50 protein-coding genes and 4 pseudogenes (1 of these 54 only partly in view) are annotated in these 51,429 nt (G+C 41.8%); 11 read left to right on the top strand and 43 right to left on the bottom strand.

What is annotated here, in order from left to right:
• The 13 genes from DW996_RS10300 to DW996_RS10365 form a co-directional block, all read right to left on the bottom strand.
• Positions 1-2,358, bottom strand: the 5' portion of a protein-coding gene (locus tag DW996_RS10300) for an FAD-dependent oxidoreductase (RefSeq protein WP_118282340.1). It extends 516 nt beyond the left edge of the window; 2,358 of the gene's 2,874 nt are visible here — the first part of the coding sequence; the start codon lies at positions 2,356-2,358; its stop codon lies beyond the left edge, outside the window.
• A gap of 89 nt (positions 2,359-2,447) precedes the next feature.
• On the bottom strand, positions 2,448-3,188 hold the full coding sequence (locus tag DW996_RS10305) for a carbon monoxide dehydrogenase (RefSeq protein WP_118535650.1): 741 nt from the start codon (positions 3,186-3,188) through the stop codon (positions 2,448-2,450).
• Between the two features lie 40 nt (positions 3,189-3,228).
• Entirely contained in the window at positions 3,229-3,351 is a 123-nt protein-coding gene (locus DW996_RS13655; RefSeq protein WP_279220162.1) for a hypothetical protein, read from the bottom strand.
• A gap of 1 nt (position 3,352) precedes the next feature.
• On the bottom strand, positions 3,353-4,159 hold the full coding sequence (locus DW996_RS10310) for an acyl-CoA dehydratase activase (RefSeq protein WP_118282184.1): 807 nt from the start codon (positions 4,157-4,159) through the stop codon (positions 3,353-3,355).
• 14 nt (positions 4,160-4,173) lie between these two features.
• The gene (locus DW996_RS10315) at positions 4,174-5,736 is read right to left on the bottom strand and encodes a 2-hydroxyacyl-CoA dehydratase family protein (protein ID WP_118535652.1); all 1,563 of its coding nucleotides are present in this window, start codon (positions 5,734-5,736) and stop codon (positions 4,174-4,176) included.
• Positions 5,736-6,932: a 2-hydroxyacyl-CoA dehydratase family protein gene (locus DW996_RS10320; RefSeq protein WP_118282190.1), complete on the bottom strand. Its 1,197-nt coding sequence runs from the start codon at positions 6,930-6,932 to the stop codon at positions 5,736-5,738. Before DW996_RS10320 ends, DW996_RS10315 begins: the two co-directional genes overlap by 1 nt.
• A gap of 12 nt (positions 6,933-6,944) precedes the next feature.
• Complete coding sequence (locus DW996_RS10325; RefSeq protein ID WP_118282193.1) at positions 6,945-7,724, bottom strand: ATP-binding protein; 780 nt, start codon at positions 7,722-7,724, stop codon at positions 6,945-6,947.
• Between the two features lie 315 nt (positions 7,725-8,039).
• Positions 8,040-10,886, bottom strand: coding sequence for a hypothetical protein (locus DW996_RS10330; protein ID WP_118535654.1), 2,847 nt, complete (start codon positions 10,884-10,886; stop codon positions 8,040-8,042).
• Between the two features lie 191 nt (positions 10,887-11,077).
• Positions 11,078-13,018 (bottom strand): hypothetical protein, encoded by a 1,941-nt coding sequence (locus DW996_RS13100; protein WP_199642642.1) that lies wholly within the window; start codon positions 13,016-13,018, stop codon positions 11,078-11,080.
• A 192-nt stretch (positions 13,019-13,210) separates the two neighbouring features.
• On the bottom strand, positions 13,211-15,166 hold the full coding sequence (locus DW996_RS10350) for a hypothetical protein (protein WP_118535660.1): 1,956 nt from the start codon (positions 15,164-15,166) through the stop codon (positions 13,211-13,213).
• The gene (locus DW996_RS10355; RefSeq protein WP_118535662.1) at positions 15,163-16,446 is read right to left on the bottom strand and encodes a hypothetical protein; all 1,284 of its coding nucleotides are present in this window, start codon (positions 16,444-16,446) and stop codon (positions 15,163-15,165) included. The genes DW996_RS10350 and DW996_RS10355 overlap by 4 nt, the downstream gene beginning before the upstream one ends.
• Positions 16,447-16,451: 5 nt before the next feature.
• A complete protein-coding gene (locus DW996_RS10360; RefSeq protein WP_118535664.1) occupies positions 16,452-16,919 on the bottom strand; it encodes a hypothetical protein in 468 nt (155 codons plus the stop codon).
• Between the two features lie 17 nt (positions 16,920-16,936).
• Complete coding sequence (locus tag DW996_RS10365; protein WP_118535666.1) at positions 16,937-18,007, bottom strand: hypothetical protein; 1,071 nt, start codon at positions 18,005-18,007, stop codon at positions 16,937-16,939.
• Between the two features lie 208 nt (positions 18,008-18,215).
• On the opposite strand from DW996_RS10365, the gene DW996_RS10370 reads away from it, so the two are divergent.
• Genes DW996_RS10370 through DW996_RS10375 form a run of 3 tightly spaced genes read left to right on the top strand, consistent with a single transcriptional unit; the run spans position 18,216 to position 20,238 of the window.
• A complete protein-coding gene (locus DW996_RS10370; protein ID WP_118535668.1) occupies positions 18,216-18,944 on the top strand; it encodes a LytR/AlgR family response regulator transcription factor in 729 nt (242 codons plus the stop codon).
• Positions 18,945-18,964: 20 nt separating this feature from the next.
• Positions 18,965-19,171 (top strand): hypothetical protein, encoded by a 207-nt coding sequence (locus DW996_RS13445; protein WP_243098749.1) that lies wholly within the window; start codon positions 18,965-18,967, stop codon positions 19,169-19,171.
• The gene (locus DW996_RS10375) at positions 19,168-20,238 is read left to right on the top strand and encodes a sensor histidine kinase (protein ID WP_243098750.1); all 1,071 of its coding nucleotides are present in this window, start codon (positions 19,168-19,170) and stop codon (positions 20,236-20,238) included. The genes DW996_RS13445 and DW996_RS10375 overlap by 4 nt, the downstream gene beginning before the upstream one ends.
• Positions 20,239-20,405: 167 nt before the next feature.
• On the opposite strand, the gene DW996_RS10380 is transcribed toward DW996_RS10375, so the two are convergent.
• From DW996_RS10380 to DW996_RS10415, 8 genes and pseudogenes are all read right to left on the bottom strand, one after another.
• On the bottom strand, positions 20,406-21,809 hold the full coding sequence (locus DW996_RS10380) for a sensor histidine kinase (RefSeq protein WP_118535670.1): 1,404 nt from the start codon (positions 21,807-21,809) through the stop codon (positions 20,406-20,408).
• Positions 21,802-22,569 (bottom strand): response regulator transcription factor, encoded by a 768-nt coding sequence (locus DW996_RS10385; RefSeq protein ID WP_243098751.1) that lies wholly within the window; start codon positions 22,567-22,569, stop codon positions 21,802-21,804. Before DW996_RS10385 ends, DW996_RS10380 begins: the two co-directional genes overlap by 8 nt.
• A 198-nt stretch (positions 22,570-22,767) precedes the next feature.
• Entirely contained in the window at positions 22,768-23,049 is a 282-nt protein-coding gene (locus tag DW996_RS10390; protein ID WP_243098752.1) for a hypothetical protein, read from the bottom strand.
• Positions 23,050-23,076: 27 nt separating this feature from the next.
• Complete coding sequence (locus DW996_RS10395; protein WP_118535672.1) at positions 23,077-23,955, bottom strand: alpha/beta hydrolase; 879 nt, start codon at positions 23,953-23,955, stop codon at positions 23,077-23,079.
• 76 nt (positions 23,956-24,031) lie between these two features.
• Positions 24,032-26,476, bottom strand: coding sequence for an ABC transporter permease (locus DW996_RS10400; RefSeq protein ID WP_118535674.1), 2,445 nt, complete (start codon positions 26,474-26,476; stop codon positions 24,032-24,034).
• Entirely contained in the window at positions 26,473-27,147 is a 675-nt protein-coding gene (locus DW996_RS10405; protein ID WP_118535676.1) for an ABC transporter ATP-binding protein, read from the bottom strand. The genes DW996_RS10400 and DW996_RS10405 overlap by 4 nt, the downstream gene beginning before the upstream one ends.
• 161 nt (positions 27,148-27,308) lie before the next feature.
• A complete protein-coding gene (locus DW996_RS10410) occupies positions 27,309-28,574 on the bottom strand; it encodes a sensor histidine kinase (protein ID WP_118535678.1) in 1,266 nt (421 codons plus the stop codon).
• Positions 28,550-29,238: pseudogene (locus DW996_RS10415) on the bottom strand (response regulator transcription factor). Before DW996_RS10415 ends, DW996_RS10410 begins: the two are co-directional and overlap by 25 nt.
• A 280-nt stretch (positions 29,239-29,518) precedes the next feature.
• On the opposite strand from DW996_RS10415, the gene DW996_RS14900 reads away from it, so the two are divergent.
• The 7 genes and pseudogenes from DW996_RS14900 to DW996_RS10450 all read left to right on the top strand — a co-directional run.
• Complete coding sequence (locus tag DW996_RS14900; RefSeq protein WP_118535680.1) at positions 29,519-29,680, top strand: helix-turn-helix domain-containing protein; 162 nt, start codon at positions 29,519-29,521, stop codon at positions 29,678-29,680.
• Positions 29,681-29,817: 137 nt separating this feature from the next.
• Complete coding sequence (locus DW996_RS10425; RefSeq protein ID WP_118535682.1) at positions 29,818-30,090, top strand: type II toxin-antitoxin system RelB/DinJ family antitoxin; 273 nt, start codon at positions 29,818-29,820, stop codon at positions 30,088-30,090.
• Positions 30,087-30,368, top strand: coding sequence for a type II toxin-antitoxin system YafQ family toxin (locus DW996_RS10430; RefSeq protein WP_118535684.1), 282 nt, complete (start codon positions 30,087-30,089; stop codon positions 30,366-30,368). The genes DW996_RS10425 and DW996_RS10430 overlap by 4 nt, the downstream gene beginning before the upstream one ends.
• Before the next feature lie 98 nt (positions 30,369-30,466).
• A pseudogene (locus DW996_RS10435) lies at positions 30,467-30,903 on the top strand (radical SAM mobile pair system MarR family transcriptional regulator).
• Positions 30,900-31,589, top strand: coding sequence for a radical SAM mobile pair protein A (locus DW996_RS10440; protein WP_118535686.1), 690 nt, complete (start codon positions 30,900-30,902; stop codon positions 31,587-31,589). The pseudogene DW996_RS10435 and the gene DW996_RS10440 overlap by 4 nt, the downstream one beginning before the upstream one ends.
• Positions 31,577-32,483: pseudogene (locus DW996_RS10445) on the top strand (radical SAM mobile pair protein B). Before DW996_RS10440 ends, DW996_RS10445 begins: the two are co-directional and overlap by 13 nt.
• Positions 32,484-32,614: 131 nt before the next feature.
• Positions 32,615-33,256: pseudogene (locus DW996_RS10450) on the top strand (phage tail tape measure protein); the annotation flags it as partial.
• Positions 33,257-33,366: 110 nt separating this feature from the next.
• Here DW996_RS10450 and DW996_RS14905 read toward each other — a convergent pair.
• The 12 genes from DW996_RS14905 to DW996_RS10515 form a co-directional block, all read right to left on the bottom strand.
• On the bottom strand, positions 33,367-33,699 hold the full coding sequence (locus tag DW996_RS14905) for a type II toxin-antitoxin system RelE/ParE family toxin (RefSeq protein ID WP_118535688.1): 333 nt from the start codon (positions 33,697-33,699) through the stop codon (positions 33,367-33,369).
• Positions 33,696-34,004, bottom strand: coding sequence for a type II toxin-antitoxin system RelB/DinJ family antitoxin (locus DW996_RS10460; protein WP_118282249.1), 309 nt, complete (start codon positions 34,002-34,004; stop codon positions 33,696-33,698). Before DW996_RS10460 ends, DW996_RS14905 begins: the two co-directional genes overlap by 4 nt.
• A gap of 453 nt (positions 34,005-34,457) precedes the next feature.
• Complete coding sequence (locus DW996_RS10470; RefSeq protein ID WP_118535692.1) at positions 34,458-34,862, bottom strand: hypothetical protein; 405 nt, start codon at positions 34,860-34,862, stop codon at positions 34,458-34,460.
• A 138-nt stretch (positions 34,863-35,000) separates the two neighbouring features.
• Positions 35,001-35,948 (bottom strand): ORF6N domain-containing protein, encoded by a 948-nt coding sequence (locus tag DW996_RS10475; RefSeq protein ID WP_118282282.1) that lies wholly within the window; start codon positions 35,946-35,948, stop codon positions 35,001-35,003.
• A gap of 53 nt (positions 35,949-36,001) precedes the next feature.
• Positions 36,002-36,199, bottom strand: a complete 198-nt coding sequence (locus DW996_RS10480; protein ID WP_118282284.1) for a helix-turn-helix domain-containing protein — start codon at positions 36,197-36,199, stop codon at positions 36,002-36,004.
• Between the two features lie 98 nt (positions 36,200-36,297).
• Positions 36,298-36,525: a hypothetical protein gene (locus tag DW996_RS10485; RefSeq protein WP_118535694.1), complete on the bottom strand. Its 228-nt coding sequence runs from the start codon at positions 36,523-36,525 to the stop codon at positions 36,298-36,300.
• A 221-nt stretch (positions 36,526-36,746) separates the two neighbouring features.
• Positions 36,747-37,463 (bottom strand): M15 family metallopeptidase, encoded by a 717-nt coding sequence (locus DW996_RS10490; protein ID WP_118282289.1) that lies wholly within the window; start codon positions 37,461-37,463, stop codon positions 36,747-36,749.
• Positions 37,464-38,687: an ABC transporter permease gene (locus DW996_RS10495; protein ID WP_118535696.1), complete on the bottom strand. Its 1,224-nt coding sequence runs from the start codon at positions 38,685-38,687 to the stop codon at positions 37,464-37,466.
• Entirely contained in the window at positions 38,684-39,562 is an 879-nt protein-coding gene (locus DW996_RS10500; protein WP_118282292.1) for an ABC transporter ATP-binding protein, read from the bottom strand. The genes DW996_RS10495 and DW996_RS10500 overlap by 4 nt, the downstream gene beginning before the upstream one ends.
• The gene (locus tag DW996_RS10505; protein WP_118535698.1) at positions 39,543-40,313 is read right to left on the bottom strand and encodes a hypothetical protein; all 771 of its coding nucleotides are present in this window, start codon (positions 40,311-40,313) and stop codon (positions 39,543-39,545) included. The genes DW996_RS10500 and DW996_RS10505 overlap by 20 nt, the downstream gene beginning before the upstream one ends.
• Positions 40,282-40,836, bottom strand: coding sequence for an RNA polymerase sigma factor (locus tag DW996_RS10510; RefSeq protein ID WP_243098753.1), 555 nt, complete (start codon positions 40,834-40,836; stop codon positions 40,282-40,284). The genes DW996_RS10505 and DW996_RS10510 overlap by 32 nt, the downstream gene beginning before the upstream one ends.
• A gap of 157 nt (positions 40,837-40,993) precedes the next feature.
• Complete coding sequence (locus DW996_RS10515; protein WP_330428918.1) at positions 40,994-41,224, bottom strand: RNA methyltransferase; 231 nt, start codon at positions 41,222-41,224, stop codon at positions 40,994-40,996.
• Between the two features lie 523 nt (positions 41,225-41,747).
• Here DW996_RS10515 and DW996_RS10520 point away from each other — a divergent pair.
• Positions 41,748-41,987, top strand: coding sequence for a DUF6061 family protein (locus DW996_RS10520; protein WP_055232114.1), 240 nt, complete (start codon positions 41,748-41,750; stop codon positions 41,985-41,987).
• A 121-nt stretch (positions 41,988-42,108) separates the two neighbouring features.
• On the opposite strand, the gene DW996_RS10525 is transcribed toward DW996_RS10520, so the two are convergent.
• The 10 genes from DW996_RS10525 to DW996_RS10570 form a co-directional block, all read right to left on the bottom strand.
• Positions 42,109-42,372, bottom strand: coding sequence for an HTH domain-containing protein (locus DW996_RS10525; RefSeq protein WP_118140411.1), 264 nt, complete (start codon positions 42,370-42,372; stop codon positions 42,109-42,111).
• Between the two features lie 31 nt (positions 42,373-42,403).
• Positions 42,404-43,153, bottom strand: a complete 750-nt coding sequence (locus tag DW996_RS10530; protein ID WP_118535702.1) for a hypothetical protein — start codon at positions 43,151-43,153, stop codon at positions 42,404-42,406.
• 40 nt (positions 43,154-43,193) lie between these two features.
• Entirely contained in the window at positions 43,194-44,141 is a 948-nt protein-coding gene (locus DW996_RS10535) for a hypothetical protein (protein ID WP_118535704.1), read from the bottom strand.
• A gap of 27 nt (positions 44,142-44,168) precedes the next feature.
• Positions 44,169-45,068 carry a hypothetical protein gene (locus DW996_RS10540; RefSeq protein WP_021739841.1) on the bottom strand — a complete coding sequence of 300 codons (900 nt, stop codon included), beginning with the start codon at positions 45,066-45,068 and terminating at the stop codon, positions 44,169-44,171.
• 29 nt (positions 45,069-45,097) lie between these two features.
• Positions 45,098-45,853: a flagellar filament capping protein FliD gene (gene fliD / locus DW996_RS13450; RefSeq protein WP_243035980.1), complete on the bottom strand. Its 756-nt coding sequence runs from the start codon at positions 45,851-45,853 to the stop codon at positions 45,098-45,100.
• Positions 45,854-45,874: 21 nt separating this feature from the next.
• Positions 45,875-46,651, bottom strand: coding sequence for a FlxA-like family protein (locus DW996_RS10550; protein WP_173021993.1), 777 nt, complete (start codon positions 46,649-46,651; stop codon positions 45,875-45,877).
• Positions 46,652-46,933: 282 nt separating this feature from the next.
• A complete protein-coding gene (locus tag DW996_RS10555) occupies positions 46,934-47,986 on the bottom strand; it encodes a sensor histidine kinase (protein WP_243098754.1) in 1,053 nt (350 codons plus the stop codon).
• Between the two features lie 314 nt (positions 47,987-48,300).
• Positions 48,301-49,014, bottom strand: a complete 714-nt coding sequence (locus tag DW996_RS10560) for a LytR/AlgR family response regulator transcription factor (RefSeq protein ID WP_118142328.1) — start codon at positions 49,012-49,014, stop codon at positions 48,301-48,303.
• 354 nt (positions 49,015-49,368) lie between these two features.
• Positions 49,369-50,079: a DUF6040 family protein gene (locus tag DW996_RS10565; RefSeq protein ID WP_015520980.1), complete on the bottom strand. Its 711-nt coding sequence runs from the start codon at positions 50,077-50,079 to the stop codon at positions 49,369-49,371.
• On the bottom strand, positions 50,057-51,429 hold a 1,373-nt coding region (locus DW996_RS10570), incomplete at its 5' end, for a MobA/MobL family protein (RefSeq protein ID WP_118535706.1). The genes DW996_RS10570 and DW996_RS10565, both read right to left, overlap by 23 nt.

A 51,429-nucleotide genomic window follows, 5' to 3' on the forward strand; every position in this document is an offset into this window, starting at 1 on the left:
TCCTGTCATGACATCACCACCGATAAAGAGATCCGGTGCGCCCTGCACCTGATAGGTAAGTCCGTCTGCTACCAGAGCCGGTCCTCTGAATTCTACATCTTCGCTCTTTAAGAGATCGCCCCATACAGACTGCTGTCCTACGGCAAAGATCACGCGGTCACAGTCGATCGTGATGGTCTCGCTTTCGTCATATTTTGGAGCAAATTTCTTGCGTCCGTCTACTTCTTCAAATACAGATACGCACTTCTTAAAGATGATGCCGGATACCTTTCCGTCTGTAACGAGAACCTCCTTTGGTCCCCATCCACACTTGATGGTAACACCATCTTCACCTGCTTCTCTTACCTCTTCATCAGATGCAGGCATTTCCTTCTCTGACTCCAAGCAAAGCTGTGTAACTTCTGAAGCACCGTTTCTTGCGCTGACACGAGCTGCATCGATAGCAACATTACCACCGCCGACAACAACAACCCTGCCATTGTAGTCTGCACCACCGCAGTTTGCATTCTTCAGGTAATCAATGGCTGTAAAGGTGCCTTCTGCATCATCCCCCGGTACACCAGGACGACGGCCTGCAGAGCATCCGATAGCAATATAGAATGCCTTGTAGCCCTGTGCACGAAGTTCGTCTAAGGAGATATCCTTACCAACTTCTACGCCGGTCTTGATCTCAACGCCCATCTCGCGCATGATGTCGATCTCAGCCTCGATGACGTCTTTTTCCAACTTGTAAGATGGAATACCATAGCGAAGCATACCGCCGGCATTCTCGTTCTTCTCAAATACGGTTGGCTTGTAGCCTCTCTCTGCCAAGTAGAATGCGCAGGAAAGTCCGGCTGGTCCACCACCGATGATAGCGATCTTTTCTTCCCATCCGTTCTTGTGGATGCTGGCTGGAACAACGATCGGAGGAACGTATCTGGTATCCGCATGCAGATCGCGCTCTGCGATGAAACGCTTTACTGCATCGATAGCGATCGGTTCGTCAATGGTTCCTCTGGTACAAGCATCCTCACAACGTCTGTTACAGATACGTCCGCAGACAGCCGGGAATGGATTCTGCTTTTTGATCAGTGCCAGAGCCTCTGTGTACTCACCCTGTGCTGCCTTCTTTAAGTATCCCTGTACCGCGATATGTGCAGGACATGCTGTCTTACATGGAGCAGTACCGGTCTTGTGGGAATTGATACGGTTGTTGTCTCTGTAATCCGGGTCATAGTATTCCTTGCCCCATTTTACCTTATCCGGAAGCAACTGCTTTGGATAGGTCACTTCGGTTCCGTCTGCCTTGCAAAGTTTCTGTCCCAGTCTGGTTGCACCTGCCGGGCAATACTCTACGCAGCGTCCACAAGCCACACACTTGTCCTTGTCTACGTGTGCCACATAAGCGGAACGTGACATATTTGGTGTATTGAATAACTGTGATGTACGGAGTGCATTACAGATATTTACGTTACAGTTACAGATACCAAAGATCTTGTTCTCGCCATCGATATTGGTGATCTGATGTACGAAACCATTGTCCTCAGCACGTTGTAAGATCTCAAGTGCTTCTTCTTTTGTGATGTCATGACCCTTACCGGTCTCACGGCAGTAATCTGCGAAATCGCCGACACCGATACACCAGCCGTAATCATCATCTGCAACGCCTTCACCGATCGCCTTACGGGAAGCACGGCAGGAACAACGTCCTACACCGATCTTGCCTTCGTATTTAGACAGCCAATAAGATAATTTCTCGATGTCGATGGCCTCATTTTCCATAGAGATCGCTTTCTCTACCGGGATAACGTGCATGCCGACACCTGCACCACCAGGAGGTACCATCTGTGTAATACCATCCAATGGGATATAAGTCATACGCTCGAAGAAAGAAGCAACATCCGGGTGCTGTTCCAATCTAGGATTGCCCTTGACATCCCCCGGGATTTCTTCCATGTTGAAAAGTTCAGCAGAACCAGGTACAAACATCGGAAGTGTGTAGCGTCTTTCTGACTGTGGTGCTGTACGGCCATTGTGGTCATAATGATAGCCGTAATCATACTCCAAAAGTCCGATATAAGACATTTCATCCAATAACTTCTGGAAGCCTTCTTTCCCTTTTTCTGCTACCTTGTCTTTGTTCATTTCACAGAGTTGATCAAACGTGTAATGCACACGTCTTTTCATGGTAAGACCTACCTCTGCCATTTCCTCTGTAATGATCTCTGCGAGTCCCCAGTATTCCGGATCCTCTGCGGTAACGCCACCGATCATATGACCGGCAACATCTGTGATTCGCTTTCCTAAAGCGATGATCTTTGGACTTGGATTCTTGTCGCCTTTGTGATTCGCAGGCCACTCATTGTACTTATTCATGTCCATGTCTATACTCTCCTTTTCTCATTTCTTATTGCTTGTTTCTATTGTCTGCACCGATGCGGTGCTAAACATTCTCTTGTAATTACTTATGTATGTTCTTCGCTCATGCCAAAATGCATTTCCCGCAGACCCTCGACCTCGTCGCAGATCTCCTGTAAGCCACAGGAACCACAATCCATATTGACATCTTTTAGCATATGATCGATGGTCGCCGTGATCTGCTTGGTCTTTTTGAGCCCTTCCTGCAGACCGGCGTAATCAGCACCCGGATCTGTGATAAAGATGATCTTTACTGCCTCGACTTCCTTGTGCAGGTGGAGTGCCTTTTGCATGGCATTACCGATCGCTGTAAAATTCAGCCCCTGTTCCAGTGCATCTGCCGCCACGCGCACGCTCTCCCTGTCATTGGAAGATGAAACGCGAAGCATAAATCCCTTAGGGTAGATGTGGTAACGGAAGTAGCCGATGTTCTGGATGGTATTGTATAACTTGTCTCCCGTTCCAATACTATCCTCGGCAACACGTACCAGGGTGATCCTTGCATATGGGGTGTCTTCTGTGATCTGTGGCAGATCTTTTCCTATGAGGGTGATCTCATCCTCTCCTACCAGATCTGTCTCCGTCGTCACTAAGGTATTGCCCACGGCAGGAAGATTATGCCCGCCCAGTTCATATGCCATATCTGCCTGTAAGATCATCATTGCTTTTCCGGCATCCTGCCAGTCTCTGCTGATCGGATCTGCAGCGTCACCGACCGGAAGTTTCACGACATCCTGACCTGAAAGGTCAGTCAGAATGTCATTGATAATCTCATCATAAAGTCTCATAGATGTGTGTCTCTTTCTATCTTATCGTAATGCTTTAACATCAACGGTTCGATCGCTGCCGTAAGTTCATATCCAAGTTAAAGAAATATACGATAAAACTCAAAACAAAGAGGCAAACCAAAACGATCGCAATGATCAAAAGTACATGAAAAAATGTTGCCATATTAAACCGCTCCTTCCTTAGCCATTCCCTTTTGACGTGCAAACTCTGCCGCCCCAAGTGCTCCCATCAACTGTGGGTCGATCGGAAGATCGATGACTTTCAAATTCAATACCTTTTCGATGGCTTCCTTCAAGCCGTCGTTCTTGGCACATCCACCGGTCAAAGTGATGGAATCTACAGCACCTGCCTTCTTTGACATAACGAAGCAGCGCTTTGCAACGGATAACTCGATACCTGCTGCGATCTCATCCATCGGCTTGCCCTCTCCTACCAAAGAGATAACCTCTGACTCTGCAAATACGGTACACTGTGCCGTGATCGGGATCACATTCTTTGCCTTCAAAGATAACTTGGAAAACTCAGACAGATCCATTTCAAATGCCTTTGCCATTGCCTCAAAGAAACGTCCGGTTCCGGCTGCACACTTGTCATTCATAGCAAAGTTTAAAACGGTTCCGTCAGCATCAATGGCAATACCCTTGACATCCTGTCCGCCGATATCGATGATTGCCTTGACATTTGGGTCTGCTACATGCACGCCCATGGCATGACAGGAAATTTCTGAGATATTCTCGTCTGCGGAAGGTACCTTGTTACGCCCGTATCCGGTACCTACCAGATAAGCCAGATCATCTGCTGACTTTAAGTCCGGCACCTGGGCAACTGCCTTTTCAATGGATTCTTCACAGGAAAGTACCGCATTGATACGGCTGCGTAGTGTTACATCTGCTACCATCTTTCCTGTCTCATCGATGATGACACATTTTGTATAAGTTGATCCGGAATCACATCCGCCATAATATTTCATCTTGTTCCTCCTTTTTACCATGAATGCTCGTCGTGCAATACTTCCAGCGACGGATCCAGTGGTTCTTCCTTAAATACAGTTCTCATATAACGATTGACCTGATCACGAACACCCTGACGGGATACGATACGAGGATCGAACAGATCGTGGGTTACCCAGATCAGATGAATACCTTTTTCTCTTGCCTTTTCCTCGAACTGTCCATGCATACCATCCAGTGCCTTACATGCCATGTGCTCCCAAAGGATGACCACATCGGCATTGAACTCTTCACAGAACTCCCAGAGTTCGTCTAAGAGAACCTTGTAACCACCGTGGGTACGGTTTCTCATGATCATATTCTCTGTCAGCCAAGCCATATCATAATATGCCTTTTCGCGGTTCTCCGGTGTATCTTCCTCTGCGATCATTTCGGTATTGACCATGGAAAGCATATCGGTCAGCGGAACGATGCCCCAGCAGTTTAAGATCCAGAGCAAAAAGTCCATATAAAAGTGTGACTGTACGCCCCATACAATAGCACGGTGACGATACTCTCTTGCCATCATCATCTTGTCTTTGTATGCCTGATTGGCAAGTGCGGTCAGTTTGCGGTCTACATTGACGAACTCCGGTACCTTACCACAGATAGCCATGTAGTTGGTCTCTGTATAAAGCGCAAGGTTGGAACCAAAGACCTGTGGATAATCGGTCTTGTTCATGTCCAGCCACTCCATACGGTGTCTGGTAGACTCATTGACACGCTTTGCACACTCAAAGTAGTAAGACCAATCCCATTTCTCGCCTGTCTTTTCTTCGATAAAGGCGATACAATTCTTGATCTCCTGTGCTGCGTAATCCTGTACGTCGTCCTCTCTGTGGCGCATCGGGGCTGCCAACTGGAAGATCGGGATACCGTCTTCTAATTCCAGACGCTTAGCAATACCACCGTTACTCATAAGGGAACCGTCACAGGTCGTATTACACTGTACGGCGCAGGCACCAAGGATTGGTGCATCATCATCAATGGAAACGCCAAGTTCTGCCTCCGGCATCGGACAAACATCACCGGCAAGTCCGTATTCCTGTGCCACATCAATATAATGAAGGGCTGCTGTTTGGTTCAGAAGAACGGATACATAGGTGGACGGCGTCTCACGGGAAAGTCCCTTCAAGGTAGGAAATCCCATCATAACGGCTGTCATTTCGTTCTCATCTACCAAAACGACCTTCTTGGAAAACTCCTCATCATTGCCGAGGCGGCGGTCGCCACGGAAAAGATTGTCGAGAAGTTTTGCTACGTCATAAACGACCAGATCCTGCTCTAAATGGCACATACGAAGGTATGGTCCACGCAGTCCCTGTGTATGCTTATCTACCATCATCGGTACTGCCAGATAGTTTGCCATCCAGCGGTAACGGAACATGGCTTTGATATTTCTAGGTTTGATGATAAAGCCTGCCAACTGCTTCATGATATAAAGCCAACGTGTGTAATCATAAAAGGTATCTTTGAATCCACGCCACTCACGTCTGCTTCGTACTTTTCCATCGGTAAAAAATCTACCCAGCGCTTCTGCGCCTACTTCTTTTGCCATTATTTCTTACCTCCTTGAATCTTCTTGATCTCAATGCTCTCTACGAATGCCTGCACACGTGTGCGCATCTGACCGGAAGAGCCAATGGAATATGGACGATCCACGGCAAGTACCGGATAGCCGTGCTCATCACGGAGCACGATCGTACCGATCATACGCTCATAAGCCCATGGATCACAGAACTTCATCTGTTCGTAGATAATACCGTCTGCGCCGTATTCCTTGGCAAGATCTGCAACGTAATCACGTCTGCCAGTCATCTTTGCCATATCCCAATAACGCGGGCACTGTGCTCTGCCCTGCACCTGACGGCAGATCTGTTTTACCACGTCTTCCTCGTCATTTAAGATAATCTCATCACGTCCCGGCAAAGATCCGTAGCAGAAACGGTCTGCACATACATAAGCGCCGGATTCTTCTACCAGTTTGATGACATCAACATCATCCACCTCAGAGCCGACAAAAACAACACGAGCACGGTACTTGTCAGCCGCATCCGGCTCCCTGGTCTTGATCTCCTCCAAGGTCTCGCGGAGTTTGTCTAGGATCAGATGCTTTGGTGCCACGTAACTTGCCATGGTAAGGATGTGGAACTCATAGCCTGTCACGCGCGGATTGGCTTCCTTACGGAAGTCTCCGATCTGACGGATCAGACGGCATACTTCATTATGCTGATCTACTGCTGCACGGATCGCCTCATCGGATGTGTCGATACCATATTTTTCTGCCAGAGGCTTTAAGATATGGTTGCGGCACTGTAAGGTATACATTTCCAGCGCATTGTCATCGTTTTTCTGTGGAATCTCCATGTATTCCCAGAAAAATCCGTCCTTGCCCTGACCCATGGTCTTAAGCAGTTCCATGTTCTCTACGCAACGATTCATCATGGTACAGCCGTCCGGTGTCACGATACCATCTACGAAGTTGTAGCCGCCCTCAATGGCTCTCTCCAAAAGTGCTCTACTGTACTCGCACAAGAAACTTGTCATGTAGTAAGTAGCCATCTCCATAGAGCCTGTACGCGGTGCACGAAGTCTTACCGAAAATGTGCCCGGAAGATTTAAGAGTGGTTCCGGTACATTCTCGCAAGTCGTTGCGATACACTTAAGACCCTCGTCCTGTGCCTGACGCACAAGTTCGTTATTGGCATCTTCCAATAACTTTTCAAAATAATATAAGTGCTTTAAGTCTTTCACGCTTGCCCTCCTTTACGCTTCTAAGATTCCTATACCGATCAGAGCTTCCTTGGCTCCCCTGACGATTGCCGCATCATCATCCAAATAAAATACGCTCTCTCCCTTGAGATCGAACTCTGCCAAAGAGGCATCCGATAATATGTAGGAAAGTACTGGGATATCGCCCACGTCCATGTACTGTTTGACGTCTAAATTCGGAAGGCGGTTTGCGATCACGCCGACCTTGTCGTACATAACGAGTTCGTCTGCTACCTGCTTGATGGTCTTTACGACCTGTGTCCCCTTCTTGGAAGAGTCTGTGATCAGCATGAGGTGTGTCACCTTTTCCATGACACGACGGTTGATCTGCTCGATCCCCGCCTCGCCGTCGATCACGATATAATCATAATTCTCTGCCAAAAGACCAATAACTTCTTTCAGGTAACTATTGATCTTGCAATAGCAGCCTGCTGCCTCCGGTCTTCCGATAGCAATAAAAGAAAAGCCATCCATCTCGACGAGCGCGTCGAAAATACGGTATCTGGCTTCTCCTAATAATTCAATTGCCGCCTTAGCGTTGCCGTCCTCTGCGTTTGCAACCACCTCTTTGCGGATATCGTCTACCGTGAGTTTCACGTCCACACCCAAGGCGGTAGACAAGCCAACAGCCGGGTCTGCATCGATGGCAAGGATCCGCTTATCCGGATAGGCTGCCACCAAGAGTTTGACCATAACTGCTGCAAGCGAGGTCTTACCAACGCCACCCTTACCGGCAACGGCAAGAATCTTGGCATCAATCTTGTCTGTATTCATTTGCTGTCTCCCTTACTTTACTTATGCATAGCCCTTTATAAGAAGTTTATAAAAAGATTATTTAAAGTTTATCATAATCTATGCGCTTTTTCGACACATAATGCCACGATTGTGTAAAAATGTCATATTGCACAAATTATGTCCATTAATTTCATACATAATTACTATGCGTCGTTTATGCCACATATGTCTGTATTTATTACAAAATTACTTTTTTATAAGCCAAAGGGACACTCCTTATGACAAAAGGGACGCTCCTTGTGGCAAAAGGAACGTCCCAGATTTTAATATCTTATTTACTTTTTATCAACAATTTTAGTGCTTCTTTTGCATCTGTCGACTTCTGCGAAGTTCTGCAATCAAAAGTGCAAATCCACCAACAATAATAAGGGCAAGTACCACACATGATACCGGTGAAGCTTCTCCGGTTACCGGTGCCTTGGCATTTACTGTTGTTTTCTGTGCTGCCTGCGCTCCACCATTTGGCTGGACATTTGTAATGCCTGCGGTCGGGGTGGAAGGGGTTGGTGTTGCGGCAGAGCCAGTATTTCCACTATTAGAAGATGCTGTGACTGAGAAGTTTGTTACTGCTGTTCCACCAATTGACTGAATAGCAATCGTGTGACTTCCCTTGGATAACGTGTCAAGGAAAGACTGTTTCAGCCATACAATCGTACTACCTTCCGACACATCATAATTGGATCGATCCACTTTCACACCATCGACCAATACAGCTACAAATTCACTGAATGGAGCATTAGAACGGAAGGTCAATGTACCATCCTTACCAATGGTATGTTTCCCATTGGCTCCATCGATTATTTTATAGGTGTTTGAAACTAATTTGTCGATTGGCTCAGTTTTGGTTGCTCCACATCCCGTACAAGTAAATGTCTTCACACCTTCCTCACTTGTTGTCGGCTGTTTTGTTATTTTTCCTTCATCCCATGTATGCTGATGATTTGGTTCATCGGCTGTTGTCAGCATAAGCATATACCCTACATGGCGTATCTTGTATTGCGTATCATCACTGACAATATGCTTGCTGTAATCTACACCAGGTGTTGCACTTGCTGCAGCAACAACAGGTTTTCCAGCCACAGGTTTGTCTTTTGTCGATACTCCTATGATGCCACTGAATGGATCTGATATATCTAGTTTCACATATAACGTTTCATAACCACTTTCTCGTGTAGAACTTGTCATGTATACATTGTTATTCTTTCCGCCAGCCGTATTGTCTATAACTGTGGCACTACCGGAAACATTTAGTTCTGCTGCTCCACCAGTATCATATGCACTAGTTCTTGCTAATGCGGATCCATATACCCCTCCGCCTTGATAAGTTGCCGTATTTCCACATATTTTACCACCATTCATGAAAAACTTTGCTGTCCAGCTGACATATACTCCGCCGCCATTACCATAACTAGACCATGTACTATCTGCGGTATTACCTGTAATTGTTCCTCCATACATATGAAATTCTGACGGTCCATTATAAACACTACGGGTAACTTCAACACCACCGCCATTTTTGGCTATATTTCCGCTGATTGTTCCACCATACATATGAAATATGCTGGATTTGCCCGCTTCTTTCACTCCTTCTACACTGACACCGCTTCCGCCCGTATCATATTCTGATGTATTGCCTGTAATAGTACCGGCATACATATCAAATGTACCACCCTGTACTTTTACACCTTTTCCTTGGTATGTTTCTCCTGATAAATTCTTTGCATGCTTAATCGTTCCCGTACCTTGACAATCTGTCAGCACGAAATGTCCCTCAACCATAACAGCATCCACATCATCTGTTACTCCTTCTGGATTTTGCATGATAATACTATGACCATTCAAACAGAGTGCAACATCGCCTGATATTTTCAATCCACAATACTGATTTCCGCTTGTATATACACTACTGTATGTATTCGTAGATGTGATTGTCACATCCTGTTTTAAGTAATAATATCCACTTGATGTAATTTCCGATAAATCATCAATACCCGTCCATACCTGATTCGCGCTACAATTGTGACCATTCATATTTAAAGTATTCGTACCACATACACAGTGCTTGTGTTCCGTAGGTGTCGGTTCTGGTGCGTCCTTCCCTGTTAACACCAGTTTCGTAGGATCACTACTATCGTGCATAATCTTATAGTTAGCGCTATCACTGGTAATAAAGTTACTATAGTCCTTATTTGCAGTTGCTCCTTGAACAACAACAACCGGATTTTCAGCAGTTGGCACCACTCTATCCGTGTACACACCAATCGTACCATTCATATTTCCATCAATTTTAATGGTCTTGGTCTTACCACTATTGGTTGTATATAGGCCAACATTACTTACACTACCATCTGCCTTTTTATTACCAGTGATGTTGGCATTACCTGACACTGTCATATCACTAACAGCATACACTCCACCGCCTTCTTTTCCCGTAGTATTATCTGTGATATTTCCGCCATACATATAAAAATAACAGTCCCACTGTTTCGGTATATACACGCCACCACCATCACTAGCCGAATGGTTATTGGTAATCGAGCCACCATACATCTTAAAGGTTCCAGATAAATACACGCCACCACCACAATTTCTACCATCAGATGGATTATTACTTGTAGCATCGTTTCCAGTAATTGATCCTCCATACATATTGAAGGTTCCCCCACTGACATTTATAGCACTACCTGTATATGTTATTCCATCCGCATTCTTAGCATGCGTAACCCTGCCTGTATTCTGACAATCCGTCATTGTAAATGTAGTATTACTCGTTACGAAAATATCATTACTCAGATTCCTACCTGTCGCTGTAATACTATGACCGTTTAAACAAAGTACTACACCATCAGGCACTTGCCAGCCACGATACATTTCCTCCGCATCTGTCGGCACATTAAGTACGACATCATTTTCCAGATAGTAATTCCCCGCTGTATCCGGCAGGCTATTCGTTTTTGTCCATGCCTCAAATGTGATTTCTGTTTCCAACGTATGGTCGCCAACATCTCTATGCGTTGCTCCACATACACAGTGTTTGTGTTCACCGGCTGCCTTTACCTGCAATGCCTGACTTGGCATAAGTCCAAGCACCATTCCTAAGCATAAGAAAGCCCCAAGTATTTTTCCAAATGTCTTTTTCATAAGCGTTCTCCTTTTTTCCGTTCCCTTTGGTGTCTGTTTCTTTCCATCCACCTTTTTCTTACATCTATCATAACGAATTTGGGGGCTTAAAATTTCGTTCGGCGCGAAGTGTAGATTTTGGGGTGCGAAATGCGAAAAAGACCACTACCTCGCAATGTCTTACAAGGTAGTGGTCTTATATAATATTACATTTATGCTCTGTGTGCCTTGCGCAATTCTGCAATCAAAAGTGCAAATCCACCAACAATAATGAGGGCAAGTACCATGCAAGATACCGGTGAAGCTTCTCCGGTTACCGGTGCTTTGGCATTCACTGTTGTTTTCTGTGCTGCCTGCGCTCCACCATTTGGCTGGACATTTGTAATGCCTGCTGTCGGAGCAGAAGGTGTTGGTGTTGTGGCAGATCCAGTATTTCCACTATTAGAAGATGCTGTAACGGAAAAGTTTGCCGTTGCTGTTCCGCCGATTGATTGAATAGCAATCGTATGGCTTCCCTTAGATAGCGTATCTAGGAAAGACTGTTTCAGACGTACAATCGTACTACCTTCCGACACGTCATAATTGGACGGATCCACTATTACGCCATCGACCAATACAGCTACAAATTCGTTGAGTGGCGCACTAGAACGGAAGGTAAGTGCCTCTGCCTTGCCTATAACATGCTGTCCGTTATCTCCATCCTTCATTACCGGCTTTTCAGGAGCTGGCGTTGGCTCTGGATTCGGCGTCGGTTCCGGATTCGGCGTCGGTTCCGGATTCGGTTCTGGTTTCGGATTCGGTTCTGGATTTGGTGTTACATTGCGTGCTATTGCTGCTGGCAATGTAATTGTAGTATCAGCCGTAGGCGTTCCATTTACAACGATAACCGGTCCCCACCCTTCCAATACATATCTTGCCACTGTAATGCCATTTTTTGTAATCATCGGATAATCATCTTGAATATAGTAATCTTCGTCTGCGGTATAATATACCGGCTCCATTGCACCTAACAAATTGGTCTGTTGTTCTGCGCCATGATATGGATAATGCGTTAATCCTTCTCCTGCAATGAGTGTCACACTATATGTCTTTGGCTTAGCTTCTCCACAATAGATACATTTATCGTTCTCATTATAAGAATGGCGGCACAGTTGGTAATATGTCTTGTTCAACTGTGGAGTTCCAATATTTACATTTGTACACCCTTTAAACATATCTGTGTTCCAGTCTGATCCCAACATTGTAGCACTCGGCAATGTAGCATTTGGTAATGTCCATGCTATCGTGTGACTACTATCCTTTGTACTCGTCATGGATAAATTCTTGCAATTCTTAAACATACATCTATAACAATCTAGCGCTAATTTTGTAGCTGGCAGATTTGGAATTTGCTGTAGCGATGTACATCCCTGAAACATGCCAAAATAGCAGTCCTGTGTCAATGTCGTTGCTGGCAGTTCTGGAGCTTTTATTAGAGATTTACAATCTCGAAACATATTAGAATAGCAAGCAATATTCAAGGCTGTTGCAGGCAATGTGGATGGTCCAGTCTTCATATTCGTGCATCCTGAGAACATGCTTGTATAGGCATCATACCCCAGCGTAGTTGCTGGTAATTTCGGCGCTTCCACCAGGCTTGTGCAATTCTCGAACATACGCTCATATCCACCGTTTACTACACTTTTTGATGGTAATTCCGGGGCTTGTGTAAGACCATCACAATTCATAAACATGCCTCCAAAGCCAGACGCTACTGTATCAGGATTTCCACCATTCCCATCTTTAAGACTAGTTATACTGCCAGACGCAGCGATTTTTCCCGTCATGGTAAAAGCTGGGTTTATATAAGTATTTATATTAAGTTTGGTAAGTTCTCCTCTAAATTGCACACTGTCGTCTACCTTGGCTAAGGTGATTTTTGTTCCTTTCACATAAGTTGTCCAATTCGTACCACTATCTTTACTAATCTCCACACTTTCTTCTGTGTTCCATGTGAATGACAGGGTCGATCCAGCCTCCTCTGCCGTAAAAGTTAGATAATTCGGCGTTGTCTCTCCCTCTGCAAACACCTGTAATGCCTGCGTTGGCATCAATCCAAGCACCATTCCTAAGCATAAGAAAGTTCCTAGTATTTTTCCAAATGTCTTTTTCATAAGCGTTCTCCTTTTCCCGTTCCCTTTGGTGTCGTTTTCTTTCCATCCACCATATCTTGTATATATCATAACGAATTTTAGGGTTGAAAAATCCGTCTGGCGCGAAGTGTAGATTTTGGGGTGTGAAAAGTAATAAAAAAGACCACTACCTCGCAATGTTTTACAAGGTCGTGGTCTTGTATAATATTACATTTATGCTTTATGTGCCTTGCGCAATTCTGCAATCAAAAGTGCAAATCCACCAACAATAATGAGGGCAAGTACCACACAAGATACCGGTGAAGTTTCTCCGGTTACCGGTGCCTTGGCATTTACTGTTGTTTTCTGTGCTGCCTGATTATTGGTATTTGGTGCCGCCTGCGTTCCACCGTTTGGCTGGACATTTGTAATGCCTGCGGTTGGGGTGGAAGGGGTTGTACCAACACCAGTTCCACTACCTGTACCACTTCCCGATCCTGTAGCTTTAACAACTGTGAAATTTGCTGTGGCTGTTCCACCATTTGAACGGATTTCCAGCGTGTGTATTCCCTCTGCCAAACTATCTAAGAATTCCTTCTGCAAACGTACGATGGTACTGCCCGATGCCAATTCATAATGTGATCTGTCTACGATAACACCATCTACATAAACCGCCTGAAAATCGCTCAATGGTGCACTGGAACGGAAAGTGAGTGTTTCCATTTTGCCCTCAGTATATTGTCCATTATCTCCATCCTTCATTACCGGCTTTTCAGGGGTTGGAGCCGGCGTCGGATTTGGATTTGGCGTTGGTTCCGGATTCGGGGTTGGTTCCGGATTTGGATTCGGATTTGGATTTGGTTCTGGATTCGGGGTCACATTTTCTTTGTTCGGAACAAACACTTCTTTGATTGGCGAAGCCTTTTTTGTAATATCTCCTTTTCTACGCACTTCATATGTTTTACCAGCGGTAACTTCCTGACCTAAACTGTTATTCTGACAGGTAATCCAGGTATCTGTTCCTTTTTCACGATACTCCATTTTTGCATCAACACCCTCAAGGTAACCCTTGCCACCTTCTTGTATCGGCGCAATTCCAGATATGTTTTCCGGTGCTTTCTGCGATGCTTTTTCCGTTGCCAAAATCTGTACTTCAACATCTGCCGTAGGTCTGACATAAATCGTAATATTGCTGACATTTCCGCTAGTTGACGATACATATATATCGGCTTGTCTCATTGCACTCTTATTCTCTTCGCTAAAGTAATGGTCATCATCTGCCTGTAATTGCACCGCCTGAAAATCATCATTTACTTTCTGCACCAAGTCACCGCCACTGATTTTTCTTACGCTTCCATCTTCCGGCAAAACCAGTTTTACTGTATATTTTTTCATCTGTAAAATGGTCTTTCCATCTTCCTCGGCTATTTCATATGCCGCATGATCCGAAAACAAGCCGTTCATCAGACCAGTTTTATTTGCAATGGTAATCGGTTTCTCTGTTTTTGGTGCCGTCTCAGTCGAAATGCCAATCTGATTTGAGCCATTCAGCCGCACATCCGTCAGTACAACATTGTCACGCAATTCCAGATTACTGGATTTATTATTTGCTAACGTGTTATCCTGTATCACAGCAGCATTTTTAACGCTAATCGTTAATACGCCTTTACCAGTAGTAGTAGTATATTCATAACATGCCACCCCACCACCATATTGCGCGGCTTGATTTTCTTTGATCACACCACCAGACATGGTAAAGGAACCCGTCGCTAATCCGGTGTTGTTGTTAACACCGCCTCCGGAATACCCGTTTGCACGGTTGCCAATAATTTCTCCACCCTGCATTTCAAAAACAGATTCTGTGTTATTTACACCACCACCATTTCCTGCTTGATTGCTGCAGATACTACCACTTGTAATGGTACATATGGCATCCAAGTTAGATATTCCGCCGCCGCTTCCTTTTGTAGTGGTAGTGTTCTCAGAAATTTCTCCTCCTCGCATCTCAAATTCTGGTTTGTTGTAATTTGTATTGAGTACAGCCGGTCCATTATAGACACCAGCGCCATCACCGTCGGTTATGCTATTTTTAGAAATCAATCCCTTATTCATGACAACTTTTCCACAATTGACCACTCCAGCACCACTTGAACCTGATATCGTATTATTTGTAATGCTACCACCATTCATGGTAAAGGTTGCTCCTTCGACAACCGAAACCCCATGACCTTGATTATCGGAAATGCTTCCGCCATACATAGTAAAATGACATCTGGATGAAGACACATATACCCGGCGCCATTCCACCTCGGACGATGATCCACAGCATAATTTCCTCTGATATTGCCGCCATACATGTCAAACTTAGTATCTGTGTTAAAGAATGTCACACCTGTTCCAAGACTTCCGTTTGCATGGGTAACACTACCCTTATTCTGTCCATTCTCATCCCGGCTACAATCTGTAAGCGTAAATTTTCCACTGATAATCTGAATCGTTGCTTTTTCATCATTAGGGCGAAGGTTATCTTTGTATGTATTTGATATACTGTGTCCATTGAGACAGAGTACGACACCTGCATTCGGCTCCCATGTCTCTTTCATCTCAATATCTTGTGTCAGATAATAATTGCCAGGTTTCGTGATCTCATTCAAGTCTGATACCGGCGACCATGTCACATCCCTATGCGTGTTTCCAGAAAGTTTGCATCCACTTGTACCACATACGCAATGCACATGCCGCTCAATCTCTTTTTCTGCGTTTACCGCATACGAAACATTATCCTCGGTTATTTCCAGCCAGATTTTGCATGCTGATAAATCTATATCTGATGTCAAACTGAGTGCTGACTTAATATCTGAAGCATTTACCGTCTCTAGTCCTGCAATCTGTTTACTGTAATACCAATCGTTTGTTCCATCATTGCCCTGTACGACAAGTGACACCGGTTGTGATGTACTGCCTTTCACCACCTTAATATCACCTGTTGTAGTGTTATATGTTACTGTACCAATATCCTTTCCTGTTCCATCCAGTCTTAAGGTCATTGCCGCCCCCGACGCAATTGTTTTTGCCACTGCTGTATCAGATGATGCTGCTGTCGCAGCAGATGCAAAGAGGACAGATGACAGATTCAGATTGGAAGCGGGCTGAACAGCGCCGCCATAGTAAACCTCGTAGCGGTTGACCCAATAACCTGGAGAAGTGAGCAACGCAAGATAAGCAATATCAACATTAGGTGAACGCAACCAAAAAGTGGTACCACTGTTCCAGTAATTGCTCGTGGCAAGTACTGTACTGTTATAACTTCCTGCTTTTATGGTTGAAGAACGATAATCGTCTGCCGCCAGTGCATATAGCTTGTCTGTAGTGGTATAGCTATTACGATTCTTCGTGTCATTCGTTGTCACTGTAGTATTATTCATCAAGACCTGCTCGGCTGCGGTGAAGTAGGATGTATTCTCAGCCATAGTCTTTAATTCCCTACGAGGTTACTTGCTCCGTAGTGGTTTGCAAATACTTCTGTTTCAGGCACTCCACCATAATTACAATCTGACCATAGATCGGAATCTTTCTTATTGCTTCCACTTGATTCAAACTGCGTCGAATATACTATCGGACTTGCGGCAAAGAGGATGGTATTATCCCCTAATACACCACTATCCTTTCCTAAGATGTACCATTCCTGTGCCTCACCACTGCTATTTTTACCAAATGCCAGCTTTCCAATATTGGTTGCTTCTCCACTGGAATTTGGTGCAAATGTTCCATCCATCATCTGATCCTTCGTGGCATAGGTCGATACACTTGGTGACTTGGTTGTACCATCTGCGGCTTTTACACTGACAGTTGCTCCCGGCAATGCCGGCACTAATCCAGCCAGCAGGGCGGCTGTGAGTGCTACCGCTGTACCTTTCTTAAATCTTTTTCTGATTGCTTTCATAATCGTTCTCCTCGTCCTTATTTACAATGCTTACGCATCTTGCAGACTCCCACAAGGATTACAGCAAGTCCTCCTGCGATGAGCAAAGCAAGTATCACAGATGCCACCTGCGATGCTTCTCCGGTTACCGGTGCTTTGACATTTGCTGTTGTGTTCTGTGCTACCTGATTATTGGTATTTGGTGTAGTCGGCGTTCCACCATTTGGCTGGGCATTTGTAATGCCTGCGGCTGGTGCTGCTTCCGGCGTTGGTGTCACGATGTCCTCAACCTTTTCTGTGCCACAGTAGATGCACTTTCCATCACTACCATAGGAGTGGTTGCAAGTCTGATAATAAACGGTATTCATCTGTGGTTCCTTAGAGCCATTTCCCAGATCAACATTTGGGCATCTCGCAAACATGTTCAGATTCCAATTCAAATCCGCAGTGGTATCCGGCACTGACCATGCTAATGTATGATCTGCGTCCTTCGTGGTCGTAAGGGAAAGTCCGGTACACCCCTCAAACATGCTGTGATAACAAGCCACGTCCAATGTAGTTGCCGGTAATTTCGGAACCTGTGTCAGCGACGTACAATTTTGAAACATATAAACATAACATATATCTGATAAAGTCGTTGCCGGTAATTCCGGTGCCTGTGTCAGACTGGTGCAATCTTGGAACATATGTGCAAAGCAATCATTAGGCAACGTTACATTCGGGTCTCCACCATTTTCGTCAATCAAGCTGGTCACACTGCCGGATGCCGCAATCTTACCGGTCATCTTTACATGATTGACATTTGCACTGTTATTTGCCACAAAACCTCTGCCCTTAAAAGAAACGCTATCGCCTACATTTGCCAATGTAATTGTCGTACCCCTTGCATAGGCAGACCATGTTGTGCCATGATCTGTGCTGGTCTGAACATCACTTGCACTCGCCCATGACAAGGACAAGGTCGATCCAGCCTCCTCTGCCGTAAAGGTCAGATAATTCGGCTGCGTAGCCGCCTTTACCTGTAATGCCCCGCCAGGCATACATCCAAGCAACATGCCCATGCATAAACCTGCGCCAAGTATTTTTCCGAATAACTTTTTCAACTTCATAAGCGTTCTCCTCCGTTTCACTGGTGTCAAACATTGTAATAGCCACCATATCTTGTATCTATCATACCGAATTTTAAGGCTGAAAATTTCGCTCAGCGCGAAGTGTCGTTTTTAGGGTGTGAAATGCAATCGCTGTCATTGAAAAAGAAATTTACATATACTAAGATAGAACTATCACTGATAGATCATTTTTTGAGGGAACTATAAAATGCTGGCACGGACAAGCTTACGGATTGCCGTTTGTGACGACAGTCCCATCTTTTTAAACAAAACAAAAACATACATAGAAACATGGTCTGCCAACACCGGACATGCGGTTCAGATTTTTACCTACGACAATGGTGATGCTCTCATCGAAGCACACAAGGACTGTCACATGGATATCATTTTTCTTGATATCATTATGCCTCTGTTGAACGGGATGGATACTGCCCGCGAACTGCGTCAGCACGACCGTGCTGTTCAGATTATATTTTTGACATCATCGCCGGAATTTGCCTTAGAATCTTATGAAGTAAGGGCACAGGGATATATCCTCAAGCCCGTATCACAGGAGAAATTATCAAAAGAATTAAATGAACTTGCCATACAATTTGACGAAGAGCCAAAGCATCTGATTTTAAAAACAGCCTTTGGCTATCAGAAACAATATTTTCACGATATTGAATATATAGAAGCCCAGAACAAACGCGTTCTCTTTCATCTTTGTTCCGGGCAGATTTTAGAAGTTTCAGAGCCACTGAACCACTTTGAACAACAGCTATTGAACACAGACGGTTTCTTCAAATGCCATCGTTCCTACCTGGTTTATTTGCCCAATGTGAATCATTTTAACAATAACGAAGTCACAACACGATCCGGGCAGACCATTCCGATTGCCCGAGGATACGGAAAAGCGTTCAAAGAAGCTTATTTTTCAACCCTGTTTGCTGAATGATTTTTTATGGAGATTATTGTATGATTTTAGGAATGCTACAACTTACCCACAATGCGACTACATTACTTTTTGGCGTTTACCTCTCCGCTGCCTTTCTCGGCATTGTGATGAAACGCACGAATATCCTGCGGTTACTTGGATTTTCCTGTGCAACCGGGCTGCTTTATCTCGGTGTGTTTCTATTTTTAGGCGAAGCCATGACGAGGGAGCTCTATCCTTTGATTTGATTGTACATCTGCCCTTGATTCTCTTACTGGTCTTATATTATAAATATCGCCCTCTGGTAGCAGCCATTTCCGTTCTGACGGCTTATCTCTGTTGTCAGATTAGTAACTGGGTTGGCATAGCTTTTCTTACACTGACCCACGAACAGTGGTGCTATTATGCTATCCGCATCGTTGTGACTGTGATGGTTTTCTTATTTTTACTGTTGCATGTATCAGACGCAACAGCAAGGCTCTTGGAAAAATCAACAGAATCACTTGCCATTTTGGGTATCATTCCCTTTGTCTATTATATTTTTGACTATGCAACGAACGTCTATACATCACTTCTATATTCTGGAAGCAAAGTTGTCGTTGAGTTTTTAGGTTTTGTTCTCTGCACCACCTATCTGCTCTTTATCTTTTTATATTTCAAACAATACGAAGAGCAACAGGAAACCCTGCATCAAAACCAGTTGATGGAACTTATGCGCGACCAGTCTCAAAAAGATCTCGTCACCTTGCATCAGGCGCAACAGTCTGTTTCCATCATGCGACACGATATGCGGCATTTTCTCCTTGCCATTTCTTCCATGATTGAAAACGACAAAAAGGAGGATGCACTGAACTATATCCATGAGCTCGTGTCTACTTCCGATCAAATGGCAATCCAGAAATACTGCACCAATGAACTGGTCAATACCGTTTTATCTGCCCAGGACGACCTCTTAAAAAAGCAGGATATCCACCTCGAACATACCATACAAATCCCAAATGCTCTACCACTATCCGATGTGGATGTGACAGCAATTTTATCCAATGGTTTGGAAAATGCGATGCACGCTGTATCTGAGCTTCCCATCGAGCAGCGCGTTATTACACTCCATATGCGCATGCACGATGAGAAGCTGCTCATTTCCATCAAAAATCCTTGTGCCACTTTGCCTGAAATCAAAGATGGCATGCCACAAAGCAAAAAGCTTGGACATGGTTTTGGCACCAAGAGCATCCGCTACATTGCAGAAAAAGCAGGTGGAAACTGCCAATTTACAGTGGATGGAAATGACTTTGTCTTGCGGGTAATTGTGTAGAGGGTTAGGAAATCGGTTTTAATATGTAATCAAAAGCATCCACTGCGTAGCCACGAATTGCGCACGATAATCTTGTATATCTCTGCATAGAATCCTCCCCGTTCCATCAACACATCATGCTGCCGCCAGCCTGCAGTATAAAATGCCCGCAACTGTCTGAGAGCCACTTAGGACTGCGGAGTTGAAATGCTGATAACCGGCAGGAGGATATGGACGCGGAACTGCTGTTTTTCATGGTAGACATGCATCTGTCCCTTGTGGAGTTCTACCATCTTCTGACTGCTGCGCAGTCCAATATGATTGCTTTCCACCGTGCCGACATCCTGCTTGATCGTATTGATCAAAAGAATACCGAGCATGCCCTGTTCCACCCGCAGGCGCACATAGATAGGCTTTCCCTTGTCAGCATATTTTAGGATATTGGAAAAGAGATTGCTCGACATACGTTTTAACATCATCTCATCCGCATACATAAGCCCCTCGATATCCTCCATCTGCCCCTCGATCGTAAAGCCTGCCAGTTCCACAAACTCGCAGTTGCCCAGAAGGATTTCTTTTACCTGCCCGATCTCCATGCGTTTTAAGACCGCTTCTTCATTAGTCTCATAGGCAAAATCATACTCAAACATGTGATCCGTCAGTGCCTTGATATCGGCTGTTTTTTGCAGGCACTTGTTCAGATATAAAGCCCTCTTTTCCTCATCCGCGTTATCCATGCGCAAAACTTCCAGATAGCCGTTTAATACTGTAAGCGGGGTGCGCAGGTCGTGTGAAATTGCGGAGATCAGTTCCTGATTGGTCTGGCGGATGGCATCTTCCTGCTTGATATTTTCATCCAGGGTCTTGCGCAGGATATCCAATTCTTTTGCCACGATCCCGACTTCATCCTCGCCGCATTGGGGAATGGCATGAGTCAGATCGCCCTGGGACATATTAACGACAGCATCCTTGAGTCCGTCCATGCGCTTGATGACGCTCCCCATATAGGACAGTACCCCCTGGAAAAATATGAAGATACTAAAAAGGGCAGATGCGATCACATAAGGATAGACAAACCTCGTCCGCATAAAGGAGGAATAGACGACATCATAGGTACCGTTGGCAAATTGCACCGGCACAATGTTAGTGTACTCTCCCAAAATGTCCATGCTGTCTGATATGATGGATCCGTACATGATCTTTTCTATGACTTTCGCCGCGTGTCCCGCACGAAAGAGTCCGTCATCATGGCCATAGATATAACATCCGATATAATAACTGGTATGTTTTTTCAAAAATGGACGAAATGCCTTCTGCGCTGTTTTGTCGCTCTCCAATTCCGGCACATTGTAATTGACGGCATCTTCCTTTATCTGTTCAATATAGGTATCCTCGTCAAACCAACTGATCAGATGCAGGTTTTCAAAGACATGACAGACCGACTCCTGCAGATTCCAAAGTCCCCAGAAAAGAAGAACGCTGACCGCCAGCATAATAAGAATAACCACAAAGAGTTTGGTGCGGATCTTCCATTTGCCCGGACGATGTTCCTCTAAGCAGTGGAGCATGGCATTTTTCTTCTCTTTAGTCACAGCAGTACCCCCTTCCCCAGACCGTCTTGATTATGGTCGGATTTTTCGGGTCCTTCTCGATCTTGCAGCGGAGATTTCGCATATGCACCATGACCGTGTTGTTGGCTCCATAATAATATTCTTCCTGCCAGATACTCTCATACAGATGCTCCGCCGAAAAGATCTGCTTGCGGTTGGTAAGAAGCAGATGCAAAAGGGCATATTCCGTATCGGTCAGTTCAATGACCTGCCCATTCCGGCTGACTTCCCGTCTTGTCTCATTGAGGACGATATCCTGATAAGAAATGATGCGCTCTGCCGTGCCCTCCTTTGATGCCGCTTCCCTGACCGGCATATTCTTCCCCTGATATACATGATAGCGGCGGATCAGTGCCTTTGCCCGACTGACAAGTTCGTTATAGGAAAAGGGCTTTACCAGATAGTCGTCCCCACCGCTGGAAAATCCCAGCATCTTATCATCTTCCTGGGATTTGGCACTCAGAAAAAGAATAGGCGCGTTGCTGTTCTTTCGGATCTCCACACAGGTCTGATAGCCGTTCATCCCCGGCATCATGATATCCAGGATGATCAGGTCAAAAGCATATTTTGCCGAAGCCTCGATCGCCTGCTCGCCATTTGCCGCCTCGGTCACCTCATATCCCTCGCCCCCCAAAAGAAGATAGATGACCTCCCGGATCTCCGGATTGTCATCCACCACCAAAATATGGGAAGCCGCCGGCTTCCCTTGTTCTTCCATTGTCCTTGTCTGTATCTCGCTCATCTGTCGCTTCTCCCAACCCCATTTTCTGTCTGTATTTGCCTACAGTATAACAATTTTTTGCCGGCTTGGAAGAAAATTAAGAAAACTTTAGAAATAGATCCTCCTACCAGAGATCGTAAAACGGCATGGTCTCACGGTTACGGAATTCGTGTTTTTCATAGTAGCCGATCAAATGTCCGTCCTCGGCACGCAGGGCGATCATATAGATATCTTTCTGCTGTTTTTCATTGAAAAGGTATGCACGATATTGTGATCTTTGTCTGCCGCAAACCAGTCCACCACACGCTTTATCATTTCTTTTGACTTATCATTGTGGCAGGCAAGCAGGCTGCGCCCGATCAGATCTGCCCCGCCCCACTTTACATAATCTTTGATGGCAGCCGGGTTCATGTAGATGATCTCATGCTCCAGATTGCAAAGTACCACGTCGCAACGGTCCTGATCGACCAGGCTCTTAAAATATTCTAATGCATTTTCCATGATGTCTCTCCTTTTAACTTGTTATCTTTATGCGTTTTCTATCCCTTTGCCTGTGGCTTCCTGCGGCAATGGGATGCCCAATTCTTTGATCGCATCCATAATGTGACTGGTGGATATGTCCCGAAATTCTAATTGCCCGAATACAGAAAAAATCCATTCTACCGAAAGATCCAGCCATTTTTCCACATGCGGATCGATGACCTGGGATGAGCCATCTGCACATGCTTCGTTGGCAAGACTATAGCCGTGTGGTCCCTTTTGGAAAAGATGATACTCTAAGAGACAGCCCTTTTCTTCATATGCCATCACCAGATCCAGGGTCGATCTCCTGGTGAGCGTATCCTCTGCGGTCGTAAACATAAATAGTGGTGGTGCGTCCTTGGTCACTGCCTGCACCGGGTTCAGCCAGATCTTTTCTTCTTTCGCCGGTCCCTCTTTTCCGAAAAAGAGCATCTGCATCAGTTCCGAACCCTGTCCGCTCATGTCTGTCGCCGGATAGCCCAAGATCAGCCCATTCGGTCGGTTCTTTCCCAGCAGACCGCTGGATAATGCCAGATGTCCGCCTGCCGAAAAACCACAGGCAAGGATCTTGTCCGCATCCACATACCAGTCGTTCGCATGTTCACGGATCAGACCGATCGCCCAGTCCATTTCCTTTAATGGCTGGAAACCTTTGACTTCCCAGCCCAGAGAATAATGCAGGACAAATGCCTGTATGCCCTTGGCTGCATATGCCAAAGCCACCGGTTCTGCCTCGCGTGGTGATAAATACACATAACCGCCGCCGGGACAGATCACAAGAGCCGGTCGTACCAGATCCTGTCCTAATTTCAGACCGCTATCCTGTATATAGCACTCCAGCCAGACCTTATCATTGTCCGGGTAATTTATCTTTTGATAATGCATGTCTTTTACGCCTCCTGTTACCACTTTGTTGTCCTCTATTATAGCATGCGATCAAAAAAAGACCACCTCCTCTTTGTTATCCCTGATACCTTATTCTTTCAACCAGCGTTTCCTTTTTCAGATTACTGCTTAAAACGAGAGAAAGCACAATCTGCAAAAGACCGACCAGCAAAATCATAGCAAGAATTGGTGTCATTGGAACATGATAGACATTCATTCCAAATATTCCATTATGTTTTGCATAGGAAAAAAGTGCATAGCCAAGTGGCAGGCCAACGATAAGTGCTACACATATAGTGCCAACCGTAAAAATCAGTCCCTGTAACTGCAGGCATAAGTTTAATTGTTTATTTGTCATACCCACAGCCTGCAATACACCATATTCCTGCTTTTTTGTCGTAATATTCATGATCATGGTGTTTGCCATATTCATAAAACCGATGAATCCTACAACCGCCATAAACAGATAACAGCCAAGCTTCATCGTGCGAGCTGAGAATTCTGCAGATTGTAACTGCGCATGATAAGTATCCATTTTTATATGCGAAGTATTAGAAATCAATGTATTCAGATTTTGCTCCACAGATGCCACATCTTTTTTGTCACAGTCCACCCACAGATAGCCATAGGCTGTTCCTCTCGGATTCATGGAACGGTATACGCCTTCCGGAATGACAAGGTAAGTGTCCGCACTTACAAAGGATCCTGCAATCTTTCCCTGATAGGTATAGGTTCCACTTCCATTCTCAAAGTCAAATGCAATGGATTCACCCGGAGCATATCCATCTTGTTCCATCCACATCGACCAACCAAAGAAAATTTCACCATTCTTTACCGCCTGATCATAGTCCATAGAGCCAATATCCCCGTCCTGGCGCATAAAATCAAAATCCTTTTTACTCACAACAGCAGCCGGATATCTTGTTCCGTTCAGATTTACGGAGACAATCTCTCTCGTCATGACATCTGTCACTCCCGGAATGCTTTTGATTTCTTCAATCAGCGAATCATTCAATGGATCATCCGTCAGAATCGTATCCAGATTATTCTCCGGATATCTTTCATCATACTCAGCAGAATAGTCAAGCTGCAGTTCAAATTGTCCATGATTAACGGAAAGACGTGCTTCATGCTCCGTGTCAATATTTCCCACATAATTAGAAATAATCACAAACAATGCGCAGGAAAGCCCCAGTGTGAGGATGGTACCAATGGTTCTTTTTGGGTTACCCATTACATTTGCCATTGCCATAGAAAACACGGTGACATTTTTTCTGCCATTTCGTTTTCCTTTTTTGTGTGTTTCTGCATTTTCTAAATACCGTGTTGCTTCGATAGGTGAAATCCGTGAAACAATTTTCATAGGTTTACGCAGTGCCAAAGCAACGGTAAGAAATGATACGAAAATACATAGGAGCATAACAGGCAGGGAAAACAGTGGCACCTGCTGATTTTGAACTCCCATAGAGCCAGTTTCGGTTGATACAAGATTCCCCTGTTCTACCAGCCAGTTAAAACCGCATTTTGCAATCAGAAAGCCAAGAAGCAATCCAACCGGTATGGAAGAAATTGCCAAAAAAATGCCCTCTCTGAAGATCAGTTGTTTCATCTGCTTTTTTGTCGCTCCCAGAGCCTTGATTTTTCCATACTCCTGTATCTTGTTGGCAATACCGACCTGAAAAATATTATAAATGACCACAACAGAGAAAAGTACAATTGCAAGAATCAAAACCCCGCATACCGCAATCGTTTCATAACTCGGCTGCAAGACCCATTGCAAATAGAGATCATTGACTATAACGTTTTTTTCTTCGATCCCACAAGCTGCTGCAATCTGCTTTATAACCGAATCAATATTATTCATAGATACATTTGCAGAATCATTTAAAGTAAAATAAATATTATACTGTCTGTCATTCTCTGCGACGTGCTCATCATAAAACTCCTGTGACCCGAAAGCAACATAAGATGCCTCGATGGTATACTCATCCCGATCATATAGGATTCCGCTGACAACAAATTCTTCCGGCTTATATTCTGACTGCATCCCTGCGCGGTAATCCAGTGTAACCGTATCTCCGATCTTTACATCACCATACCCCATTGCACGAAAAAATGCTCTTCCTGCGGCAATTTCCTGCATTTTTTCCGGATACTTTCCTTCCTTCAACTCATATTCTTTATTATAAGGAAGCATTTTTCTTGCAGTCTCATCCATGCAAACAAACCCGCCTTTTTCATTGCCTTTTATGATACCTTCGGTGCACATAGTGCCTGTAGCATCTATTTCCGCACGGCGGTTTACTTCTTTTAACTGCGCTCCGTCTGCGGAAACAAACAGACCATAATTGCTTCCATATGATCCTGCCGCCTGACTTTTCTGTAAATGAATTACCCCATTTCCCACAGTACTGATGATAACAAGCAGCATCGTGGCCAGACAGATTGCCATCATGATCAGTATACTTCTTGTCCTGTTCCTTTTGTCATTGCTATATGCAATCCTGCTTATTGTCTTCATCTGAAATCCACCACCTGTCCATCCTCAATTACCAGAATACGATCAGCGACCTGTGCAATTTCTTCATCATGGGTAATCATTACAATTGTCTGTCCATATTTTTTTGCTGTCATCTTAAGCAAAGCGATTACCTCATCACTGGTCTTAGAATCAAGATTTCCTGTCGGCTCATCCGCAAATATAATTTCCGGACGATTTACCAGGGCTCTTGCAATCGCTACTCTCTGCTGCTGTCCTCCGGATAACTGATTTGGCAGATTATAAATCCGGTTTTCAATCCCCAGAGTTGCAATAATATCATTTACATATGCTTCATCCACGTTTCTTCCATCCAGTCCCAGTGGCAGTACAATATTTTCCCAGACATTAACAGATGAAACCAGATTAAATGCCTGAAAAACAAATCCGATTTTTCTTCTGCGGAAAACAGCAAGGGCATCTTCCTTCATCCTGTATAAATCTTTCCCGGCTAAAGTAACACTGCCTTTTGTCGGGGTGTCTAGCCCTCCAAGCATATGAAGTAATGTACTTTTACCGGAACCTGACTTTCCAACAATTGCGACAAATTCTCCCTGCTCAATCTGAATGTCCACCTGATTAACCGCTTTGACCTGATTCTCACCTGCGCCATAAAACTTGCAAAGCTGCTTGGTTTCTAATATCACACTCATGTGTTGCCTCCTTTTTCATTCTGTAAAGCGTATCTTTTCAGTACGTTTTCTTTGGTCTTTTTTCAACCTATATCCAGATTGTAGCAGGACAATCTTTCATTTCACTTTCAAAAAACGAGCAGAAGTCTTACAGAATTGTAAGATTTCTGCTCGCTTAAACTTTAACCAACATATGGTAATTGAATCACAAACGTGCTTCCTTTTTTCTTTTTGCCGGAGGCTACCGTAATCGTTCCTCCGTGTTTTTCGATAATTTCTCTCGATAGAAAAAGTCCGATTCCTGTACCACTCTCTTCCCTGATCTCCTTGGAACTTCCTCTGTAAAATCGTTGAAAAATTTTGTGATACTCATTCTGCGGAATGCCGATTCCCTGATCCTCAATTTCCATTCTTACAAGATTGTTTCTTTTTTGTAATCGGATAAATATTTTTGAACCACCCGGACTGTACTTGATTGCATTATCCAAAACGTTGATCACAGCTTCACCAAGCCATCTTTTATCCTGCATAACCATGCATGTTTCCAACTCTTTTGCATAGTCAAAAACGAATTCAATTTCTTTCTCATCCGCTTTGGGATAAGTACGGTTCACAGCAGATATGACAGTATCCATAAGCGGAAGTTTTTTCTTATTAATCTGAATCAGCCCCGTTTCCATCTTGGAAATTTCAAGAAGCGACTGCAATAATGTCTCCAGTCCATCCAAAGCACTCCGACAACGAATACGAAACTCCTCCTGTTCTGTGGCACTTAAGTTATTCTGCATCAGCACACTAAAACATGTATCCAAAGCTGCAACCGGTGTCTTTAACTGGTGAGAGATATCAGAAACCATTTCTTTCGTGCTCTCTTTTTCTGCCCGTGCTTCTTCCTTTAGCAACTGAATATGATGTCCGATTGCTTCAAGCTGGTCATTCAATTTTTCCAGTTCTTCGTGATTTTCCGTTTGCAGTAAATCATCAAATTTATTTTCACGGAATCTGATCAGAATTTCTTCCAACTGGTCTAAAATTTTCTGATGACACGCATCTTCTTTTTTCCTCCAAGAAAGTAAAAAAGTCAAAAGAAGCACACATATCACAGTGCTTACAGCACCGGTCACCATAACCTGATGCCGGAATTGCGAATAAAATGCATTCCCTTTATTCCCCCAATATCCATATTGCTCCAATAATTGCCTTCCCTGTTCGCTCGTTTCAACATCCTTATCCTTAAGCAATTCCGAAACAGCATCCAGCCCGGAAATTTCTTCCTTTGCAGCAATCTCTGTCATAAGATTCATTTTATCTTTATAATCTTCATAAAACACATATGTGGTAAAGCAATTTAATATTGCAAACAATACTATGACAGGTAATACCAAGGAGAGCACTACTGTAATCTTCTTGCGATATCTCTTTGTCACTGCCTTACCTCCTGATTCCATATATACCCAAGACCTCTGATATTCTTTATATAGACCGGTGCAGCCGGATTGTCTTCGATTTTCTCACGGAGTCTTCTGATATTGACAGCGATTGTATTTTCATCCACAAAATCCCCGTCCAGATCAAACACATTTTCCAATATTTGTGTTTTTGAAAGGATCTGTTTCGGATTTTGAAGAAAAAAAGTCAGCATTTTCAACTCCGTTTTTGTCAGACTGATTTCACGACTCTTTATCAGGACTTTCATTTCTCCTGCGATAAATACGATATCTCCCGAAATCATCTTTCCGGCTTCCGTTTTCTCCTGTCTGCGGCGGAAATGTGCTTCTATTTTCAAAAGAAGTACCGAAAGACTAAACGGCTTTGTAATATAATCATCTGCCCTGCTTCATATCCCATGACCTGATCCATCTCCTGATCTCGTGCTGTAAGACAAATAATATATGTATTATAATTGCATCTCATCCACCTTATAAATTCCAGTCCATTCCCATCCGGAAGATTCACATCACAGATCGTAACATCCACATTATTATCACTTGCAATTCTTTTCGCTTTTTTCATTGATTCTGCTGAAAAAACCTCATATCCGGATTTTTTTAGTGAGAATGTAATTCCACGATTTAAATTTTCATCATCTTCAACCACGAGTATACCTGGCATAGCATATGCCCCTCTCTTTATTAACTATGTATTTAAGTGTAATTGCAACTTTTAGACAATCTCATCAAATTCCGATTTGTATAATCACTTAATTTAAGGGTTTCATTAGCTGTTATATTTTATTAATAAACTCCCCGCTAACCCTTATAAACACTAACTTTTCTGTAGGTGAGCTTTTCCTTAGGTATTCCCTTGTGTTATATCGTTTCACAAGGCTTTACGAACCCTCGTAAGGGAAAAAATAAGGGAAGCAAAATCGCATAACACATTATAGCATAATATGAACGGACTGTGTGAACTGCTTGAACTTCTTACCAATACAGGAAAAAAAGTAAGTGCCATTTCAATAGAAACTGGATTCAGTAATACAGATTATTTCTGTAAAACATTTAAGAGAATGTATTCCTTAACTCCTACAGAGTATAGAAACGTAAAGAAATGAATTATCCGACGAAAAAAGGGCGACTGCTGAATTGGAATTCAATGCATTTTAACAGAAAATCCACAGCTTGTATAATGACATTGTGTTGACATCGCCCGAATTTCTGCATATACTATACTTGAATGGAGGTGTTCTGTATGGCAACAACTAATTTAAATATTCGTACAGACAAGGCAATCAAGGATCAGGCGGAAGAAATCTTCAATGAGCTTGGTCTGAATATGACAACTGCTGTAAATATGTTCCTGAGAACCGCTATCCGTGAGAATGGTATTCCTTTTGAATTAAAACTGGAAGTACCGAATGATACTACAGCCGCTGCCATTGAGGAAGGCAGAAAAATAATGAAGGATCCTTCTGCTCCACGTTATTCCAGTATGGATGCGCTTAAGGCAGCTCTCGACGTATGAAATATGACATTCAGTTTACCAATCAGTTTAAAAAGGATTTGAAGCTTGCCAAAAAGCAAAATAATAATCTTGATAAACTGTTTGAGGTAATCGATATTCTAGCGAATGGCGGTACGCTGGATGCAAAATACAGGGATCATGATCTTACAGGCAACTATAAAGGAACGCGTGAGTGTCACATTGAACCGGACTGGTTGCTTATTTATGAGATTCACGGAGATGTGCTTGTTTTAATGCTCTACCGACTTGGTTCACATTCTAAGTTGTTTAAGAAATAAGTACAAATCGGAATTTACTTCTACTTAGACATACAAACTGTTGACAGTAAAACTCCTATATAGTATTATTTGATAAAATACTATATAGGAGTTTTTGTGTGAAAATGAATGGCGGATTTCTTGTTACCAAAATAAAACAACTTGGAGATCGAATCTTTGAGAAGATTCTCAGCGAAAAGAATATTGATGCGTTTAATGGAGCCAGGGGCGTATTCTTTATGTGCTGTGGCAGGAGGATGGTATCTCAATCAGGTCACTCTCGATTAAATGCGGATTAGCGATAACATCTCTTACTACGATGCTGGAAAGAATGGAAAATCAAGGGCTGATAAGCCGTGTTCAGTCTAAAACGGACAAAAGGAAAACACTCCTGTTTCTGACTGAGAAAGCACATGCCTTAAAGGGCGAGTACGATTCTGTATCTGATGAGATGGGCAGTATTTACTACAAAGGTTTTTCAGAGGAAGAAATTACCCGGTTTGAGGAATGCCTCGACCGCATCAGAAAGAATCTTGAGGAGTGGCAGAAGTCATGAGTATTTGTATCAAAGATCAGATTCAGAACATGAATATCGTCATTGGCTGCACAGTGGGGTGTACATATTGCTATGCTCGCAACAACGTGAAACGCTGGCATATGATTGATGATTTCGCTGACCCTGAATTCTTTCCGGGTAAGCTCAAGATGATGGAAAAGAAACGTCCGCAGAACTTTCTTCTTACCGGCATGAGCGATCTCTCTGGATGGAAGCTGGAATGGAGAGACGCGGTGTTTGCAAAGATCCGTGAAAATCCACAGCATCAGTTCCTGTTCCTTACCAAGCGACCTGATTTGCTGGATTTTGATACCGATCTGGAAAACGCATGGTTTGGCGTTACGGTGACGAGGAAAGCAGAACGGTGGCGTATCGACGCCCTTCGGAAAAACGTTAGAGCAAAACATTACCATGTTACCTTTGAGCCGTTATTCGATGATCCCGGCACAGTTGACCTTTCTGGAATCAATTGGATCGTTGTCGGCACCATGACCGGAGCTCAGAGCAGGAAGATTCATACGGAGCCAGAATGGGCATGGTCTCTGACGGACCAGGCACATAAGCTCGGCATTCCGGTGTTTATGAAGGAAGACCTTGTCCTTATCATAGGGGATGAAAATATGATTCAGGAAATGCCGGATGAATTCAATAAAGTGTTAGAGGTACAGAAATCATGGAAGAAGTAATAAATGGAATCCTCATTCGTGAGGTGGAAACAAAGAACATCATGACTAAGTCTAGTCTGCCGGTAGGCGGTTACTCGGTCAATCCCTATGTGGCTGTACACATGCCTGCAAGTATTGCTATGCTTCTTTTATGAAGCGCTTTACCGGGCACAAGGAGGAATGGGGCACTTTCCTTGATGTGAAGCATTGGCCGGAAATTAAGAATCCGAAGAAATATGCCGGACAGCGGGTGGTCATCGGTTCTGTGACAGATGGCTACAATCCACAGGAGGAGCAATTCTGGAATACCAGAAAACTTCTGGAGCAGTTGATCGGCAGTGACGCAGATATTCTGATCTGCACAAAGTCGGATCTTGTGGTACGAGATATTGATCTGCTAAAGAAGCTTGGACGAGTAACCGTTTCATGGTCGATTAACACACTAGATGAAAATTTCAAGAACGATATGGACTCTGCTTCTAGCATTGAGCGCCGTATCGCTGCAATGAAGCAGGTATATGAAGCAGGTATCCGTACAGTCTGTTTCGTATCTCCGGTATTCCCCGGTATCACGAATTTTGAAGCAATCTTTGAGAGGGTAAAGGATCAGTGCGATCTGTTCTGGCTCGAAAATCTCAATCTTCGAGGCGGTTTCAAAAAGACAATTATGGATTATATCGCCGAAAAATATTCTGATCTTGTACCGCTTTACGATGAGATCTATAACAAGCATAACCGCAGCTATTTTGAAGCGCTTGAAGTAAAAGCTGCGGAAATGGCTAAGAAGTATGATTGTCCCTTTGTGGATAATGAAATGCCTTATGGCAGAGTCCCGCAGGGACATCCGGTGATCGTAGATATTTTTATCATGAGGAAATCCGAGGGACAGAGAATACAGGAAAAAGAAATCGCTAACTTCCAGTTTGTAAACCTCAATAGAATAGCAGTTTATTAGCATCGGTCGGAGAAATCTGATAGGTGCTTTCTTTATGCTCGGCAAAAATGCCGGGCAATTTTTATACCCATTTTGCAGAGAGGAGGAGCCTATGGCGGGAAGTAGAATCAAGGGTATCACTGTCGAGATCGGCAGCGATACCACCAAACTACAGACAGCCTTAAAGGGTGTAAATTCAGAAATCAAGAATACGCAGAACCAGCTCAAGGATGTCGAAAAGTTCCTGAAACTAGATCCAGGCAACACCGAGCTGCTGGCGCAGAAGCAGAAGTTCCTCTCCAGCGCCGTCAGTGAAACAAAGGAAAAACTCACTACTCTCAAGACTGCTGCAGAGCAGGCAAATCAGTCTGCCACTGCTGTGCAGAAGATTGCTACTGCTGGTGAAAGCCTGAAGTCTGCAGGCGATAAGGTTTCCTCCGCCGGTGAAAAGTTCCTTCCTGCCTCTGCTGCAGTTACAGTTCTTGGCGTTGCTGCTGTAAAAACAGCATCCGATTTCGATTCTTCTATGAGCCAGGTAGCCGCCGTGTCCGGTGCAACCGGAGAGGATTTCGACAAGCTCCGCGCAAAGGCTCGTGAGATGGGTGCGAAGACCAAGTTCTCTGCATCCGAGGCTGCAGGTGCCATGAACTATATGGCGATGGCCGGATGGAAAACCTCCGGCATGCTGGATGGTATCGAACGTATCATGAACCTTGCTGCGGCATCTGGTGAGGGCCTTGCCACCACATCGGATAATTCTGTTAGCCACGGCCGATACCTCCTTCCGTAAAAATGGGCATAAAAAAAGCCCCGATCTCTCCAGGCATAAAAAAGCACCAACCATTTCTGATTGATGCTTTCAAATTACTTTGTTTTTGTAAATCTGTTTAATTGCGTATCTACATCTCTTCCACCGTACATAACACGGATAATCGTAACCACTTGTGTATCATCATCCGGAATATATAGAACAAGATAATTGTCTACTGGCGCTACGCGTAGCCCTCGACTTTTCCATGGTTGCAATTCATATTGTCGATATCTCTTCGGCATATGATCAAGATCCATAATACATGCTTCAAGCCTATCAAGTTGACCACTTGCATTTTCTGGTGCCTGCAGTTCAAAAGCAATGTATTCGAAGATTCCACGAAGGTCTATCTCGGCCTGATCTGAAATCTCGATATCATAAATTATAAACTGTAATCATTGCGGATATCAGCAAAAACAGATTTGGCTGATCTAGTACGACCAGCCTGCATATCCGCATATCCTTTCTCTAGTTCTGCATTCATCTGTGCTTCTGATAATGCACTAACGTCTACAGGACGAGTGGATGGCATTTTCACTTCAAAAGGAAGCCCTCTTTGAAGAATAATTTGTTTGTAAAACATATTTATTGCATTGGATGCAGGAATTCCTAATGCTGCTAAGATTCCTTCTGCCTGTTCTTTTACATCAGGCTCTATGCGTGCGTATAAATTTGCTGATTTTGTTGCCATAGTAAACACTCCTTTCGAGTTTTTTCTAACTATATTTTATCCATTTGTCCTGACAAAAGCAATACAAAATCAATATTTTACAAATTGTTCATACTCCAAAATCTACCAGTTGATTAAAAAGAACTCTACAATAAGAATTATCGTTAATGACGTGCAGCGGTCGGAAACTTCTCCAGCCGCTGTTTTTCTCACTTTTCTCATCGTTATAAAGTGAACCCCAGGGTTCACTTTTGACATCAAGACTACTGTCTCCACATGGCTCGGTTGTTCAGCGAAAAACATACTCACCCCCTATTGTACAAGGAAATGGTGGAACGCACCTTTTCCCTTAAAATCTAGGGTTTCGAGCCTGCGATAACCTTGAATTGTCCTATAATTTGTATAGGCAAACAGGGTAACGCTCTGTTCCTTAAACTTCATTTTTCATGTCATCCCTGCAAACTTGAAGTTGACTTAATATCCATGGTCAACATGCTGCCACTTTCCGCCATCTGTTCTAACTAAAATCCACTTCCAATCACTGTATGTACTATTTGGATTCAAAGATCCGTTTCCACCAGATGAATCAACATCGAATGAAGATAATAAAACAATGACTTCATCTGCATTGTTTCTGTCTGCCCAATCTTTATGATCTTTCGTGCAGTCATCTCCGGCATAGTAAATTTCTGTGAGAGTGCATCCTTTCCAGTCACTCTTAAACTCCTTTTTTATTGTGTCAATAGCGGCTTTAATATCCTCTTCTGAATAGCTCTCTGATTCAACATTATGAGTTTTTACTTCACTGACATCTCCACCACAAGCACTCATACCAAATAAAAGCATAATACATAGCATTGTACATACGATTTTCTTCATACAAGACCTCCTTAAATTCCGACTTTCCTAACTTAAGATTCCATTTTGGAACCTCAAGTTATAATTCAACTTTATTTGATGTCACATTTTGTGACCTCAAGTTTAAACATACCGAATTCGCCCTGTTTAAACATGCTCCTATTGTTCCGTCAGTTCTGCTCTTTGAATTACATCCCTTATCACACCAATGTCTTCTATTCGATTGATTGCAAAACACTTCTTCCCTGCATCCTTTATCGAAGCCCCGATATGATATCCTTCCTTCTCATCCAGAATTAGGAATCTATCATGAAATGCCGTACTTCTTTTCACTTCCAATGTTGGATATTGTGCATTAAAATTTGTGATATCCTGATTCGTAATCCTTGCATTGGGATATGTATAGGCCAGAACAGATACCTGATCTTTTTTCTTTGCCAGGATATTTAATGTCACAACATCTATGTAGCCATCAATCAAAATAATACTTTGTTCTGCCCTTGCTATAAGCTCTGTCAATAAATTAAATGCATCAAATATCTGTCCATCATAAAATACTTTTTGATTTGATTCCTCATGGTCTGCTATATAGGCAAATACCTGCTCAAATCGTTCATCCGTTCTTTGCTCGAATGCTTGTCTCTGCAAATCTGACTCTATTTGTCTTGCTTCTAAATGATTTACCTTGTCAATCAGCAGAGAATTATTTGCAAGATATTTTCTCATTTCAACATATGTTTCCATTATTCTGATACTAACTTTGATGGCAATTTCACTTCTTAGAACCGCAGAAAGCATCGCAATACCTTGTTCAGTAAATACATATGGCATATATCTTCTGCCGCCACGTTCTTCTATCATTTCATCTGGCTTTGAGGTCGCAAATTGCGACCTCAAAAATTCAAACTCCTCATTTGTCAATTGAAATCTAAAACTTTCTGGAAATCTTAATATATTTCTTTTCACAGCCTCATTCAAACGTTTTGTTTCAACTTGATACAACATAGCCAAGTCACTATCCAGCATCACCTGTTTCCCGCGAACGTTATATATCAGATTCTGAATCTTAATATCATCAGCTATAACTAATTCCACTTTTTCTTCCATTGTGCATCCTCATCCTTACAATATATTTGATGTCGCAATTTTCGACCTCAAGTCTACTTTTCGTCCTTCTTCATAATCTCGTGCATTCTTACATAATACTCCAGCATCCGAACCACATACTCTGGTGCATTTCTATGACCTAGTTCCCAATCAGTAACCGTCTGATATGGGATTTGATATGTATCGCAAAAATCTCTGCGATTCATACCCGACATTTTTCTTATTTCTTTAATTTTATCTGCACAATCCATCTTGGTACCTCCAAATATATCTCATAACTTCTTTAATCGTATACCTTCACTTATAATATATCAGCATCTCAGAATATATGCAATGCATATATTCTGTTTTACGCCACTTTAACTGCTCCTATATCCATACCTGTACTCAATCTAAAATAGTATATTAATCGTCCATTTGTGTTTTTGCAGAATGGTTCATAACTTATAGCGCTTGCCATCTGTTCCCTATGCTTCTGCAAAACCTGCGGACCATATTTCATTAACATCCTGCTCATTACATCGATGCATCTTTCAAAAGCAACATTGTCTTTATCATCTTCAAAATATCTTGTCATCAAAATCCTCCTGTTTTCCAAATAAAAAAGCCTGTCCTTAGGAAATTCCTAAAACAAGCCACTCATAAAATTACTATAAATGATTACTACTTTTCGATCTTATCCTATCCCATCAACGCAGGAATACTTCCTGCTCTCTAGATAGGATTAGATATTATTATAACCTTACTTTAAACTATTACGCAACGTAGGAGTCAATAGAATATTTAAAATTTTTTATTCTATTTAAGATTTTCCACATATTCTTCCAAGCACAATCCACTCTGATGAATCTCCTCTGCTGCTTCTTTTCCCACATAGCGATAATGCCACGGTTCATTAGCAACTCCTGTAATGCTTGTCTTTCCGGACGGATATCTTTGAATAAATCCGTATTTGTATGAATTCTCCAGTAACCAGTTATAAACATCATCACGAGAACATTTAGAAGTATCTGCATTGATATCTACCGCAAGTCCAAGCTGATGCTCGCTTGTCCCCGGTAATGCTACCCATTCCATTGCTGTTTCCTCTGCCATGTGTTTTGTATAACCTTCACTTCGATATGAGGCTATCTTGTCATCTAAAATCTGTTGCTGCTCCTCTGCTGTTCTGTAACCATCTCTAACAAACGGATATACACCTGCATTTCTCGCATCATCAAACATTTCCTGCAAGTATGGATAGATTCTTGAATCTATTTTCTGACCATTACTCAATTCCATGAGATCCATTTCATAATCATCTGGAATATAATTATCCCGATTTACCAACACCAATTCCCATCCATACTTATCACTTGCAATGGGATGTTCTTCCTGTTTTATAGTCCCAAAACCTTGTAACTTTTCCGGTAGCCCGACCGCATCATTGGTTACAAATGTATGTCCTACATGAATAAGAAAGAAAAGAACAAACAACAGAGTTATCTTTTTCAGAAAGCTCTTTTTCCTTTTCATCTACTTAATCTCCGTTTTATGATAGACATGATACATAAGCGGAACCATCAAAATACTTAGGATTGGATAAATGACCAGCATGATTGGTATCGAGCCGACAATCTTACCGCCAATATGATATAAATCAAATGTATTGATAATCTCATTGATCTGTAGCAAGCGGTCTGGGAACACACCCAATATTCCCGATAAGAAATCGAAATTTGATACAAACAGTGGTAAAAACAGGATTGCAAAAGGTATTGTAACCGCAACAACTGCTGTATGCGTCTTTGCTGACACAAGCATAGACAGAAACAGGCAAAATACGGTTCCAATATATCCGGCAACTACCGTGAGCAAATACAACTGCATATAGGTGATATTGTAAAAAGATTTCCAATGCCAGAAGCCTGTCTGTATCATGACATTTCCACCTTGCGATCCAAGACATCCCAATACCACAAGTGAATACAGCGATATTACAATAAAGTAAATAACTGATACCACGATAAATCCTGCCATGATCTTTGCTCTCGTTCCCCCATCCCTTCCGTATTTTGTTGAGAAAAATATGGAATCTGATTTCCAACTAAATTCATTGGAAAAGATACCTGACACCAAGAATGCTGACACAAGCATAATGAGCATAATAATCGTCTGAGCGTAACTCAGTGCTGATTTCCAGCCATCGTAGTCCTCATAGTATAAAGGTGCTTTCATCTCACGGTACTGCTCTATCAAAAATGCTTTCTCGTTTTCATCGAATAAACCATCAGCATCTTCGGAGTTCAACCATTTTTCCAAACTCTTTCCACGGTTCTCATAGATCTGTCCCACTTCTTCTTTCGATAAGGAATCAATACGATAATAATTAAAGTCTCTAAATTCGCAAAATCCCATATTGATCATGTCCTTGATTTCTGAAAACCCTTGTACCTTGGAATCATGCAATAAGTTAGCAGAATCATCTCCAGGGCGAATGGGATATTCTTCACTAATCTTTTTATATTCATCCAGGACCGCTTGTAATGCTGCTTCATCTAAAACACCTTTCCACTTCTGCTTTTCTTCCCGCAGACTCTTTGCTGCTGCGATTCCTGTATGAGATTTGCCCTGCTCATCCAAAAAACTGACATTCGTGATTGCGAAATAGCAGGATATCAAAAGTGAAAATAACAACACGACCAATGATACTTTACTGAGGCTCTTAGAAAAGATTTTCTTAATCTCATATCTAATCATTCCATCTCACCACCCTTTTCACCGAAATAATATAAGAACACATCCTCCAATGTCGGCTCCACCACAGATGCTCCAGCAATCGGTGGCTCACCGGCAATAATACGCAATTCCACCATTCCCCTTTCCGATTTCATATTAGATACCTTAAATTTTTTCATCATCTTCGTTGCATCTGCCTGTGATACTTCACACGCATATACCTTTTCCTGCATAGAAGCAAGTGTCTGATCAAGGTTTCCCTGCTGCATGATTTGTCCATCCTTCATCAGCCAGATTTCATTGGCAATATACTCTACATCTGAAACAATATGCGTCGATAAAATAACAATCCGATCCTCTGAGAGTTCACTAATCAGGTTTCTAAAACGCACCCTTTCCGTCGGATCAAGTCCAGCCGTAGGCTCATCCAAAATAAGAATTTTGGGATTGTTTAGCATTGCCTGTGCAATTCCTGCTCTACGTTTCATTCCACCGGACAGCTTCTTCATCTTCTTATTTGCTGACTTTGTAAGTCCAACCTGTGCAAGCAAGTCCTTTACCCGTTTACCAGCAACCATAGGTCGAATACCCTTTAAGCTGGCAATATACAGTAAATAGTCTTTTACTGTGAAATCCGGATAGAATCCGAACTCCTGAGGTAAGTATCCAAGCAAATTTCGATATTCTCCATCCATTTTGAAAATATCCTTTCCATCGCACAGAATCTGTCCGCTTGTCGGTGGCAAAAGGGTACAGATCATTCGCATAAGCGTTGTCTTGCCTGCACCATTCACACCTAAAAGTCCATATACTCCATTCTCTATCGTCAGGTTTAAGTTCTCTACTGCCCGAAAGTCCCCAAACTTTCTTGTAACATTAACCATTTGTAATTTCATATAGATTTCCCTCCATCGTCGAACATAAGCGGTTGCAGTCATGTATTGCCTTATACACAGCACCAATCAGGAAACAGCTTGCTAATCCAAATAAGATACTCCATACAGGAAATGTAATCTTAGCATAAATAAAATCATTCATTGTAACCATCCACCAGATCACACTCCACAAAAAGCAACCGAACATGGATGCTGCCTCATTCAAAGCGCTACTGTTTAACATGGCAAAGCAGATTCCAGCAGCAACGACCATTGGGAACAAAAACTGCACCAAAATATCCATAAACTGCATTCTCATACCCACACAGCAAACGAACATAAATAGCGTTATCATAAATACATCCGCCACTCCTATCAAAAATACTCGTGCGGAATAGATCTGTCTGAGGGAATATAGGCACGCTGCCTCAATCTGTAAGGAATCACTTTCTTTGTTTCTCCAAAATTCCGGAATGATCATAACGATAAAAAGGACAGAGGAAGTTCCCAGTGTTCTCATCAAATATTCGCTATCATCCAGATAATTCATGAGAAAAAATGTCACTATCAGTAATGCTGCCTGCAACATCCACCATCTCTTTCGAATCAGCCGAAATTGAGAAAATAAAAACTCTCCATAGCTCATCGTATGTTCAGACTGAACTTCCATCATAACTTCCTTCGATTTTTGAATCGTTTCCAGAATCTTTTCTTCTCTTGGAATAACTTTTGTTTCCGTTTTATAGTTGTGTATCATCTTTTCCAAATTCATCAGAGTCCTCCTCTCCCAAAAGTTTTTTTAATTCTTCTTTTGCCCTTTTATGTCGGTACTTAACCAGCGGCAAGCCAATTTGTAAGATATCAGCTACCTCTTTTAGCTTACAGTCTCCAAAATAAATTAACAGTATCACTTCTCTTAACTCTGGGGCTAACCTGCCAAGTGCCTGTTCCACATCCATTCGTTTTTCTTTCCTATGAATACCGCCATCCGAAACCAGCTCTCTTTCCAATATTTCCTGCTCTACACTCTCTGCCTTCCATTTCTTTGCGTAGTTCTTACATAAATTACCTGCTATCACATACAGATAATTCTTTGCTTTCCCAATATGCTGATAAGATGCAATATTTTCCATAAATCGAAGGAAGGTTTCCTGTGTGAGATCTTCTGCTTCTGCCTGATCCAAACAATGATATCTGCAATAGGATAGAATTTCTGCATAATATTTCCGTACAAATTTATCAAAAGCCTTTTCGTTGCCCTGTTTCATTTGTAGGATTAAAAGAAAATCATTCAAGTTGCCCTCCTTTCCCATTTCAGTAATGTATAAACGTTTATTCCATTCTAATATGTATAACAACTAACTACACAAAAAAGATAGTCTATATTTTAGATTTCTCAAAAAAAGACACCAACCCTCTATGGTTGATGTCCTATCAATAGCATTTGTACTCCTATATCATCTGAAAATGTCTCAAAGCATCCTCAATTGCCTTCTCCTTCTCAGCCGGGCACTTTGGCTGACTAGCATCTTCACTCTTCGGAAGATTGAAATTCTCCCTCATATCAAGTCCATGCTTTGCCTTTACCTGCGCAATATACAGACTTGATACCTTGTATCCGGTCTGTTCCTTCACATAGTCCTTAATCGCTTCGTATGTGGCTCCCTTCTTAAATCTGGACATATCCATATCTGCGAGAGACATTTCAACCTTTACTTTCTAAGAGTCGATTATACCCTTGGAAAGCAAGACAACCGTCTCAACGTGAAACGACAGGTCTCTAAGTATATAAGGAGTTCCGTCTCAACCCCGGTAGTTTTTGGAAACATATCTACACACTTTTTAACGTTATTAACGTTAAAAGGTAGAAAATGAACCCTACCTCATTAACACGGCAGTCTACTCCACAAACTTGAATTGAGATTTCACCTGTTTTAAGAGATTTAATAACTGTTATATTTTGTTATTAAATTCTCCACAAGCCCTTGAAAACACTGGATTTATCGCAGGTGAGCTTTTCCTTATTGTTTCCCTTGTGTTATATCGTCCCATCAGTGTTTACGAACTCTGATAAGGGCAAATACAAGGGCAAGAAAAATCTATAAAACAGTATAACACAAAATAAAAGTGACATGGTGAACTGATTGAAATGCTTCTGATTTTTGTAACTGATAATTGATTGAATGATAAGGAGAGATAAGATACGATGAGAACAATATTTGCAGAATACAATCCACAGCGCAATAGTATTGATGTTTACACCTCTGCTGGCTATATGCTCCGCATTGATTGCTGGGAAGCTGAAAAGAATTTAAAAACTACACCCGGATCAGACTGTGCATTAAACGCACTTGCTATTGATGAACCACTTGAATATGTACGATTATATTTGGACGGGAATATGCAGATGTGGGTAGATGCAGAAGATTCATTAGAACTATGGTGATTTTTCGACGGTGTGAAATTTTTTCTGTAAATTCAGATCTTCTATGATAATTGATGCGGCTTAACAGCAGTTTTCTGTTGTTAAGCCGTTGTTTATTTAATAGCAAAAATAAGCCGGTATGTCAAGAGCACCCAGAAAATCTGAACGTACATTTACTCTTGATCATCCGGCTTATTTTCAACAGCACTAAGATTACCTTTTTTAATATTGTTTGGGATACTCCCTCCATAACCGTCACATCAATTTTATACTTTACTTCGATTTCAACTTTTTCTGGTGGATTGACTAAAAGCCTGTCAATATCATTTTCCTCAACACCAGCCATTTTTGCTATCGTTAGCTTGGATATGCCATGATAGGAAACAAGCACTTCCAACCAATGCACCGATTTGATATTTTCCTTTTACCGAACCCTCTTATGCCTTAATATCAAAACTTGATCTATCAGGTGCAGAAATACTCACAGATTCTGCTACAAGGCTCTGTGTCATACTTTTTACATCATTACCAGTTACGGATAAGGTATAATCACCCGTTTCTTTTCTTTCTGCCGATTTTTCTGCACGTTTCTTTGCAGCTTTTTCTTCCTCTGCTTTTTTAGCAGCTCTTTTCTCTTTTACTTTTTCCTCTTTTTCTCTGTTCTCTTTTGCTTTTCGTTCAGCATTCTCTTTCGCTATTTTCCCATCTGGATCATTTGTACAAGATGCTGTCTCTATAATATTTCCGTTTGCATCAATCATATAACTCTGATTTGTCACAGTGCCCAAACATCCATTAATCGTATCTTTTGTACAATCCGGAATGGCTGCTAAGTTTTCCTCCAAATACTTTGCTTTTTCCGGATCATTCATGCACTTTTGTAAAAATGCACTTGAAACAGATACCGTTGTCGGAATACCCTGCATTGAAGTCAGCCCTATATTCATATAATGGTATTTTCCTTGCAAGTATTTTGAATAATCATTTACATTACTATACCCTGTCTTAATCTGCTCTGTTTTTGTCACACCGGGACGTGATGTTTTTAATTCAACTGTACTTGTTGTCACGTTGCCATCTTTTGTATTTGTACTATCCTTTTCACTATCTGTTTTTTTTACAGTATTCTTATAATTTGAAGCATAATACGATGTGTAACTGCTGTTATTGATACCTGTAATTGCCATAATCCTACCTCCCTGTTATTGAAACTTAAAATAATTTCTATTATATTGAACGACTTGGATATTTAATTTCCGTTGATGTAAATTCATCTTCCGCCGAAACATTGATATGCCCACTGCTGTCAATAGCATACTCTTTACCATAAACGGAAAACGTATCTCCTTCTTTATATCCGATTTCTATCCAGTTTATATCATTTAACTGTTTTATCTTTGCGTCAACATTTATGGTCTTTCCTGATTCCTGCAATAAATAAGTGTGTTTTCCTGCTCCCGCATCTATAGAAAAGAATCCCGGAGAAATCCCGACTTTCTCACAGACGGACAATACCTCCTCATTGCTGTAGAGATACCCACACACACTCTTTCCCTGTGCCAGATCAGACAGGATATTGCCTGCCTTACACATTTCCCACTTATAATTTGTTCCTTTTTGATTTGTATTCTCTGCAAGCAACGATTCCGAGGCTGCCCAGCCTATTCTTCCATTATTGACCGTCCATGTATATTTACCGCCACTTGATGTTGTCCATGCATAATAACTTTTATTACTTAGTACCAGAGAATTATTCGCAGCACAAATGCCTGACATGGTGCTTGTATTCATTTTCGGTACTGCATAATTAGGTACTACCTGTCTGCTCCCATTAAGGTCAAAGGAAATAACCCCGTACTCCTTAAAATCAGAATTATATCCACAGGAAACATTCTCCCCAAAATTGATTGCATCCAAAATAGCACTTGAATTATTATAGTTTGCAAAATAATAAGCTAATTCACTGTTAGAAATATTCGCATTTTTATCTATCAGTGCAGCTATGGATTGCTTTGAAAAGCCTCGTGCAGCATCAGAAATACTTAAACTGTCCTGTTTTTTATTATTTCCTGCTCCAAGCAACATCTGTATTGCTTTTTGGTGTATTCCTGCCTCTGCCTGCTTTGAATATGTCAACAGCTGGTTTACTGTGTTTACATCTGTTACTGTCTTCATAATTATTCTCCAAACCCTTTTTCAACATTAAACGCCAAACATATGCTGCAATTTGTCCAGCATATTATTTACTCTGCCTTCAACAGCTTCTGGCTGATTCCTTAATTCATACCTGCTTCCATAGTAATCATTTAAACGGTCTTTCATCTCATTACAAAATAATTTTTGATCTGTTTTACCATTTAAAAACTGATTGCAGATACCACTTATCTCTTTCTTCTCATTTGTATAAAAAGCTGTCTCATCTGAGATTATTTCTGACTTGTACTTATAAGATTCTGTTTTGCTTCCAATTCCAACAACCATGTAATCTGGTGTCATTCTCTCCATGATGGAATTACGTGCTGAATCATTAAAATGAACATATTCGTCAATCATGTCTGAAAAACCAGCTTGAAATTGCTCTGGAACATACATTTCATTTACTTTCCTTAGCCCCACTTCACTTGCACTTAACAAAAATACAGATTCATAAGAAGTTCCTCTATATCCCTCCTGAGCATTCAAAGAATCTACATCTGCTGTCATTGCATTAATCTTCTCTTTTAAATCTTTCATTTCATCTTCTGTCAAATATTCAGAAGCATTTTCGTCCAGCCATTTTTCAAAAACCTCTGACTGATTTTCCGAACAGCCTTCAAACGCACTTTGTTCTCCAGAAATGGAAGCTGCTTTCAAATCTAATTTGAATAAATTTTCACATTTATATTCTGCTGGTATCTCTCTTATCTCTCCCATAATAGATGAAAAATGCATTGTATGAAAATCCGATACCTTATTACGAGCAGTCTCAACTAACTTTCTTGCTGAATCACTGATTTTCACATCATCCTCCGAAATAATATTCTGAGGAACAGTTGTTTTCTTCTCAACCTTATTTTTTATCATCTCTGGATTATTAATATACCTATTTCCTTGAACTTTCATAGCAACCTCCTTAAGTTAGTCCACACTTTCTATACTTCTTTATCTATCTTGCTCGATGTCAAAGAAGAATCCGTCTTAGAGTACGTACCATTATTTGTATAGGTTGCACTCGCCCAGTTTGCAGCATTCGATATACCAGTTGCTTTCTGCGATATTTTGCTTACAAAAGAATTATATCCTGTAAAGACCGTTTTCAGCGAACTGATATCTGCCTGCTTTAAAGCATCCTCATCTAATTCCAACTTGTTTCCTTTTCCTATGGTAATACCTATTTTGGCAAGCATATTACTGTTTTTGTCTGTCATTCCAGTCATCCATGAAGCATTTCGCAATACATCCTTTGTATTAGATTCTCCGGCTTCCTTAACTACATCATTATAATCTTCAACAAAAGATTTTACTGCCTTGGTGATTTTATCCCAGTCATAATCCTCTACCTCAATCTCTTCCCCCGTTTTTTCATCTTTCTTTTTTATTTTCTTTTTTTCCCAAAGAGAAGAGTCATTCAAAGCATCTGCTGATTTTTTCAGAGAATCTGCACTTGTTTTCATCAAGGTAAGTTTTTGTGAAGTATCACCTTTTCCCGATAATTTTTCAGCATCCTGTTTTGCATAATATGCTTTCATAAGTTTTCCATAGCTTCCATTTTTGATTGCAGCATAATCAGAAAGCATATTTGTATTGCCTACTGATGAACTATCTGACGTTCCACTAAACAACGCTGAAAAATCTACATTGCTGTTATATTTACTTGTATAATCACTAAAACTTTTGATTTCTGACATAACACCAGCCTCCTTTCCGAACTATAAACGTATATCGATCGGTGTATATACTACCGACTGTCCACTTTCTGATGCTGGATTTTTTATTGTTTCTGCTGTTTCTGTTTTAACATCTGCATTCTCTGATGCATCTGTTGCCGTATCTGCATTTTCCTGTGTATTCTCTGCTTTCTGCGTTTGATCCTTCTTTGTTTCTGCTGCATCTGTACGGTTGTCTGCCTTTGCTGCTTCTTCCATAGATTTATTTGCATCTGAAAGTGAAGACATCTGTGATGCTGTTGCAGACTGCGCTTTTGCCTGCAAATCTGCCAGTTCTTCTTCTTTCTTTTCGGTATTGCCTTTTCCAGCATCCTGCTTGATTTCAGACTCAAGCACACCGGCTCTTCCTTCCATCTGTGTTGCCATACTACCCTGCACTTTTGCTTGCTTCATAGATGAATCTGCGGAAATCATTGCCCGCATACCTGCCTGTGACAAGCCTGTTCCTTTCTTTGCAGATGTATTTTTTGTACCAGCCACCATATCATCCATAGATGATTTTTTACTCTGCTGTTCCTTTCTCTGTTCAATCTGGTGCTGTCTTAACTGTTGATTGAGATTTGTAATTTCCTGTTGTATCTCCTGACGTTTCTTCATCTTATCCTCTAATGACAGTTCTTCATTTGATGATAAGTCCTGCAATTTCTGCTGTGCATTTGCAATCTGATTCTGAATATTTTTACTCACAGAATCATTCGCCTGTGCCATTCCCATTGCTCCTGTCTGCGTATTCGTTCCGTTAAATCCATTAATTTTCATCATTTCGTTGTCCTCCTTGAGCTAATACTCTGAAATCCGTTTCCTGAAAATCTGTATAACATGATTTCTCTTTATTTTTTCTTTCGGCATATCTTTCTTCACAATAAACTGTGATGTTGTGAACCGCCCTTTTTTTGTTGTGAAGCAGTCTGAAAATGCTTTTCAGACTGTCGCAGTGCTCCTCAAATATTGTTGCAAGCAACATATTTTCATCGCTACCTGCGCAAAAAAAGCACTACATATTTCTGTAATTTACAAAATACATAGTGCCAATTTATTTCTTTATTCTACCTGCATCATAATGCTAAGGATTACTTCCTCATTTCCCTGCTCCAAAGATATATCTCCCATATACATTCTGGCAACCCGGCGAATGTTATTCAGACCCATTCCATGTTCCCTCCCAGATTTGGTTGTTTCTGGCAAATCGCTATCACCAAAATTAAGCTGACCCCCAAAACTGTTTTTTATGGTTATCATAAAGATACTGTTTTTCCGAAAAGAAGAAATGCTGATATACGGATCATCTCCACTTACATTTTCCATGCAGTTATTCAAGGCATTATTCATGATCACACTCAGATCAAATGCATTTAACTTCGTATTCTGCGGATAATGAAAATCCGACAGAAACCGAATCTGCCTTTCTTTTGCTTCTCTCAGCTTTTCCATCAAAATGACATCAATTACCGGACTTCCTGTCTTTATTTCCAGAGATACCTCGTCCCATTCATTTTTCAGATGTTCCAAGTATTCTGCAGCATCATCCATATTATTATGTGCCACCAGATGTTCCAGTGTCTGTATATGATTTCCCATATCATGGCGCATGGAGCGGATATCCCGATACAACTTTTCGACTTCCCCGATATGCTTTTTCATGTCACTGATCTGATTTAATACCAGCTCTTGTCCCCGCTGTTCTTCCTGCATCTCTTTCCAGTTTTGAAACATTACAATCACAACAAGAATAGCAACTATGGAAATCAGATAGTGTAAAAAGCTTAAAGCTCCATAAAATCCATATGTATCAATCAAGTTCTTTCCAGTATCTCTTTCGTATATCATGAGATAATATTGTAAAATGCCATACCCAGTGACGCCTACAAGTGAAGGTATAATAAGCATTACCATCTCTTTGACGCTCATTTCATCTTTTTTGTATATATACGCTTTATTGATCAGTCCTATTGCAACCGCAATAAAAGCAATACAAAGTACAATATCCAAAACTCTGGTTCCAACATATAGTCCGTACTGCAACCACACTTTTTCTGCACTCATATTCCGAAATACAAGTGCTTTTGTAACAAGATCATCAAGTCTGGCTGCCATTGCAACCGTTAACCATCGGATCGAAAAGAACGTAATTGCAAGAAATATTTTCTGATATATATTTCTTCTGTCCTCTATATACATTGCAAGAAACGCTGCTATAACTCCAATCAGATATGCGGAAAAATTATCAATCTGTGGCGGAATCATATATAAAACAAGCATAATCGTAATATAAACAATACTGACTGCCACAGCCCCTTTTTTCTTTTTTATATAGGGACAAACAAATTTTCCAAAATAGATTCCTGTAATCATAAGGAGTGCAATAACAGAAATTTTCGATGTAACCATCCAGCATTTTTCTACCAAACTCATCCGATTTCTTTTCCTTTCCTCTGATTATATTTCAAATATTGTTTTACAAACTCAGAATAATTCTGTTTTGCAATCAATGCAGTTCCATTTTCCATCGTCACACAATTTGCATCATATTTCTGAACATATTTGAAATGTACGAGGTAGGCTCTGTGTGTACGAAAAAAATCTGCTCCCGCAATTTCACTCAGTTCCTGCAATTTTCCATAATATTCAATATTCGTATCCCGTGTATGGATAATGACTTTTCGATTATATACCTCGGCATACACAATATCCTTCAAAAACACTTTCATATGGCTTCCTCCGGACTGCACCATCATGTATTTTTCATCCGATTGATTTTCAGAATATTTTTCAATGCTTCTGACTGCACGTTTCACAACTTCCTCAAATTTTTCATCTGAAAACGGTTTCACCAGATAATGAAATGCTGCAACATCAAATGCCTGAAAAACATACTCCTCCACAGCAGTTACAAATATCAATACCATTCTTTCATTTTTCTGACGCAGAATCCTTGCCGTTTCCATTCCATCCATTCCTGGCATCTGAATATCCAAAAATAGAATATCCGGCTCACAACCACTTGCAATCAATTCATCACCAGATAAATATTTTTCTATTACTGCATCCGGTAATAATTTCTTTATTTTTTCTTCTAATATCAATCCTATAGACTTATCATCATCACAGATTGCAATTTGCATCTTGTCACTTCCTTGCTTACATACAATTATATTTATTATATCGGAAAAGTTCTTTTAATAGCTAGCCACCATGTTGTGAACCGACCTTTTTTTGTTGTGAAATAGAATATCACATATAACGCGTTATTTGATTCCTGTTAATACGCAAAAACACTGTATCTCAAACTCATTGAAATACCATGCTTCCCCGCATTTTCTATATTGTTCTATTGATATTATTACTTTACTATCCGACACGCCTCTTGGCGTGACTGTATCTATCAAAAAAGAAGCCAGCAGTTTATTCACACACTACTGACTTCCTATACTACTCATTTTATTTACTTCGCTGCGTCTCAGACAAGTTTTCCATCACTAAACATAACCTCTGTTTTCCCGCCATCCTTTTACATACCACCTGATTCCAACATATACCAGTTGCACAAATAATAAGAGAAATAGCAGATTGATCGGCAATACTGTCTTTATCGAATCTCCAAAGTAGATTGTTATTGCCATGCTTATAAGTATCACCATTACAGTAATCATATCCCAACAGTATTTCTTATATAACCCTGCAATCTTCATCCCTATAAACACTACAAGTATTCCCGCACCCACCAGACATCCACTATAAACCAGTATTTTTATCAGCCAGTATATAATTCCAGCAACGACAGGATTGGATATTCCATTACTAATCTGTGCCACGGTCTTTCCTGTCAGTACAACCCAGCCAGCAATGGTCTGTGTGAAAGTTGCGATTGTATCAAAGAATACCACGCAATCAGAAATAAATATTTTTGACCGTATCATCTGAAAAAGAGTAGTTGATATGGAATACCATATCAACAGAAATATCAATGCTTCATACATGACTGTTTTTGCTTTATATCTGCCTGCCAGTTTTTCTCTCTGTGTATCATACCTTTCCTTCGCTTTCAGATAAGCTGTCTGGTTACAATTCCAGCACTTTTGATAGAATACCGGCTTTTCAACCGGTATCTCTACTTTTTTCTGATGGGAGAGTGCATAATCCCGTTCCTGTTCTGCCTGCCTTAGCTTATCTTGACATTCCTCTGTCATGATTTCGGCAGCGTGCGTTTTCTCTTTCTCGCTCTGCAATAATTCTTTTGTTTTCCTCAAGTCGTTCTTTAAGGCTTGAATGTTCCCTGCTTTGTTCTCGCTGTTTAACTTCTCGTTCAAGGTCAGCGATTCGTCGATCTGCATTTTCAATTTCTCGATAGTCCGGTCTTTCTGGTCGAGTTCTTCCTGCATCTGCTCTGTCAGCATTAGCAGTTCTTCCAGTTGATCGTCGCTCTTTGAGTTTTCGTATTCTGTCATCTATATCCCTCGCTTTCTCTATCTGCTGTTCAATGTCAGTAATTCGCTGTTCTGTTTCTGTAATAATCGGTTCTCGCTGTTTAATTTCTGTGCTAATTCCTGCCATTGCTGATTCTCGTCTGTAAGTCGCTGTATCTGGTCTGCCTTTTCTTCCAGAAGCATCAGCAGTTCTTCTGTATCCGGCAAGATTTGAAGCAGCTCTGATAATTCTTTCTCTAATTGCTGCAATCGTTCTTCCTGCTCCTGAAAGCACATCAGCTTCTCGTCCTTTTCCTGTATCTCCTGAAGCATCTCTGCCATGATATTCTGTTGTCCCTCTATCTGTGTAATCATTGCTTCCATCATGGGAATTACTTCTTTGCTTTCTTCTAATGTCATTCAAACACTCCCTCCACATTGACAATGCACCGGATACCTTACCAAAGGTTGCAATTACCTTTTGTAACAGTGCATTTTGTTTTTTAATCATCCGGTTTTCCTCAACCTTCCATGAACCTTTCCTTATCTGTCCGGTGAGATATTTTTCGTCAATCTTTCTTGCATCCGCACCCTCATGAATCATAGGGACTTTTAATTTGCCCTGTCTTTCATAAGAGCGGTGGTCAATCTGATTGTCTATGGATAAATGCCGGTTACACATCCCAGCCCATTCGCTTCGCCATAACTCACAATTCTTTGGATTGTTCCATCCGGTAGCGTCAGTCAGAACCCGTTTCCATTGTTTTCTGTTTCTTGCCCCGACTTTCTGTACTCCGTTTTCATCAAGTACCGGAATGCGGATTCCATGCCGGTCAGGATTTTTCTTATCCTGCCACCAGTCCGGGTGGGATTCATCAACCACGATATTTCCGTCAGTATCTCTGACAAAATCCCAGTCCTTGACTTCTTTGTTGCCCCATGAGTGATCTGGATTGAATGGTCGCATGGTTACAAGTAAATGCACATGTGGGTTCCCATCGTTCTTATCGTGTATGCTCCAATCGGCACACATTCCCTTGTCCACGAAAGTTTTTTGAATATATTCGGTTGTATAATCAATCTGTTCCTGTCTGCTCCATTCTTTCGGCAGGGAAAATTCAAATGAGCGTCCAA

The sequence above is a fragment of the Roseburia sp. AM51-8 genome (genome assembly GCF_003478275.1).
Taxonomy (GTDB): Bacteria; Bacillota; Clostridia; order Lachnospirales; family Lachnospiraceae; genus Pararoseburia; species Pararoseburia lenta.

Bases quoted from the DNA above. Each gene is read 5' to 3' on its own strand.
- DW996_RS10475 (WP_118282282.1), bottom strand. From the start codon at position 35,948: ATGGAAGAAAAAGTGGAATTAGTTATAGCTGATGATATTAAGATTCAG.
- DW996_RS10355 (WP_118535662.1), bottom strand. From the start codon at position 16,446: ATGGCTGAGAATACATCCTACTTCACCGCAGCCGAGCAGGTCTTGATG.
- DW996_RS10535 (WP_118535704.1), bottom strand. From the start codon at position 44,141: ATGAAGACAGTAACAGATGTAAACACAGTAAACCAGCTGTTGACATAT.
- DW996_RS10370 (WP_118535668.1), top strand. From the start codon at position 18,216: ATGCTGGCACGGACAAGCTTACGGATTGCCGTTTGTGACGACAGTCCC.
- DW996_RS13445 (WP_243098749.1), top strand. From the start codon at position 18,965: ATGATTTTAGGAATGCTACAACTTACCCACAATGCGACTACATTACTT.
- DW996_RS14900 (WP_118535680.1), top strand. From the start codon at position 29,519: ATGAACGGACTGTGTGAACTGCTTGAACTTCTTACCAATACAGGAAAA.
- DW996_RS10395 (WP_118535672.1), bottom strand. From the start codon at position 23,955: ATGCATTATCAAAAGATAAATTACCCGGACAATGATAAGGTCTGGCTG.
- fliD (WP_243035980.1), bottom strand. From the start codon at position 45,853: ATGTCAGAAATCAAAAGTTTTAGTGATTATACAAGTAAATATAACAGC.
- DW996_RS10425 (WP_118535682.1), top strand. From the start codon at position 29,818: ATGGCAACAACTAATTTAAATATTCGTACAGACAAGGCAATCAAGGAT.
- DW996_RS10550 (WP_173021993.1), bottom strand. From the start codon at position 46,651: ATGAAAATTAATGGATTTAACGGAACGAATACGCAGACAGGAGCAATG.
- DW996_RS10490 (WP_118282289.1), bottom strand. From the start codon at position 37,463: ATGAAAAGGAAAAAGAGCTTTCTGAAAAAGATAACTCTGTTGTTTGTT.
- DW996_RS10480 (WP_118282284.1), bottom strand. From the start codon at position 36,199: ATGGATTGTGCAGATAAAATTAAAGAAATAAGAAAAATGTCGGGTATG.
- DW996_RS10325 (WP_118282193.1), bottom strand. From the start codon at position 7,724: ATGAATACAGACAAGATTGATGCCAAGATTCTTGCCGTTGCCGGTAAG.
- DW996_RS10520 (WP_055232114.1), top strand. From the start codon at position 41,748: ATGAGAACAATATTTGCAGAATACAATCCACAGCGCAATAGTATTGAT.
- DW996_RS10360 (WP_118535664.1), bottom strand. From the start codon at position 16,919: ATGAAAGCAATCAGAAAAAGATTTAAGAAAGGTACAGCGGTAGCACTC.
- DW996_RS10560 (WP_118142328.1), bottom strand. From the start codon at position 49,014: ATGCAAATTGCAATCTGTGATGATGATAAGTCTATAGGATTGATATTA.
- DW996_RS10440 (WP_118535686.1), top strand. From the start codon at position 30,900: ATGAGTATTTGTATCAAAGATCAGATTCAGAACATGAATATCGTCATT.
- DW996_RS13655 (WP_279220162.1), bottom strand. From the start codon at position 3,351: ATGGCAACATTTTTTCATGTACTTTTGATCATTGCGATCGTTTTGGTT.
- DW996_RS13100 (WP_199642642.1), bottom strand. From the start codon at position 13,018: ATGAAAAAGACATTTGGAAAAATACTAGGAACTTTCTTATGCTTAGGA.
- DW996_RS10365 (WP_118535666.1), bottom strand. From the start codon at position 18,007: ATGAAGTTGAAAAAGTTATTCGGAAAAATACTTGGCGCAGGTTTATGC.
- DW996_RS10530 (WP_118535702.1), bottom strand. From the start codon at position 43,153: ATGGCAATTACAGGTATCAATAACAGCAGTTACACATCGTATTATGCT.
- DW996_RS10505 (WP_118535698.1), bottom strand. From the start codon at position 40,313: ATGAATTTGGAAAAGATGATACACAACTATAAAACGGAAACAAAAGTT.
- DW996_RS10540 (WP_021739841.1), bottom strand. From the start codon at position 45,068: ATGAAAGTTCAAGGAAATAGGTATATTAATAATCCAGAGATGATAAAA.
- DW996_RS10495 (WP_118535696.1), bottom strand. From the start codon at position 38,687: ATGATTAGATATGAGATTAAGAAAATCTTTTCTAAGAGCCTCAGTAAA.
- DW996_RS10405 (WP_118535676.1), bottom strand. From the start codon at position 27,147: ATGAGTGTGATATTAGAAACCAAGCAGCTTTGCAAGTTTTATGGCGCA.
- DW996_RS10430 (WP_118535684.1), top strand. From the start codon at position 30,087: ATGAAATATGACATTCAGTTTACCAATCAGTTTAAAAAGGATTTGAAG.
- DW996_RS10385 (WP_243098751.1), bottom strand. From the start codon at position 22,569: ATGAGCGAGATACAGACAAGGACAATGGAAGAACAAGGGAAGCCGGCG.
- DW996_RS10565 (WP_015520980.1), bottom strand. From the start codon at position 50,079: ATGACAGAGGAATGTCAAGATAAGCTAAGGCAGGCAGAACAGGAACGG.
- DW996_RS10470 (WP_118535692.1), bottom strand. From the start codon at position 34,862: ATGAAGAAAATCGTATGTACAATGCTATGTATTATGCTTTTATTTGGT.
- DW996_RS10460 (WP_118282249.1), bottom strand. From the start codon at position 34,004: ATGGCAACAAAATCAGCAAATTTATACGCACGCATAGAGCCTGATGTA.
- DW996_RS10555 (WP_243098754.1), bottom strand. From the start codon at position 47,986: ATGGCAGCCAGACTTGATGATCTTGTTACAAAAGCACTTGTATTTCGG.
- DW996_RS10515 (WP_330428918.1), bottom strand. From the start codon at position 41,224: ATGTCCAGATTTAAGAAGGGAGCCACATACGAAGCGATTAAGGACTAT.
- DW996_RS10500 (WP_118282292.1), bottom strand. From the start codon at position 39,562: ATGAAATTACAAATGGTTAATGTTACAAGAAAGTTTGGGGACTTTCGG.
- DW996_RS10350 (WP_118535660.1), bottom strand. From the start codon at position 15,166: ATGAATGGTGGTAGCATTACAAATAATACGATATCAGGTTCAAGTGGT.
- DW996_RS10305 (WP_118535650.1), bottom strand. From the start codon at position 3,188: ATGAGACTTTATGATGAGATTATCAATGACATTCTGACTGACCTTTCA.
- DW996_RS10315 (WP_118535652.1), bottom strand. From the start codon at position 5,736: ATGGCAAAAGAAGTAGGCGCAGAAGCGCTGGGTAGATTTTTTACCGAT.
- DW996_RS10400 (WP_118535674.1), bottom strand. From the start codon at position 26,476: ATGAAGACAATAAGCAGGATTGCATATAGCAATGACAAAAGGAACAGG.
- DW996_RS10390 (WP_243098752.1), bottom strand. From the start codon at position 23,049: ATGGAAAATGCATTAGAATATTTTAAGAGCCTGGTCGATCAGGACCGT.
- DW996_RS10485 (WP_118535694.1), bottom strand. From the start codon at position 36,525: ATGACAAGATATTTTGAAGATGATAAAGACAATGTTGCTTTTGAAAGA.
- DW996_RS10410 (WP_118535678.1), bottom strand. From the start codon at position 28,574: ATGGAATCAGGAGGTAAGGCAGTGACAAAGAGATATCGCAAGAAGATT.
- DW996_RS10330 (WP_118535654.1), bottom strand. From the start codon at position 10,886: ATGAAAAAGACATTTGGAAAAATACTTGGGGCTTTCTTATGCTTAGGA.
- DW996_RS10310 (WP_118282184.1), bottom strand. From the start codon at position 4,159: ATGAAATATTATGGCGGATGTGATTCCGGATCAACTTATACAAAATGT.